The 57,671-nt window shown below is 40.1% G+C and carries 49 protein-coding genes, 1 tRNA gene and 2 pseudogenes (1 of these 52 running past the window's edge); 31 read left to right on the top strand and 21 right to left on the bottom strand.

Going from position 1 to position 57,671, the window contains the following annotated elements:
• Positions 1 to 3,694: the 3' portion of an RHS repeat domain-containing protein gene (locus AC6H44_RS13520; RefSeq protein WP_500736121.1), read on the top strand. The gene continues 1,064 nt to the left of window position 1, outside the view; only the last 3,694 of its 4,758 coding nucleotides appear in the window; its start codon lies beyond the left edge, outside the window; its stop codon occupies positions 3,692 to 3,694.
• Positions 3,695 to 3,697: 3 nt separating this feature from the next.
• Entirely contained in the window at positions 3,698 to 4,060 is a 363-nt protein-coding gene (locus tag AC6H44_RS13515; RefSeq protein WP_500736120.1) for an immunity 8 family protein, read from the top strand.
• 713 nt (positions 4,061 to 4,773) lie between these two features.
• On the opposite strand, the pseudogene AC6H44_RS13510 reads toward AC6H44_RS13515, so the two are convergent.
• Positions 4,774 to 5,103, bottom strand: a pseudogene (locus AC6H44_RS13510) (transposase); the annotation flags it as partial.
• A gap of 309 nt (positions 5,104 to 5,412) precedes the next feature.
• On the opposite strand from AC6H44_RS13510, the pseudogene AC6H44_RS13505 reads away from it, so the two are divergent.
• Together AC6H44_RS13505 and AC6H44_RS13500 are read left to right on the top strand one after the other, a co-directional pair.
• Positions 5,413 to 5,907 (top strand): annotated as a pseudogene (locus AC6H44_RS13505) (efflux RND transporter permease subunit); the annotation flags it as partial.
• A 141-nt stretch (positions 5,908 to 6,048) separates the two neighbouring features.
• On the top strand, positions 6,049 to 6,504 hold the full coding sequence (locus AC6H44_RS13500; protein ID WP_500736119.1) for a hypothetical protein: 456 nt from the start codon (positions 6,049 to 6,051) through the stop codon (positions 6,502 to 6,504).
• 75 nt (positions 6,505 to 6,579) lie between these two features.
• Here AC6H44_RS13500 and AC6H44_RS13495 read toward each other — a convergent pair whose 3' ends face one another.
• The gene (locus AC6H44_RS13495) at positions 6,580 to 7,086 is read right to left on the bottom strand and encodes a glycine cleavage system transcriptional repressor (protein WP_500736117.1); all 507 of its coding nucleotides are present in this window, start codon (positions 7,084 to 7,086) and stop codon (positions 6,580 to 6,582) included.
• A gap of 314 nt (positions 7,087 to 7,400) precedes the next feature.
• Here AC6H44_RS13495 and AC6H44_RS13490 point away from each other — a divergent pair, with 314 nt between their 5' ends.
• The 7 genes from AC6H44_RS13490 to AC6H44_RS13460 all read left to right on the top strand — a co-directional run bounded on the left by AC6H44_RS13490 (position 7,401) and on the right by AC6H44_RS13460 (position 16,015).
• Positions 7,401 to 9,635: an ABC transporter permease subunit gene (locus AC6H44_RS13490; protein ID WP_500736116.1), complete on the top strand. Its 2,235-nt coding sequence runs from the start codon at positions 7,401 to 7,403 to the stop codon at positions 9,633 to 9,635.
• Positions 9,636 to 9,650: 15 nt separating this feature from the next.
• Positions 9,651 to 11,300 carry a phosphate ABC transporter permease PstA gene (gene pstA / locus AC6H44_RS13485; protein ID WP_500736114.1) on the top strand — a complete coding sequence of 550 codons (1,650 nt, stop codon included), beginning with the start codon at positions 9,651 to 9,653 and terminating at the stop codon, positions 11,298 to 11,300.
• Positions 11,301 to 11,319: 19 nt separating this feature from the next.
• Positions 11,320 to 12,147: a phosphate ABC transporter ATP-binding protein PstB gene (gene pstB, locus AC6H44_RS13480; protein ID WP_500736113.1), complete on the top strand. Its 828-nt coding sequence runs from the start codon at positions 11,320 to 11,322 to the stop codon at positions 12,145 to 12,147.
• A gap of 35 nt (positions 12,148 to 12,182) precedes the next feature.
• Positions 12,183 to 12,887: a phosphate signaling complex protein PhoU gene (gene phoU, locus AC6H44_RS13475; RefSeq protein WP_500736112.1), complete on the top strand. Its 705-nt coding sequence runs from the start codon at positions 12,183 to 12,185 to the stop codon at positions 12,885 to 12,887.
• A gap of 146 nt (positions 12,888 to 13,033) precedes the next feature.
• Positions 13,034 to 13,708: a TIGR00153 family protein gene (locus AC6H44_RS13470; protein ID WP_500736110.1), complete on the top strand. Its 675-nt coding sequence runs from the start codon at positions 13,034 to 13,036 to the stop codon at positions 13,706 to 13,708.
• A gap of 39 nt (positions 13,709 to 13,747) precedes the next feature.
• Positions 13,748 to 15,016 carry an inorganic phosphate transporter gene (locus AC6H44_RS13465; RefSeq protein WP_500736109.1) on the top strand — a complete coding sequence of 423 codons (1,269 nt, stop codon included), beginning with the start codon at positions 13,748 to 13,750 and terminating at the stop codon, positions 15,014 to 15,016.
• Positions 15,017 to 15,097: 81 nt separating this feature from the next.
• A complete protein-coding gene (locus AC6H44_RS13460) occupies positions 15,098 to 16,015 on the top strand; it encodes a hydrogen peroxide-inducible genes activator (protein ID WP_500736108.1) in 918 nt (305 codons plus the stop codon).
• 51 nt (positions 16,016 to 16,066) lie between these two features.
• Here the strand turns inward: AC6H44_RS13460 and AC6H44_RS13455 are convergent, their stop codons facing one another.
• Positions 16,067 to 16,270, bottom strand: a complete 204-nt coding sequence (locus tag AC6H44_RS13455) for a hypothetical protein (protein WP_500736107.1) — start codon at positions 16,268 to 16,270, stop codon at positions 16,067 to 16,069.
• Between the two features lie 187 nt (positions 16,271 to 16,457).
• Positions 16,458 to 18,989 (bottom strand): two-component system response regulator, encoded by a 2,532-nt coding sequence (locus tag AC6H44_RS13450; RefSeq protein ID WP_500736106.1) that lies wholly within the window; start codon positions 18,987 to 18,989, stop codon positions 16,458 to 16,460.
• Positions 18,990 to 19,257: 268 nt separating this feature from the next.
• On the opposite strand from AC6H44_RS13450, the gene queA reads away from it, so the two are divergent.
• From queA to AC6H44_RS13420, 6 genes are all read left to right on the top strand, one after another.
• On the top strand, positions 19,258 to 20,289 hold the full coding sequence (queA, locus tag AC6H44_RS13445; RefSeq protein WP_500736104.1) for a tRNA preQ1(34) S-adenosylmethionine ribosyltransferase-isomerase QueA: 1,032 nt from the start codon (positions 19,258 to 19,260) through the stop codon (positions 20,287 to 20,289).
• A gap of 139 nt (positions 20,290 to 20,428) precedes the next feature.
• Positions 20,429 to 21,556 carry a tRNA guanosine(34) transglycosylase Tgt gene (gene tgt / locus AC6H44_RS13440; RefSeq protein WP_500736103.1) on the top strand — a complete coding sequence of 376 codons (1,128 nt, stop codon included), beginning with the start codon at positions 20,429 to 20,431 and terminating at the stop codon, positions 21,554 to 21,556.
• 28 nt (positions 21,557 to 21,584) lie between these two features.
• Complete coding sequence (gene yajC / locus AC6H44_RS13435; protein WP_500736101.1) at positions 21,585 to 21,920, top strand: preprotein translocase subunit YajC; 336 nt, start codon at positions 21,585 to 21,587, stop codon at positions 21,918 to 21,920.
• 19 nt (positions 21,921 to 21,939) lie between these two features.
• Positions 21,940 to 23,799, top strand: coding sequence for a protein translocase subunit SecD (gene secD / locus AC6H44_RS13430; RefSeq protein ID WP_500736099.1), 1,860 nt, complete (start codon positions 21,940 to 21,942; stop codon positions 23,797 to 23,799).
• 9 nt (positions 23,800 to 23,808) lie between these two features.
• Entirely contained in the window at positions 23,809 to 24,756 is a 948-nt protein-coding gene (secF, locus tag AC6H44_RS13425) for a protein translocase subunit SecF (RefSeq protein WP_500736097.1), read from the top strand.
• Positions 24,757 to 24,888: 132 nt separating this feature from the next.
• Positions 24,889 to 26,670 carry a bifunctional diguanylate cyclase/phosphodiesterase gene (locus AC6H44_RS13420; RefSeq protein WP_500736096.1) on the top strand — a complete coding sequence of 594 codons (1,782 nt, stop codon included), beginning with the start codon at positions 24,889 to 24,891 and terminating at the stop codon, positions 26,668 to 26,670.
• A 67-nt stretch (positions 26,671 to 26,737) separates the two neighbouring features.
• Here the strand turns inward: AC6H44_RS13420 and suhB are convergent, their stop codons facing one another.
• Positions 26,738 to 27,541 carry an inositol-1-monophosphatase gene (gene suhB, locus AC6H44_RS13415; RefSeq protein ID WP_500736095.1) on the bottom strand — a complete coding sequence of 268 codons (804 nt, stop codon included), beginning with the start codon at positions 27,539 to 27,541 and terminating at the stop codon, positions 26,738 to 26,740.
• A gap of 235 nt (positions 27,542 to 27,776) precedes the next feature.
• Between suhB and AC6H44_RS13410 the strand changes: the two genes are divergently transcribed.
• The 6 genes from AC6H44_RS13410 (at position 27,777) to AC6H44_RS13385 (ending at position 30,613) form a co-directional block, all read left to right on the top strand.
• Positions 27,777 to 28,193 (top strand): VOC family protein, encoded by a 417-nt coding sequence (locus AC6H44_RS13410; RefSeq protein ID WP_500736094.1) that lies wholly within the window; start codon positions 27,777 to 27,779, stop codon positions 28,191 to 28,193.
• Between the two features lie 183 nt (positions 28,194 to 28,376).
• On the top strand, positions 28,377 to 28,946 hold the full coding sequence (locus tag AC6H44_RS13405) for a BON domain-containing protein (protein WP_500736092.1): 570 nt from the start codon (positions 28,377 to 28,379) through the stop codon (positions 28,944 to 28,946).
• 65 nt (positions 28,947 to 29,011) lie between these two features.
• Positions 29,012 to 29,170 (top strand): YqaE/Pmp3 family membrane protein, encoded by a 159-nt coding sequence (locus AC6H44_RS13400; protein WP_500736091.1) that lies wholly within the window; start codon positions 29,012 to 29,014, stop codon positions 29,168 to 29,170.
• A gap of 284 nt (positions 29,171 to 29,454) precedes the next feature.
• Positions 29,455 to 29,531, top strand: a tRNA-Ile gene (locus AC6H44_RS13395).
• Positions 29,532 to 29,936: 405 nt separating this feature from the next.
• The gene (locus AC6H44_RS13390; RefSeq protein WP_500736090.1) at positions 29,937 to 30,242 is read left to right on the top strand and encodes a type II toxin-antitoxin system RelE/ParE family toxin; all 306 of its coding nucleotides are present in this window, start codon (positions 29,937 to 29,939) and stop codon (positions 30,240 to 30,242) included.
• A gap of 71 nt (positions 30,243 to 30,313) precedes the next feature.
• Positions 30,314 to 30,613 carry a HigA family addiction module antitoxin gene (locus AC6H44_RS13385; RefSeq protein ID WP_500736089.1) on the top strand — a complete coding sequence of 100 codons (300 nt, stop codon included), beginning with the start codon at positions 30,314 to 30,316 and terminating at the stop codon, positions 30,611 to 30,613.
• 118 nt (positions 30,614 to 30,731) lie between these two features.
• Here the strand turns inward: AC6H44_RS13385 and AC6H44_RS13380 are convergent, their stop codons facing one another.
• The gene (locus AC6H44_RS13380) at positions 30,732 to 31,061 is read right to left on the bottom strand and encodes a 5-carboxymethyl-2-hydroxymuconate Delta-isomerase (protein WP_500736087.1); all 330 of its coding nucleotides are present in this window, start codon (positions 31,059 to 31,061) and stop codon (positions 30,732 to 30,734) included.
• A gap of 233 nt (positions 31,062 to 31,294) precedes the next feature.
• Here AC6H44_RS13380 and AC6H44_RS13375 point away from each other — a divergent pair, with 233 nt between their 5' ends.
• Genes AC6H44_RS13375 through AC6H44_RS13355 form a run of 5 tightly spaced genes read left to right on the top strand, consistent with a single transcriptional unit; the run spans position 31,295 to position 35,338 of the window.
• Positions 31,295 to 31,765, top strand: a complete 471-nt coding sequence (locus AC6H44_RS13375; protein ID WP_500736086.1) for a CreA family protein — start codon at positions 31,295 to 31,297, stop codon at positions 31,763 to 31,765.
• Positions 31,766 to 31,768: 3 nt separating this feature from the next.
• A complete protein-coding gene (locus AC6H44_RS13370; protein ID WP_500736085.1) occupies positions 31,769 to 32,599 on the top strand; it encodes a hypothetical protein in 831 nt (276 codons plus the stop codon).
• A 2-nt stretch (positions 32,600 to 32,601) separates the two neighbouring features.
• Positions 32,602 to 33,228, top strand: coding sequence for a LysE family translocator (locus AC6H44_RS13365; RefSeq protein ID WP_500736084.1), 627 nt, complete (start codon positions 32,602 to 32,604; stop codon positions 33,226 to 33,228).
• Between the two features lie 12 nt (positions 33,229 to 33,240).
• The gene (locus AC6H44_RS13360) at positions 33,241 to 33,735 is read left to right on the top strand and encodes a gamma-glutamylcyclotransferase family protein (RefSeq protein ID WP_500736082.1); all 495 of its coding nucleotides are present in this window, start codon (positions 33,241 to 33,243) and stop codon (positions 33,733 to 33,735) included.
• Between the two features lie 25 nt (positions 33,736 to 33,760).
• On the top strand, positions 33,761 to 35,338 hold the full coding sequence (locus AC6H44_RS13355; protein ID WP_500736081.1) for a serine hydrolase: 1,578 nt from the start codon (positions 33,761 to 33,763) through the stop codon (positions 35,336 to 35,338).
• Here the strand turns inward: AC6H44_RS13355 and AC6H44_RS13350 are convergent.
• On the bottom strand, positions 35,313 to 36,518 hold the full coding sequence (locus AC6H44_RS13350; protein WP_500735106.1) for an IS4 family transposase: 1,206 nt from the start codon (positions 36,516 to 36,518) through the stop codon (positions 35,313 to 35,315). The genes AC6H44_RS13355 and AC6H44_RS13350 overlap by 26 nt on opposite strands.
• Before the next feature lie 193 nt (positions 36,519 to 36,711).
• Between AC6H44_RS13350 and AC6H44_RS13345 the strand changes: the two genes are divergently transcribed.
• A complete protein-coding gene (locus AC6H44_RS13345) occupies positions 36,712 to 37,635 on the top strand; it encodes a histone deacetylase family protein (RefSeq protein ID WP_500736079.1) in 924 nt (307 codons plus the stop codon).
• Here AC6H44_RS13345 and AC6H44_RS13340 read toward each other — a convergent pair.
• Positions 37,615 to 37,914 carry a DUF4144 family protein gene (locus tag AC6H44_RS13340; RefSeq protein WP_500736078.1) on the bottom strand — a complete coding sequence of 100 codons (300 nt, stop codon included), beginning with the start codon at positions 37,912 to 37,914 and terminating at the stop codon, positions 37,615 to 37,617. The genes AC6H44_RS13345 and AC6H44_RS13340 overlap by 21 nt on opposite strands.
• A gap of 76 nt (positions 37,915 to 37,990) precedes the next feature.
• Here AC6H44_RS13340 and AC6H44_RS13335 point away from each other — a divergent pair, with 76 nt between their 5' ends.
• Positions 37,991 to 40,519, top strand: coding sequence for an EAL domain-containing protein (locus AC6H44_RS13335; protein ID WP_500736077.1), 2,529 nt, complete (start codon positions 37,991 to 37,993; stop codon positions 40,517 to 40,519).
• Here the strand turns inward: AC6H44_RS13335 and AC6H44_RS13330 are convergent.
• The 13 genes from AC6H44_RS13330 to rsmD form a co-directional block, all read right to left on the bottom strand.
• Positions 40,492 to 41,307: a DUF2797 domain-containing protein gene (locus AC6H44_RS13330; RefSeq protein ID WP_500736076.1), complete on the bottom strand. Its 816-nt coding sequence runs from the start codon at positions 41,305 to 41,307 to the stop codon at positions 40,492 to 40,494. The genes AC6H44_RS13335 and AC6H44_RS13330 overlap by 28 nt on opposite strands.
• 21 nt (positions 41,308 to 41,328) lie before the next feature.
• On the bottom strand, positions 41,329 to 43,869 hold the full coding sequence (locus AC6H44_RS13325; protein WP_500736075.1) for an EAL domain-containing protein: 2,541 nt from the start codon (positions 43,867 to 43,869) through the stop codon (positions 41,329 to 41,331).
• Positions 43,870 to 43,962: 93 nt separating this feature from the next.
• Positions 43,963 to 45,246, bottom strand: coding sequence for a phosphoribosylamine--glycine ligase (gene purD, locus AC6H44_RS13320; RefSeq protein ID WP_500736074.1), 1,284 nt, complete (start codon positions 45,244 to 45,246; stop codon positions 43,963 to 43,965).
• Between the two features lie 14 nt (positions 45,247 to 45,260).
• The gene (locus AC6H44_RS13315; protein WP_500736073.1) at positions 45,261 to 46,079 is read right to left on the bottom strand and encodes a class I SAM-dependent methyltransferase; all 819 of its coding nucleotides are present in this window, start codon (positions 46,077 to 46,079) and stop codon (positions 45,261 to 45,263) included.
• 109 nt (positions 46,080 to 46,188) lie between these two features.
• Positions 46,189 to 47,775 carry a bifunctional phosphoribosylaminoimidazolecarboxamide formyltransferase/IMP cyclohydrolase gene (gene purH / locus AC6H44_RS13310; RefSeq protein ID WP_500736071.1) on the bottom strand — a complete coding sequence of 529 codons (1,587 nt, stop codon included), beginning with the start codon at positions 47,773 to 47,775 and terminating at the stop codon, positions 46,189 to 46,191.
• Positions 47,776 to 48,002: 227 nt separating this feature from the next.
• Positions 48,003 to 48,293, bottom strand: a complete 291-nt coding sequence (fis, locus tag AC6H44_RS13305) for a DNA-binding transcriptional regulator Fis (RefSeq protein ID WP_002957804.1) — start codon at positions 48,291 to 48,293, stop codon at positions 48,003 to 48,005.
• Positions 48,294 to 48,313: 20 nt separating this feature from the next.
• Positions 48,314 to 49,285, bottom strand: coding sequence for a tRNA dihydrouridine synthase DusB (gene dusB / locus AC6H44_RS13300; RefSeq protein ID WP_500738436.1), 972 nt, complete (start codon positions 49,283 to 49,285; stop codon positions 48,314 to 48,316).
• A gap of 278 nt (positions 49,286 to 49,563) precedes the next feature.
• Positions 49,564 to 50,448: a 50S ribosomal protein L11 methyltransferase gene (gene prmA / locus AC6H44_RS13295; protein WP_500736069.1), complete on the bottom strand. Its 885-nt coding sequence runs from the start codon at positions 50,446 to 50,448 to the stop codon at positions 49,564 to 49,566.
• A gap of 72 nt (positions 50,449 to 50,520) precedes the next feature.
• Positions 50,521 to 52,365 carry an RNA polymerase sigma factor RpoD gene (rpoD, locus tag AC6H44_RS13290; RefSeq protein ID WP_500736068.1) on the bottom strand — a complete coding sequence of 615 codons (1,845 nt, stop codon included), beginning with the start codon at positions 52,363 to 52,365 and terminating at the stop codon, positions 50,521 to 50,523.
• Positions 52,366 to 52,489: 124 nt separating this feature from the next.
• A complete protein-coding gene (gene dnaG / locus AC6H44_RS13285) occupies positions 52,490 to 54,241 on the bottom strand; it encodes a DNA primase (RefSeq protein ID WP_500736067.1) in 1,752 nt (583 codons plus the stop codon).
• Positions 54,242 to 54,441: 200 nt separating this feature from the next.
• Positions 54,442 to 54,888 (bottom strand): GatB/YqeY domain-containing protein, encoded by a 447-nt coding sequence (locus AC6H44_RS13280; protein WP_500736066.1) that lies wholly within the window; start codon positions 54,886 to 54,888, stop codon positions 54,442 to 54,444.
• A 19-nt stretch (positions 54,889 to 54,907) separates the two neighbouring features.
• Positions 54,908 to 55,123, bottom strand: coding sequence for a 30S ribosomal protein S21 (gene rpsU / locus AC6H44_RS13275; RefSeq protein ID WP_002957797.1), 216 nt, complete (start codon positions 55,121 to 55,123; stop codon positions 54,908 to 54,910).
• A 145-nt stretch (positions 55,124 to 55,268) separates the two neighbouring features.
• Positions 55,269 to 55,874 (bottom strand): 16S rRNA (guanine(966)-N(2))-methyltransferase RsmD, encoded by a 606-nt coding sequence (rsmD, locus tag AC6H44_RS13270; protein ID WP_500736064.1) that lies wholly within the window; start codon positions 55,872 to 55,874, stop codon positions 55,269 to 55,271.
• A 204-nt stretch (positions 55,875 to 56,078) separates the two neighbouring features.
• Between rsmD and ftsY the strand changes: the two genes are divergently transcribed.
• Positions 56,079 to 57,632 carry a signal recognition particle-docking protein FtsY gene (ftsY, locus tag AC6H44_RS13265; protein ID WP_500736062.1) on the top strand — a complete coding sequence of 518 codons (1,554 nt, stop codon included), beginning with the start codon at positions 56,079 to 56,081 and terminating at the stop codon, positions 57,630 to 57,632.
• Positions 57,633 to 57,671: the final 39 nt, after the last annotated feature.

The raw sequence follows: 57,671 nt of genomic DNA, 5'->3' as shown, positions 1-57,671 counted from the left end.
TGGAAAGCTAGAACATTATCTAGAGGAAGTTATTAATCCTGACGGAACTACTTGGAAATATAAATATGAAGGTGAGAAATCATATAGAGATGAAGACCCAGGTATTGTTCCACAATTTGAAGGCCCTAACTTATTAACTCAAGTAAAACTTCCTTCGGGAGGGACAATTGATTATGCGTATAAAGTGTTTAATAAGCTTAAAAATGATCCCTACAACACAAATATTCGCCTTCATACTCGCCTAACTAAAAATGCAGTAAAAACAGTTGATAATTGGGTTTTTAATTATCAGAATCATTCAAATAATACTGTTAAAGTTACCGTTACAAAGGGCTTGGATTCAGAGTCCCATATTTATAAAAATGATAAATCATTTCAACATGGGCAGTTAATTAGTCAAGAATTTAAACGTAATACTGACTCTAAAAAAATTAATTATACTTATGAGAAATTAGCAGAGATAGGTGAATTCACATTTCTTGATTATCCGAAGGATATACCTGATTCTTTAACAACAAAAGTAAAATTGGTTAAAAAGGAGATTATTCAAGATGGAAACACTTACACAACTGATTATTTAGACCATGATATTTATGGAAAGCCCAAAAAAATAAAAGAAGTATTTGCAGGGAAAACTAAGTTTACAAAATTAAGTTATTATAACAACTTATTTAACTGGCTAATAGGACTACCTAAAATCACTTCAGTGTCAGAGACAGATGTAGATGAAAAATATCAAGTAGTATCTGAGATTAGTTACCACAACGCTTATACATCAGCTGGTCTATACAATAACTTAGGCCTTCCTTATGAGCAGAAGAGCCTTGGTGTTTGGAAAAAACGTTTTACGAAATATACCGATCACGGAGAATTAGAGAGAGTAGAATTTAACTCTCTAAAAACTACAGGCGTTGGAAACCGCTTCATCGAGTATAAAGATTATAATCGTGGGCAACCTCAATTAATTAAAGTTCCATCTCGCTATAAAGATATTACAATAAGCATGAGTCAGGCTGTAGATAATAACGGCTGGATAAAAAGTAGTACAGACTATAACGATGTTACTACTCATTATCTATACGATGCTCAGGGTAATATTAAATCGATTGATTTAGAGAACGATACAGGAGACACGAAAAGCTGGGCAGATACACTTTATACTTGGGCTACTAACGCTAATGGCACTCTAACTCGCACTGTACAGTCGTGTGAACTCAGCGATGACGGTGAAACTTGCGCAGATGATGTGAGATTCACACAGACTGAAACTTATGATGGTCTTCTACGTTTAACCAGTTTATCTAAATCAGATAGTGCTAATACGTATCACCAGAGCTATGGCTATGATAAAAACAATCAACAAATCTGTTCATCTTATTGGAGTGACAGTGTAAGCAGTTGTAACAGTCAAACAAAAGGAATCAATAAAACGTTTGATTTTATCAATCGACTTAAAACAATATCAACAAGTGGGCTTGGGACTGTTAATTATAAATATCTAGCAGGTAATAAAATACAGCTTACTGACGCTGAACATAATATCACCACCACAAAATATCAAGCTTTTGGTTCACCAAGTTATGAACGTGCAATTGAAATTAAATCTCCCGAGAGTGTAACTACAACAATTGAGATTGATGTATTTGGCCTTACTCACTCGATTGCGCAAAAAGGGTTAACTAAAGCGGGGGCTTTGAAAACAATCACAGAAAATCGCTATTACGATGATCACAAACAATTATGTTTAACAACCCGTCCAGATGTGGGTAATACACTTTATAAGCATAATGCTTTAGGTAAGCTAGTTTGGAGTAAAGCAGGAGTCACTCACACCAAATGTAGCACAACCCAACCAGCTTTGAGCACCTCTTTTAGCTACGATAATTTAGGCGAACTTCAGGCAATTGACTATCCAGACGATTCAGGTGATGTGACTTATGAGCGAGACAATAATGGTAATATTAAAACGCTAACTGCGGGAAATGTAATTCATCGCTACGAGTATAATAACCAGAACCTGTTGGAAGAAGAGCAGCTATACATTGGCACTCAATTACCATTAACGTTAAAGTATACTTATAATGACTTACAGCAACGTAGCATGATTAGCTACCCTGATGGCACGGTTGTAAATTTCAAGCCTAATAGTTTCGGTGAACCAACAGAAGCCCAAACTTATAACGGTACAACCGTTGCATTAAGCTTTGCCAAAAGCGCTACATATTATGCAAATGGTTTGTTGAACTCATTTACATATGGTAACGGTGTTAAGCATAAAACAACAATACATGACGATAGCTTATTACCTGAACAGTTAAAAGATACAGGCCCTAGTGGCAGTAATCTGCCTAGTACGGTTATGTCATTGACTTATGATTATGATAACAATGCAAATGTCACCTCAATCATTGATGGTCAAAACAGCGCATATAGCTTAACGGATTTACAGTATGATGGCCTCGGCCGCTTAATCAGTACTACTGGTGGCTCAAAAATTGGGTCGAGCACATTACGTTATGATGGTTTTGGCAATATTACTAACTACAAAAGTAAAGATAAAACACTTGATTATACCTATGACGATAAAAATCGTTTATTTAAAGTAACCGGTGTCAGTGGGCGCTATGGCTCTATTAAGCATGATGACCGTGGAAATATAAAACATAATGGTGCATACAGTTTAGATTTTAATGCGGCCAACCAACTTACCACAGCAAAAGGCAATAGTTATTTATACGATGGCCATAACCGCCGAGTAAAACAAACTGATGGCAATGGCACCAGTTATTCAATGTATAGCCAAGATGGTACATTACTGTATAGAGAAAAAGGTGAGACCATAACAGGCAACGGCACTAACTATATTTACTTAGGTAAAAAACTGATTGCCAAGTACGGTGATGTAACACCGCAAACAGTGAGTGAAAGCCGTCAGCACACTCGTCCATTTGGTGAATCGATAGAAGCACCGAAAGATGACGTAGGCTACACAGGGCATAAATTCGACACTGATTTAGGGTTGAGTTATATGCAGGCACGATACTATGATCCAGTTATCGGACGTTTCTACTCGAATGATCCTGTTGGTTTCTCAAACGTTCACAACTTCAACCGTTATGCGTATGCAAATAATAATCCTTATAAATACATAGATCCTGATGGTCAGAATGCTTTAACTGCTTTCGGTGGATTGATTCATGAAACAGGGCAGTTTTTGCAAGGAAATGGTTTCAACGGTAGTATGGTTATGGGGGCCTTGGCTGATGGTTACAATGGAGAGGGAGCTGGTTTTTGGGCTTCCGCAGGTGAAGATGCTTTATCATTTGGTGGTGGTGCAATTGTTGGTGCAGTATCAAAAGGAGTTCAATTAATTAGAGCATCGAAAGTAGCTGCTCAAACAGGAAAAGAAATTGGTATATTACGAGAAGCAGCCCAAGGTAAGAAAAATTTTGGCTTAGGTGATGCCACTCGTGCTGAATCACAAAAACTAGGAGAAGCATGGGTTGGTAGTGGAAGTCGAGTTGCTAGTGATGGTAAATCACTTGTTAGTAAAGATGGTTTAAAAGTATACAGGCCACCTACATCTAAGCCTAATAGCCCCCACGCAACCACTGGTGTACAGGCAAACTTTGAAAGAAAAGCGATGGCAGGCGAAAGACCTGTTGGTAATGGACACTTGGATATAATTGATTAAATTATGAAAGCAAAATTAAAAGAATTATTCAGTTTAGATTTTGATCTAAATAGTTATTGGCCTGAAAATGAAACTAATTTCAGTTTGATTTTACGAGCTATGATTGGACCTGAAGGTAGTAGTGGGGCCGAGTCATTTGACATTCAAGTTTGCACATTTGACTGGCTAAAGGATAAATATGAAACAGAAAGAGCATTTTTTGGGCAACAGATGTTAGTTGTATTTGAATATGACATTAATCTTATTAAACAAAAAATAGAAAGTTATTGTGACGAGTGCATCAGTGATAATTGGCAAGTTATTGGAAATAAGTTGAATCTAATTGGTGCGTGGGAGTTCGACAATTATCAACGCTACAACGGTTAATATTTATATCTTTATATAAGTAAATTAACTGGATCGATGACGATTAAGCAGTAACCTTATTTAAACTAGAAGTTCAGAGTAATTATTCTTTGTGAATCCAAAGCCTCGCACTCACGGGGCTTTATTTTTGGCTGCTTTTGAGGCCAAAGGGATTGAAAATTAGCCTCGGATTCTACCGATTGAAGGTTTGCTCTATCAGTTTTTGTTGATTTCAAATGAGTAGCGGCTCAATGAAAAAATCCGTTTGGTGCCAAATTGGGGTGGCTGGCTGGAAAAAATTACTCAGTCTGAGTCTGGATCAATGTGATTCAAAAAATGAAAGAGTAGGGTCAAAGAATAGGGTCACCCATTAGAAAGTTCCGATCAAGCAGGCAGCTGTGTTTTCTTGATCTTTTTATTCAAAAAACCAAGTGTTCTTACTTTTTAAACTCAATTTAAATATGGCTATACATCCAGTAATGACGTCGATTGGTGTGAATATGCACCAGTCACCCATATGAATTAAGGCGGTTTAATAAGCATCATTGATGATTAATTAAGGCCCTTGGCTTTCGCCTCAGTCATCGTTTAGTGCCAATATCAGTCCAGTTTTTGGCAGTGTGCATGCACTGCGCAATAACAAATCAGTGGTTTATGTTTTCACATAACCAACCCTTTATGGCTCAGACATTGGGCATATCCAACATTTAAATTTGAAATTCATTGTATAGACGTTAAGAAAAAGCCTTATGTTCATCAAATGGCACATTGTCTTTAAGCACGTGGTAACACGCTCTTGCAAGCTTATGCGCAACGGTTTTAATCGCGACTACGTTGTTTGTTTTAGCCAGTTTACGTTGATAATATTTTTTGATTGTTGGGTTATATCTGATGGCAAAATTAGCCGCCTCAGTAAACGCCCAGGATAAATAACGATTACCATTCTTTTGATTTGTAGCGCCTTTCTTTTTCCCATTGCTGTATTTTGCACCTTTAACGCAGCGGCAATACGAAGAAAAATTACCTGGGCTATCAAACCGGTTAATCGTGCCTGTTTCTAAGATTCGTCAGGGTCAGGTCTTTCTTCTTGCCTTTTTGTTGGTTACGGCTAATCTTTAGATATTAATTTATACAAATTGATAGGTGAAAAGATGGCTAGGCCTCTCAGATTAGAGTTTGCGGGTGCGTTATATCACATAACTTCACGGGGGAATGAAAGAAAACCTATCTATTTGGAGGAATCTGATTTTGAAGGGTTTTTAACAACCTTAGGAGGTGTTTGTGAGCGCTATAATTGGGTGATCCATTCTTTTTGCTTAATGACCAATCATTACTATTTATTAGTCGAAACGTCGGATGCGAATTTAAGCAATATGCAGCGCGCCAAAGAAAAGCTCGCTTATGTATTACCGCTCACTTTAGCGATTATTATGGCTACTCTACCATTGGCAATGATCGGCGGCATCTGGCTCATGTACTTAGAAGGCTTTAACTTCTCAGTCGCCGTGGGAGTGGGTTTTATTGCCCTTGCCGGGGTCGCCGTTGAGATTGGCGTGATCATGCTAGTTTATTTAAATCAAGCCTATCAAGAAAAATGTGCTCAGGCGCAGCAAGCAGGTACAACGCTTAGTTTTATTGAGCTTAAACAAGCCATTATCGAAGGCGCAGGCCTGCGAGTACGCCCTGTAATGATGACAGTCGCCACCATCATCATCGGCTTACTACCTGTGCTTTATGGCACCGGCACTGGCAGTGAAGTAATGAGCCGCATAGCCGCCCCCATGGTCGGCGGCATGTTCAGCGCCATCGTATTAACCTTGTTAGTACTCCCCGCCGTGTATTTGTTATGGCGAAAGCGGGATCTATAACTTTTACATTGGGTGTGTAACTTGTACTGGAAAAATCGCTGCAAGTTACACAAATTAATTACAGCTACTGATCTTATTATGTTTTTTACTGGCATGATTAACGCATATATTTAGTTATTAAACTAAAAGTAAGGGATACGCATGCAAGTAAAAACAATCCAAGAAGTGTTCGATTGGACCGTTCAATTTCATATGCAAATGGCGGCTAATTTTTTTAGCGTAGGGGATCTACTCGAAGAGCATAATAAACAATTAGTTGATTATTGTGTTGAGTATGAAAAAAAGTTGGCTGAGGATTTGATTGGTTTTAAAGCCATCACTCAAATGAGCACCTTAAATACCTATTGCTATGAATACTTTTTAGAGCACAATCATATCACCCACTTTACAAACTTGGATCATAGCAAAGTTTTAAATGAGCAGGCGATACAAGCGTATTTATCTACACAGCATCAAAAAGTGCTCAATGTTTATAGCTACTTAGCCGACAAAGCTCAGTCTCCTGAGGCAAAAGAAAAACTAGCTCAGCTTTTTGAGTTAGAACAGCAAGGGCTAAAACAGATGATGCAAAGTATTAATCGGCATGCCGATATGTAAACTAAAGAAGCTTGAATGTAAGTAAAAAGGCGCTAAATTTAGCGCCTTTTTCGTGTTAAAAATAATAGAGCTGATTTAACTTTGCTCTACATCAACCACTAAGTCACTTGTAATTGACTCAAGTGCGTTAATAACTTCTTCTTTATTAAGCCCATTAGGAAGACTCACTGTGGCGACTGCACTAAATATTGGCACTCCCCAATTGGGGGCACTTTGCTGGCGTGAGTTTAAGTTTGTAATATTAGCCCCTTTATGGCGAATAACACTTGCCAGCTCTTGCACTATGCCAGGGCGATCGTTCCCGGTGATCACAAAATTAAGCTGTTCTAGTTCGACCGGCTCAATTTCAGTATTACCTTTTTCAATACGGACATCTAATTTTTCAAGCGCATTAAGCGCATCCTGAAATGCTTGTAAATGCTCCTCTGCAACTTCAACCTGAATAATGCCAGCAAAGTGGCCAAGCAAATGGCTTAAATTACTGCTTAACCAGTTGCCATGATTTTCTAATATAACGGATGAAATACTTTCTACTAAACCGGGGCGATCTTCCCCTAAAATTGTTATTACCAACTGCTTCATAATTGTTCTCTTGTTTTAAGCAAAAAAATATAGAAATTTTGTGATGTAAATCGTTTTTTAAAGTTTGTAGAAGCTAACTACAAAAGGGACGTTGTACCTTAAATGTGTCACTCTACTGTTTTGATACTTAATGCTGATTTAGTATTGTCTTGGATAAATAATTTGTCCAATTAATAACTGATTTAGTTTATCAATACGGGCAATTACACACACAAAATACGTTTATACGATTTATATTAATTATTACGACTGTAACATTACTGTCACTTTGATGAAATATAATGCGCGCAACGTTAAGATATAAGGGTGTTTTGATGACTTCAAATCCGAATAAACCGACTTTTAATACGGATCGAAGCCGGTTATTTAAAGATCGGTTTGCCCAGTTTGGCATAACTGCAGGCGGTATCATGGTATTAATAGCCCTGCTATTAATCTTTTTTTACCTTCTTTATGTAGTACAACCAATTTTTGAATCAGCTAAAGTTGAAAAGCGCGATAGCTTTAATGTTGCTCAAGCTGAGCAAGTATTAGGGTTAGGTGTTGAAGAACAAACTGAGGTTGCCTATTTGCTAGACCGCCAAGGTCAAGTTGATTTTTACAGTGTTGAAAAACAAAATTTTGGCAAAAAACTTAAAACCCTTGATATAACGCTTCCAGCAAACGTTACTAGTTTTGCTAAAAGCGCTCCTTTTCAAGGGCATTTCGCTTATGGCCTTGAAAACGGTAGCGTTGTTATTGTTGCGCCAAAATTTTTAGCCACCTATCCTAACAATAAGCGAGAGCTGACACCTCGTTTAGCTTATCCATTGGGTGAGAAGGCGTTAGAAGTTGATGAACAAGGTGCTGCCATTAAGCGTTTTGCCTTTAGCCATTACGAAGATAAAACAGCCGTTGTTGCACTCACTGTCGATAAACGCGTGGTATTTAGTAGTTTTGTAGCTCAAGAAAACATGTTTACTGGCGAAGTTGAATGGCAGGTTGAGCGCACTGAGCTTAATATTGATGGCCGTGTTGATGAGTTATTAATATCGCCCGATACTACCCGTACATTTGTTCGTTCAGCGAATCAAATGCATGTATTTGACACTCGCTACCCAAGTGAAGTCGAGCAAATTCAATTATTATCTGCCAACGAAGAAAACGCCAATATTGTCTCATCACAACTATTAGCGGGTGCCAATTCATTATTGCTTGCTAACGATAATGGTGAAATTTCACAGTGGTTTGAAGTTAATACTGACTCAGGGCGTGAGTTTCAAAAAATTCGCGCATTTGAAACCAGCAAACAAAGTAAGCTAAATATAGCGACCGAGTTTTACCGCCGCACCTTTTTTACTACAGGTCAAAACGGCGAGCTCGGTGTCTACTATACAACTAGTGAGGCTAAGTTATGGCAAGGTAAAGTGAGTGAAGGCGAGATTAAAAACTTTGCTATTGCCCCGCGCGCAAATGCGGCGTTAATTTTAGCCGATGATAAGCTAACGGTTTTAGAGATTGAAAACGAACACCCTGAAGTAACTTGGTCGGCGCTTTGGCAAGAAGTTTGGTATGAAGGTTATCCAGAGCCGGGCTATACTTGGCAATCCACCTCGGCCAGTGACGACTTTGAATCTAAATTTTCACTAGTACCTATTTCATTCGGCACTTTAAAAGCTGCGTTTTATGCCATGTTATTTGCCGTGCCTATTGCTATTTCGGCCGCTATTTATACCGCTTACTTTATGTCCAGTGGTTTACGTAAGGTAGTTAAACCAACAGTTGAATTAATGGAAGCGTTGCCTACGGTTATTTTAGGGTTTTTAGCTGGTTTATGGTTGGCTCCTTTAATTGAAGAGCATTTGCCCGCTATTGTGGGATTACTTGTGCTGTTACCACTTGGTATTTTAGCAACGGCATTGGGGGTAACCAATTTACCCGCAGCAATTAAAAATAAAATCCCTGAAGGGGCACACTCAGTCTTATTAATTCCAGTGGTACTGTTTATAGGCTGGCTGTCGTTTGCAATGAGTGAGCGTATAGAGCTTTGGATGTTTGATGGCAATGTACGTCAATATTTAACTAATGAATTAGGAATGACGTTCGATCAACGCAACTCACTGGTGGTGGGTATAGCGATGGGCTTTGCGGTAATACCCACAATTTTTTCAATTGCCGAAGATGCGGTATTTAGCGTGCCTAAGCATTTATCAAATGGCTCGTTAGCGCTGGGTGCGACGCAATGGCAAACGTTAGTTAAAGTAGTATTACTTACAGCCAGTCCTGGTATTTTCTCTGCGGTTATGATGGGGTTAGGGCGTGCCGTAGGCGAAACCATGATAGTACTAATGGCAACCGGTAACACACCAATTATGGATTGGAGTATTTTCCAAGGCATGCGTACTTTAGCCGCTAATATTGCCGTTGAAATGCCAGAGTCGGAAGTGGGGAGTTCGCATTATCGAATTTTATTCTTGGCAGCCTTTGTATTATTCATATTCACCTTTATTTTTAACACCGTTGCTGAATTTGTTCGTCAGCAGTTGCGTGAAAAATACAGCTCAATGTAAGTGGAGAAACACGACATGGTAAAACAGTGGTTTAGGTCTGGCTCTCCTTGGATTTGGATGACCGGTGGTGCTGTAAGCATCAGTTTAATTTCAGTTATTGGCTTATTAGCCATGATTTCTTGGAAAGGGTTAAGCTTTTTTTGGCCTTCTCAGGTAATGCAATACGAGCTTGAAGGTTCAATTGCTAAACAAACCGTTATAGGTGAAATTTACGATCGTGAATTAGTGCCTAAGTCGCGCTTAGCAGCAACCGGTATTGATGTTAGTAAATTTGAAAAAGACGAGATTGAGCGTTTACTAATTAAAACCGGTAATCGTGAATACGTTGACTTAGATTTTCGTTGGATACTTGAAACTGACATCACTCAAAGCGCAGCACCACAAGGGTTAGCAGTATTTGAGCGTAGTAAAAATGGAAACTTTTACGGTTATGTAGAGAGCGTAATTAAAGATGGTGAAACGCTAACAACAGATAAAGTTGAAGTTTTACATAAGCTTGTAGAGCGAGCAGTTGATTTAAATAATGAGGCGCTGGATTTACAAAATGGTGATATAGGCCACATAAACTACTCGTTAGAGCGTTTACGCTTACAAGAAAAAGCTTATTTACTTGATAACGAGCTAACCGACGAGCGCGTTGCAGAGCTTGCCAAAGCACGCGCTGATTTACGTGCGCAATACGGCGAGTTAGAAAAACAGTTATTTGCACTGCGCAAGCAGGCTAAACGCGACCAAGTAACCGTAAAAGATATGCGTGGTGAAGTAGTGACAATCCCGCTGTATCAAGTGCTGGATGTGTGGTTTCCAAACGATATGGGCTTTTTTGCTAAATTAGGCCATTATTTTATTCAGCTTGGTAAGTTTGTTTCTGACAATCCTCGCGAAGCGAACACCGAAGGCGGTGTATTCCCTGCCATTTTTGGTACTGTGTTTATGGTTATGTTGATGGCGGTGATTGTGACGCCATTTGGTGTAGTCGCGGCGATTTACTTGCACGAATACGCGGCTAAAAATGCAATAACCAAAATGATCCGTATTGCCGTTATTAACTTAGCCGGTGTGCCATCTATTGTGTATGGTGTATTTGGTTTAGGTTTCTTTGTGTACATGGTTGGTGGTAGTGTTGACCAATTATTTTACCCAGAGTCATCACCAACCCCTGTGTTTGGTACGCCTGGTGTTATGTGGTCGGCACTGACCTTGGCCATATTAACTTTACCAGTGGTAATTGTGTCAACCGAGGAAGGGTTGTCACGTATTCCAAGCACAGTGCGCGATGGTTCATTAGCACTCGGTGCAACTAAGGTTGAAACGCTGTGGCGTATTATTATTCCTATGGCAAGCCCTGCCATTATGACCGGTTTAATTTTAGCTGTTGCGCGTGCTGCTGGTGAGGTTGCCCCACTTATGCTAGTTGGTGTGGTAAAAATGGCACCCACGTTGCCGCTAGATGGTAATTTTCCGTATATACATTTAGATAGAAAGTTCATGCACTTAGGTTTTCATATTTACGATGTTGGCTTCCAAAGCCCGAACGTTGAAGCGGCTCGTCCGCTAGTATATGCAACGGCCTTTTTGTTGGTATCGGTTATTATTACCCTTAACATCACAGCCATTGGAATACGTAACCACTTACGTGAAAAATTCAGATCGCTTGAGCATTAATTTAGTATAGGTAACAAACATGATTACAGTCGCTCCACAAGTAAACCAAGCAAAGCCAAGCTTGAAGTTAGATTTAAATAATTTAACCGACGAACAAACAGCGCTAGAGATTAAAGATCTCAACCTTTACTACGGTGATAACCAAGCACTGAGTAAAGTTAATATGAACATACCAAAAGGCCAAGTAACGGCGTTTATCGGCCCGTCGGGGTGTGGTAAATCAACCTTATTACGCTGTATTAACCGCATGAATGATTTGGTCGACAACTGTCGTACCGAAGGTGAAATATTATTGCATGGACAAAATATCTACGATAAGAGCGTTGATGTTGCTGCGCTGCGTCGTAATGTAGGTATGGTGTTTCAGCGTCCAAACCCATTTCCTAAATCAATCTATGAAAATGTAGTGTATGGCCTTCGTCTTCAAGGGATTAAAGAAAAGCGTAAGCTCGATGAAGTGGTTGAGCAATCATTACGTGGTGCAGCATTATGGGATGAAGTAAAAGACAGGCTTCATGACAGTGCGTTTGGCTTATCGGGCGGTCAGCAGCAGCGTTTAGTGATTGCCCGCTCTATAGCAATAGAGCCCGAGGTGTTATTACTCGATGAACCAACATCAGCCCTTGATCCCATATCTACTTTGGTAATTGAAGAGTTAATTAATGATTTAAAAAATAAATTTACTGTGGTTATTGTGACACACAATATGCAACAAGCAGCACGTGTATCAGATCAAACTGCATTTATGTATATGGGAGAGCTCATAGAGTATTCTGATACTAATACTTTATTTACTACGCCGGCGAAGAAAAAAACCGAAGATTATATTACGGGACGTTACGGTTAAAATGCTAAAGCAATAAATTATTTAAGAGAATCATTATGGAACATAATATTAGTAAACATATTTCTGGTCGTTTTGATCAAGAGCTAGAAAAAGTGCGTAATCACGTTTTAAGCATGGGCGGACTTGTTGAGCAACAGCTAAATAGTGCGCTTGATGCAGTAAGCGAAAGTGATGCAGCGCTTGCGCAAAAAGTGCGTGAGAACGATTATAAAGTCAATGCAATGGAAGTGAGTATTGATGAAGAATGTACTCGTATTATTGCTAAGCGCCAACCGGCGGCCAGCGATTTACGCCTAGTGATTGCAATTGCTAAAACCATTGCTGATTTAGAAAGAATTGGTGATGAAGCAAAGCGTATTGCTAAAGTTGCACTGGACTCATTCACTAAAGATCAACAGCATTTATTGGTTAATATTGAAAATATGGGGCGGTTAGTGTCACAAATGCTACACGATGTGCTTGATTCATTTGCTCGAATGGATGCGCAATGTGCGTTTAAAGTACACAAAGAAGATGCCAAAATTGACCGTGAGTATGAGGCCGTCACTCGTCAAATAATGACGTATATGATGGAAGATCCGCGTTCAATCCCCAAAGTAATGGATTTAATATGGTCAGTTCGTTCATTAGAGCGTATTGGCGATCGTTGTCAAAACATTGCTGAATACGTTATTTATTTTGTACATGGCAAAGATATTCGTCATACATCTCAAGAAGATATTGAAAAATCGTTAAAATAAAACAAATCAATAACGAATAAGAAAAAGCGGCTTATGCCGCTTTTTTATTTTTGAAGATGCAATTGCACAATAAAAAGCGTTCACAATCGAGTTTAATGCTGTAAAATCCGCAAAAATAGCACGTTAAATTGATTAAAGGGTTAGTTATGCCAACCAACTTTTTAGGGGTTTTTGCTAAATCTCCTATCAAACCAATTGAAGAACACATAATAAAGGCTCATCAAGCGAGTAAAACTTTGATACCTTTTTTTAATCATGTTTTTAAAGAAGAATGGCAACAAGCTGAAGAGCTGCGTTTAACTATTCGTAATTTAGAGCGTGAAGCGGATGAAATGAAACGTAATATTCGTTTACATTTACCGGGCGGATTATTTATGCCGGTAGAGCGTACCGACTTGCTCGAATTAGTAACCCAACAAGACAAAATTGCGAATAAAGCAAAAGACATTGCTGGGCGTGTAATTGGTCGTGAGATGATCATACCAAAAGAGATTCAAGTAGACTTTTTGGCCTATGTGACACGCTGTGTGGATGCAACTAAACAAGCCTCTAAAGCGATTAATGAGTTGGAAGAACTATTAGAAACGGGCTTTAGAGGCAGAGAAGTAACGCTCGTTGAAAAAATGCTCGTAGAATTGGATGCTATAGAACAAGACACGGATGAAATGCAAATCAAAATACGCCGCGCGCTTCGTAAATTAGAAGGTGAGCTTAACCCCGTTGATGTGATGTTTTTATACAAAATCATTGAATGGGTTGGTGAGCTTGCTGATATTGCAGAGCGCGTAGGGTCTCGTCTTGAGCTGATGTTAGCTCGTTAATTTAAAATCAGTTCAAATACGAAAGATTAGGGTTATACAATGGATATCATTGAATCTTACGGCACGCTATTAATTTTAATTGCCGCTGCAGTCGGTTTTTTTATGGCTTATGGTATTGGCGCAAACGACGTTGCCAACGCGATGGGTACATCGGTAGGGTCTAAAGCACTGACGATTAAACAAGCGATTTTTATCGCTATGATTTTTGAGTTTGCAGGTGCTTATTTAGCCGGTGGTGAGGTTACATCAACAATTCGTAAAGGGATTATTGATGCTGCACCATTTGCCGACATTCCTGAACTGATGGTTTTAGGTATGATTGCCTCTTTATTTGCAGCGGGTGCTTGGCTGCTTATTGCTTCGTTTTTAGGCTGGCCGGTTTCGACTACGCATTCAATCATTGGTGCAATAATAGGGTTTGCTTTAGTTGCTGTTGGTAGTGAGGCTATTCAGTGGGTTAAGGTTGCTGGTATTGTAGGTAGTTGGATTGTTACCCCTGCTATTTCTGGCTTTATCGCCTATTTAATATTTATGAGCGCACAAAAACTGATTTTTGATACTGACGCTCCGCTTAAAAATGCCAAACGCTTTGTGCCTTTTTATATGGGATTAGCAGGCTTTATTATGTCGCTTGTGACGATAAAAAAAGGGCTTAAACATATTGGTATAAATATGGGGGCTGTTGAGGGATACGCACTTGCTGTTGCTATTGCTGTGGTTGTAGCAGTCATAGGTAAAATTGCCATTGCTCGGCTAAAAATAGACCCCAAAGCAGATAAAGAAATGCAGTTTAATAACGTAGAAAAAGTATTTGCTGTGCTTATGGTGCTGACTGCGTGTTGTATGGCGTTTGCTCATGGCTCAAATGACGTTGCTAATGCTATTGGACCCCTTGCTGCTGTTGTTAATATTGTTGAAAACCATGGTCAAATAGCTAAACAAGCTGTGCTTGCATGGTGGATTTTACCTTTAGGTGGCATTGGTATTGTTGCAGGCCTGGCTATTTTAGGTAAAAAAGTAATTAAAACCATAGGTGAAGGCATTACCCATTTAACACCTAGTCGTGGTTTTGCTGCTGAATTAGCCGCTGCATCTACCGTTGTTATTGCATCGGGTACGGGGTTACCAATTTCAACAACACAAACCTTGGTGGGCGCGGTGTTGGGTGTTGGTATGGCACGTGGTATTGGCGCACTGAATATGGGTGTTGTAAGAAACATTGTAGTTTCTTGGGTAATTACATTGCCAGTTGGTGCTGGTCTTGCTATTGTTATTTTCTACTTATTAAGAACCGCTTTTGGTGTTTAATAAAAACGACTTAAAAGACTTTTAGCTTGAAAAGATCTCAACTCCCTTGGTGTTGGGGTCTTTTTATTTGTGGAAAGAAAAATGACTAACCTTCCTAGTATTAAACAGTTGCAGTATTTGTTAGCTGTGCATCAACATCAACATTTTGGCCGAGCAGCAAGTGCCTGTTTTATAGGTCAATCAACCCTGAGTACCGCAATTCAAAATTTAGAAGAGACCTTAGGGTGTCAGCTGATAGAGCGAGAAAATCGCAGCCTAATGTTTACCACTATTGGTGAAGAGGTGGTTGAGCGCTCAAGAAAAATCATTAACGATACCATTAGTTTAAAAGAGCTAACTAAAAGCTTTTTAACACCCCTTAGCGGTACATTAACGCTTGGCGTTATTCCAACCATTGCTAGCTTTATTGCAGCCCCCCTTTATCATTTTTGTCAGCAAACATTTGTGGATTTAGAATTGGTATTAATTGAGGATACCAGCGATAAACTACTTGATAAGTTGGAGCATGGTCAGATTGATTTAGCATTATTAGCGCTGCCCTACGAAACAGATAAATTTCATACTCAAATATTGGCCCAAGACCATTTTAGCTTAGTGCATCACAAAGATTACACACCAGCAAAAGACATAGAGGATTTTAACTTACTGCCTGAGGCGAGTGTATTTTTGCTTGAACGTGAGCATTGTATGACAGGTCATGCGCTTAGTGCATGCCATTTAAGTCGAGCCAGTTGTATTAACCCATTTGAAGCCGCGAGCCTGCATACTTTATTGAGTATGGTGGAGTACAAACTTGGTGTGACGTTTTTACCGCAAATGGCAATTAATGCCGGAATTTTAGACAATAAAAATATGGTAGCAACGCCATCGCAAATTGATGCTTATCGTGACATTGGTGTGTTGTGGCGTAAAACCACAGGCCGTATTCGCGACTTTAAATTGTTTAGCCAGCAGTTAGAGATATTTTTAAAAAAACAGTGTAGTGCTGATTTTAAATAACCTAAAAAAGCCTATTACGCAGTAGATTAATAGGCTCAATAACACAGGGAATTAAAGTGGTTGTTTATGTTGGCCGTGATAGTTTTCTAAAGGCGGCAAAAAAAGTAAGTAAACCCATACAACCACATTGAAGTAAGGCACGAGTCCAAGCACTGTAAAGGTTTTTACAGGGTAGCCTTTAACCTGTGCATACTTATAACATTGCAGTGCAATAGCAAAGTGTATAAACAATAATAATGTAATTAGTTGCATCATAAATATCCACCCTATATCTATATGTCGAGCTTTAAAAGCATAGCCATCTAGACGATGAGAAATAAAGATGTCATGTAAAATCAAGGTAATCACTTAATTTTAATGACATTATGCTAAGTGTGATCAAAGTATAGGTTAGATTGGTAAATTTGGTAGTAATAAAATGTTTAAATTTGTTGGTTGATGTTTATCCCGACGTGAGGGAATCTTGATAAAAAACAGGGTTGTTCTTTATTTTTTCTAATTCATTCAATACGTTATCAATAGAGACTGGGCGGGCAATAAAATAACCTTGGCCATAGTCTATGCCAATTTCTTTGAGTGCAAAAAATACCTCTACTGTTTCTACATACTCGGCAACAGAGCGCTTGTTAAGCGACTTACTAATGTCATTAATGGCTTTTACTAAGGCTAAATCAATAGAGTCATTGAGCATATCACGTACAAAGGAACCATCAATTTTTACATGTTGTGCTGGAAGTTGTTTTAAATAATTAAAGGTACTAAACCCAGTGCCAAAGTCATCAATTGAAAAATGACAGCCTAAATTATTCAGCCGTTCAATCATTTTACGCGTAGCTGCTAAATTATTAACGCTGGCTGATTCGGTTATTTCAAAAATAATCCTTGTAGGGGACACATTATATTTTTCAAGGCTTGACTCTATTAGCGGTAATAAACGTTCATCTAAAAATGACTGTGCCGATAAGTTTATTGCAACTTGAAGTAATTCAGGATGCGCAGCAACACTGGCAATGCTGTTACGAATAACACACTGATCCATTAAAAAGGTGTCGTTTAGCATTTCCAATGAGGGAATAAATTGATTAGGGTAAATAAGCTCGCCATCAAGCTTTAATCTAAGTAGCACTTCAAAGTAAGCGACTTTATTGGCTTTAAAATCCCAAATGGGTTGATAATGAAGCTCTATACTATCTTGTTGCAGTGCTTGGCGCACGCCGTGCCCCCATTCTAAGCCGGTTTGTAATGCATTGTTTTCACCATCTAGCTTTGAATAGCAATGCACTAGGTTACGCCCTAAGTTTTTAGCGATATATAATGCAATATCTGATTGCTTTAAACATTCATTGGGGTCGCAGTTATCGGCGGTAATTTGTGTTAAGCCAATGGAGCAACTAATAGAATAAATGTGCTCTTCAGATTTGAATTGGTTTGTTTCAATAGCACTACAAATTCCCTCTGCGATTAAATGGGCGTCTAATAAATTGGTGTTTTTGAGGATCACCGCAAACTCATCGCCACCTACGCGGCAGATCAGGTGCTCATTACTAATATTGGCAATAAACAATCGAGCAACCTCTTTTAGAACAATATCACCTTGTTGATGGCCCTTACTGTCGTTTATTATTTTAAAGTGATCAAGGTCAATATAAATAAGCGCATGTTCAATATTTGAATGCGTATTGGCTGATTGGCAAATGTAATTAAGCTGTTGGTCAAAGTAATAACGGTTATGTAAGCCGGTTAAAGTGTCATGCAGTGCTAAATGGCGCAATTGTAGCTCTGCTTGTTTGCGCTCTTGGATATTATCGAGCGTGGCGGTAATGGTGGCGTTGTTATTGCTATTTTTTATTAGCTGCAGCCGACATTCCACCCATACTGAATTGCCATTTTTTTGATGCAGTTTAACTTCTATTTTTTGTTTATTTGCGCCGCCTTGCAAAATATCATTAATAGTCGATTGTAAAGACTGTCGATACTGCAAGGTACAAAACACAGTTAATGGCTGTTGTAAGGTCGATTTAACTCCAAAACCACTTAAAGACTCCCAAGCAGGATTAATAAAGCGAATATTGCCTTGTTGGTCTAGCTCAAGCACAACGGTATTTAGGTGTAATAAAATGCGCTGATGTGCTGAAAATAGGTCGCGGTACTTTATTTCGCTAACACTTAATTGTTGCACTTTATTAGCAAACTCAGCATAACTGACCATGAAATCTTCGCGACGAGCGGCATGATCACACACTTTATTTAGTAATGAAGGCTCATAAGGAGCGCGGATAAAGTCGGTAACGCCTGACAGTAATAATTGCTCTGCATAATCAGCATCGTTCTTATCAATAATAGTTACAATGGCTTGCTGAGGGTTGTGTTGCAGTATTTTTTCGACTAATTGATTTGAACTTTCAGCTTGCGCTGCAGTGGCATCAAGCAGCACGATGGAAAAAGACTGCTGATTATAAGCACTTAGCGCATTTTTTTCGTTGGTTACATGAGTAATAGCAAAGTTAAGCTTTAATTGCTCACTCATATCGTTGGCCCTACTGGCAAAGGGCTCTAATAACAACAGGTTTAAACGGCTACTTTTTTCTAAATGACTCGACAACACATTTGCTAGTATCTGCGGCAGCATATGCTGGCGCTCAAAAGGCAGTACCGCGTCTATGCCATAACTGCGTGCGGTGGTTTCGGCGATACGCTCACAATAAATAGGCGGAATAAGCAAAATAGGGGTGTTTTTAGGCGTTTTTAAAAGACCAGAGCGGATCATACGAGAAAAACGCCAGCCATCAATTTTTCCTACATCTAGACCAGTTATAATGATGTTTACGCTTTGATTTTTTAATATTTTTAATGCGTCTTGGCTATCTGAAGCTTCTAAAAACTGAAATACATTAAGTCTCTCTAACGTGGCACGAATAGCCTGGCGCTCATCATTACTTGCATTTAATATTAGTAATTTAAGCTGTTTTGCCACGTAGGTATCACTCCAAAAATTTCGATCATAACTAATAAGAATAATGATATTTCCCTCTAAGAACAAGCGTATTTATAGGGGGATTTTAAATAACTATAACAATTTATATTTAGCGGTAGTTTATAGCAACAATGACCTTAGTTTCATTTTTAAATAAGCTGCGATTAATTATATATACTGTCATTGTAGCGGAATTTAGCACACACCTTGTGGTTGTTTGGGTATAGTTATAAACTTGGCGCGAATTTAACTGATGTGGAAACCTAACATGCGCGTAGCTGATTTTAGCTTTGATTTACCTAATGAATTAATTGCTCGTTTTCCTAAAGCAGATAGAACGAGTAGCCGTTTACTGAGCCTAGACGGGTCAACTGGAGAAATTGAGCATAAAATATTTAGTGACATACTTGAACTTGTAAACGAAAACGACTTACTGGTTTTTAACAACACCAAAGTCATACCTGCGCGTATGTTTGGTCAAAAAGAATCTGGCGGTAAAGTTGAGGTACTCGTTGAACGCGTATTAGACGAACACCGTGTACTTGCGCATATTCGCGCCAGTAAATCGCCAAAGCCGGGTAATGTACTCATTTTAGAAGGTAAAGCAAAAGCCATCATGGTAGCGCGTCACGATACCTTGTTCGAGCTTGAGTTTGATCGTAGTGAAAATGTGCTCGACATATTAAATGATGTGGGTCACATGCCACTTCCTCCGTATATTGACCGCCCAGATAACGACGCCGACCGTGAACGTTACCAAACGGTATATGGCGAAAAGCCAGGTGCTGTGGCCGCACCTACTGCGGGGTTACACTTCGATACTAAGCTAATGACTGCGCTTAAAGACAAAGGCGTGCAAATGGCATTTGTAACTTTGCACGTTGGTGCTGGCACCTTTCAGCCTGTAAGAGTGGAGAGTGTTGATGAGCACATCATGCACTCTGAATATATTGAAGTACCGCAAGAGGTGGTTGATGCGGTTGCAAGCACCAAGGCCAAAGGCGGGCGAGTCATTGCCATAGGTACTACCTCGGTACGTTCGTTAGAGTCGGCGGCAAAAATACATGGCGGTAAGCTAGCGTCTTACTTTGGCGACACAGACATTTTTATTTTTCCGGGTTATCAATTTAACGTCGTTGATGCCATGGTAACTAACTTTCATTTACCCGAATCAACCCTGATCATGTTAGTCAGTGCTTTTGCAGGACAAGACAATATTATGGGGGCCTACAATACTGCGATTGAACAACGGTATCGCTTTTTTAGCTATGGCGATGCGATGTTCTTAACTCGTAAATAATTTGCAGCGCAACTTCTTTTTATTTTGCTCCTAGGTAGAGTGAATTTATCTCTGCTAATAGTAATGGGGTATTAAAAAGGGTAGAATCGAGCGGTTAAATTATAGCTTGTTGGACTGTTTTTCCGACACAGAGGATATTATGAAATTTGAATTAGACTGCACCGATGGTAAAGCGCGCCGCGGCCGCTTGATTTTTGACCGAGGCGTAATAGAAACACCGGCGTTTATGCCGGTAGGTACTTATGGCACGGTTAAAGGTATGACACCTGATGAAGTAAAAGCAACCGGTGCACAAATATGTTTAGGCAATACATTTCACTTAATGTTGCGCCCAGGTACTGAAATCATCAAACAGCATGGTGATTTACACGACTTTATGAACTGGGATTTCCCAATTCTAACTGACTCAGGCGGTTTCCAAGTATTTAGCCTTGGTGCTATGCGCAAAATCACTGAAGAAGGGGTGATGTTTCAATCGCCGGTTAATGGCGACCAAATCATGATGTCGCCAGAAAAGTCAATGCAAGTACAGCGTGACTTAGGCGCTGATATCGTGATGATATTTGACGAGTGTACGCCATACCCTGCCACTGAAAAAGAAGCCAAAGATTCTATGGAGCTTTCTCTTCGTTGGGCTAAACGTTCAAAAGAAGGGCATGGTGACAATCCATCAGCATTGTTTGGTATTATTCAAGGCGGTATGTATCCTGAGCTTCGTGCGCAATCACAAGCGGGCCTTGAAGACATTGGTTTTGATGGTTATGCACTCGGTGGTTTATCGGTTGGTGAGCCTAAACATGAAATGATTAATATTCTTGATCATTGTGCTTATAAAATGCCAGAAAATAAACCGCGTTACCTTATGGGTGTCGGTAAGCCAGAAGATTTAGTTGAGTCGGTACGCCGTGGTATAGATATGTTTGACTGTGTAATGCCCACACGTAATGCACGAAATGGTCATTTATTTATCACCACAGGTGTGATTAAAATTCGTAACGCAGTGCATAAAACAGACACGGGTCCACTTGACCCTGAATGTGATTGCCATACTTGTAATAATTACTCGCGTGCGTATTTGCATCATTTAGACAAATGTAACGAAATTTTAGGAGCACGACTAAACACTATCCATAACTTACGATACTATCAACGAGTTATGGAAGGTTTACGTAATGCGATTAGCGAAGGTAAACTAGACGAATTCGTTCAAGATTTTTATGCTTGTCGCGGCCAAGATGTGCCAGCGCTAGCTGATGTAACAAATTAAAATTTAAAATTAAAGAGGAAGTATTACTATGAGTTTATTTATTTCAAACGCACATGCAAGTGCTGGTACATCTGCTGTTGGCGGCGGTATGGAAATGCTAATTATGTTAGCGATTTTTGGTTTAGTTTTTTACTTTTTAATTTACCGCCCGCAAGCTAAGCGTGTAAAAGAGCATAAAAGCTTAATGAGCGCGATGGCTAAAGGTGATGAAGTACTTACCCAAGGTGGTTTAGTGGGTAAAATAGTTAAAATTGCTGAAGATAAAGATTTCATCGTGATTTCGTTAAACGAGCAAGCAGACGTCACCGTTCAAAAATCAGCCGTATCTGCTGTATTGCCAAAAGGCACTATGAAGTCGCTATAAAAATAATAAGGATGACCCTGTGTTAAACAAGTTTCCAGTTTGGAAGTATTTACTTGTTTTAGCTGTGTTAGCCATTGGTCTTTTATATGCTTCACCAAACTTGTATGGCCGTGATCCGGCCATACAAGTTTCTGGCGCTAAAGGGACAGATGTTGATCTCAGTGTTGTAGACAAAGTAAACGCAATCCTCAAAAAAGATAACGTAAGCGCGAAATCGACAAAACTTGAAGACGGACAAATTCTCGTTCGTTTTAAAAATGTTGAAGATCAGTTAAAAGCGCAAGACTTATTACGTAACTCGCTCAGTAAAGATTATATTTCAGCTATTAATATGGCGCCTGCGCAGCCGGCTTGGTTAAAGTCGCTGGGTGGTAACCCAATGAAACTAGGTTTAGATTTAAGTGGTGGTGTTCATTTCACCATGGAAATCGATATGGTGACGGCGGTTGATAATCAGTTAGAGCAAATGGAGCAAGATTTTCGTAGCGATTTGCGCGAAGAAAAATTGCGCTATCGAAGTGTTCGTCGTGTAGCAGGCTCTGAGCGTATGCGTGTAGAAATGCGTAACGAAGAAGATAAAGACGCTGCAGAGCGTTTTTTACAAAGCCGCTACCCACTGAACGTTTATATTGATGACAGCAGTAACGATAACGCATTTTTTGCCACCATGAGTGAGCAAAAACTTAAAGAAATTCGTGACTACGCAATCAAACAAAACGAAACTATTATTCGTAATCGTATCAACCAAATTGGGGTGGCAGAGCCAAACGTACAGCGTCAAGGAGCTGAGCGTATTATTGTGCAACTACCCGGTATTCAAGATACTGCCCGCGCTAAAGAGATTTTAGGGGCAACGGCAACACTTGAGTTTCGTGAAGTTGATGAAAATGCCGATTTAGGCGCCGCTGCTCAAGGTCGTATCCCGCCGGGTACTGAGATGATCATGAGCCGTGACGGTTATCCGGTGGTGCTTAAAAAACGTGTTATTTTAGGAGGTAGCCATATTACAGGTGCACAATCTGGCGCCGATGAATATCAACGCCCACAGGTAAGTATTAAACTTGATAGCAAAGGCGGGGCAAAAATGAATGCCTTCACCAAGCGTGCTATTGGTAAACGTATGGCGACCGTGTTTATTGAGTACAAGCCATCAGGGAAAAAAGACAGTGACGGTAAAGCACTTCCGCCGATTAAAGTGGAAGAAGTGATTAATGTGGCAACCATTCAAGCGCGCCTTGACCGCTCGTTCCGTATTACCGGAATTGATAATCCCGCTGAAGCACATAACTTAAGTTTACTGCTACGTGCAGGTGCATTGGTAGCGCCTATTCAAATAGTAGAAGAGCGCACGGTTGGGCCAAGCCTAGGTCAAGAAAACATTGAAGCGGGTATGACCGCTGTTGCCCTTGGTTTTGCATTTGTACTGGCCTTTATGCTTATTTATTACAAAGGCTTTGGCTTAGTTGCTAATATCGCACTGGCTGCCAACTTAGTACTTATTATTGGGGTTATGTCGTTAATTCCAGGTGCAACACTTACTTTACCGGGTATCGCAGGTATTGTATTAACCGTGGGTATGGCTGTTGATGCGAACGTACTTATATTTGAACGTATTCGTGAAGAGCTGGCCGATGGGCGTAGCCCGCAACAAGCTGTTCATTTTGGTTACGATAGCGCTTTTAGCACTATATTTGATGCCAATATCACCACATTAATCGCGGCGATTATCTTGTTTGCTGTTGGTACTGGTCCTGTTGCAGGCTTTGCGGTAACCCTAGCCATTGGTATTTTAACCTCCATGTTTACAGCGATTGTAGGTACCCGCGCGGTGATCAACCTATTTATTGGTGGTAAACGTGTTGATAAACTTTCAATTTAAGGAGCAGACATGCAAATTTTAAGATTGGGTGGAAAAACCCTTCGTTTCATGTCTCTTCGAAAAGTGGCAATGGGCTTTTCGACGTTATTAATTATAGCGTCGCTTGCGTCACTTTTTGTTAAGGGCTTAAACTTTGGTTTAGACTTTACTGGCGGTACAGCGGTTGAGGTGGGTTTTTCACAGCCTGCTGATCTTCAAAAAGTGCGCAGTGTATTAGCAGAAAATGATTTTGCTGATGCATCAGTGCAGCTTTTTGGTTCAAGCCAAGAAATACTGGTGCGTTTAGCGCCTCGTGGTGATGATGTAAAAGCAGAAGTGATTGGCAACCAAGTGATTGCAGCGCTTAAAAAAGCTGATGACAGCGTAGTGATGCGTCGTATTGAGTTTGTAGGGCCAAGTGTAGGTGAAGACTTAAAAGAGCAGGGTGGCCTTGCGATGTTAACTGCGCTTATCTGTATCTTAATTTACGTGGCGTTTCGCTTTGAATGGCGCTTTGCTGTGGGGGCGGTAGGTGCGCTTTTACACGACGTTATTATTACGATTGGTTTGTTCTCTGTACTTGGTTTAGAGTTTGACTTAACTATTTTGGCAGCAATACTCGCCGTAATTGGTTACTCGCTCAACGATACTATTGTTGTATCTGACCGTATTCGTGAAAACTTCCGTAAAGTACGTATTGACGACACTGTTGAAATTATTGACATTTCGCTTACGCAAACACTTAACCGTACTTTAGTAACATCAATTACTACTATTTTGGTATTAATTGCGTTATTTGTATGGGGCGGCCAAACGATTCATGGTTTTGCTACGGCACTATTATTTGGTGTGTTTATTGGTACTTATTCGTCTGTTTATATTGCCAGCTCAGTGGCTATTGCCATGGGTGTAAGCAAAGAAGATTTAATACCAGAAGTCATTGAAAAAGAAGGGGCTGATTTAGATCCAATGCCTTAATTGGAATTAAATTGCCTTGTGAGAAAACCGCTCCTTGTGAGCGGTTTTTTGTTGGCTATGCTGATCTGCAGCACAATTGTCATATTTTGTTGATATTTTGCTGCTCTTATTTAATTCTGATAAGAGCTAGTAATGCCAGAGCAACGCAAAGCCTTAGTATCAATTTTACAGCAAGGAGCAATAACAACCTTGTTCCAACCTATTTTTGATATAGCTAAGCAATCTATTATTGGTTATGAGGCACTGAGTCGAGGTCCAAAAAATAGTTTATTAGAAATGCCAAACACACTATTTGAAACGGCTCATAAATATCAACTCATTTCAGAGCTTGAGCTTCTATGTCGCTCTCGTGCCATTGAACGATTTGTGAAGTTAAACCTTTCGGGTAAATTATTCCTCAATGTCAGTCCTAAAATTTTACTTTATTCTAGCCACCCTAAAGGTGAAACCCTACATTTAATTAAACAGTTTGGTCTTGCTGCTAATCGAGTAGTGATTGAGGTAACCGAGCAAGAAAAGGTAGATGATGGCTTTTTACTGTTAAAAACGATTGCTCACTATCGAGAGTTAGGCTTCACTATTGCTATTGACGACCTTGGAGCGGGTTATTCGGGCTTAAAACAGTGGTCACAGTTGTGCCCCGACATTGTAAAAATAGATCGTTATTTTATTGATCATTGTGATCAAAGTGAGGTTAAAAAAGAGTTTTTAAAATCAATTATGGTTTTAGCGCGCGCTACAAATACAATCGTTATTGCTGAGGGGGTTGAGCGCGCAGAAGAACTAAAACTAGTACAAAGTATAGGGATTAGCAATGTTCAGGGATTTTTACTAGAAAGACCCAGTCAGCAACCAAGCTATGACTATAACTCTAAGCTATTACAGGCAATTACATTTACCCAGTCATCGGCAAAATTTGAACAGTCACTGGTTATAGGTGTCCTTGCTGTTACACAGCTTGCAATTAGCAGTCACACACGCTGTAAAGAAGCCCATGCGCTGTTTGAGCAAGATAAAAGCATAATTAGCCTACCCGTTTTAGATAACAGACAACAGCCAATAGGCCTGTTACACAAAGATCAGTTAACAGAGGTATTTGCAGCGCCTTATGGGCATGCGCTTTATGATAAATATGAAGTAACAGAGCTAATGGATAAACAGCCATTAGTGGTTGATGAAAATCAAATGCTTGATATTGTCTCTCAGCAAATAACAGAGCAAGATTTTGATATTCGTCGTCATATTGTTATTACACGTAACAATAAATATTTAGGCTTAGCGCCGCTCAGAGATATACTAAAGCACATTACAGCAGAAAAAATTCGTCATGCCCAACATGCTAATCCGCTTACTATGTTGCCAGGTAATGTGGCCATTAGCGAAGTAATAGAACAGCGACTGCGCAATAAACAGCCATTCTCATTAGCGTATATAGACTTAAATCACTTTAAACAATTCAATGATTTATACGGTTATGCCAGTGGTGATAGTGTTATAAAGTTACTGGCCGATGTGACTGTAAAAGCGTGTTCGCAAAGCTCTAACTTTGTAGGACATATAGGCGGTGATGACTTTATGGTGGTGTTTGAACAAAAAGATGCTGTTGAAGTTTGTAATAAGATCATTGCGCAATTTGAATTGCAGTCGCGGGTATTTTTTACACCAGAGCACATTGCAAGAAAAGGGTATTGGGCGACTAATCGCGAAGGCGAAAAGCAGTTTGTTCCTTTGCTTACATTATCTATAGGTTTGGTGGAGCCGGATCTGCAGCAATGCAAAAATAGCCATCAAGTGGCTGCACTAGCAACTGATGCGAAAAAGGAAGCTAAACGCTATAAACATAGCTATTTATTTATTTGTAAACGAAGAATGCCTGCAACTGCAGTGATACGGATCACTGCACAGGCTAAGTAAACTTTAATGCAGAGCAACTAAAAACAAAAAAGGAGCCTAAGCTCCTTTTTTAGCAATAATATTGCGATTAACGTAATAACGACTCAGATAATACAGGGCGCATTTCACGAACAATTGCTTGTGTTAGCTTAGGTGCACCACAAATAACGTTACCGCTCACGTTGTAGTTATTACCACCAGCAAAATCAACAACCATGCCGCCAGCTTCTTTAACTAATAGCTCGCCTGCGGCTGTATCCCACGGTTTTAAACCGATTTCAAAGAAACCGTCAACACGGCCTGCTGCAACATACGCCATATCAAGCGCTGCAGAACCTGCACGACGAATATCAGCCGTGTGTACAAATAAGGCTTTAAACGCGTCAGAGTAGGCATCTAAGTGGTGTTTTTGTTTGAAAGGAAAACCGGTGGCAAGTATTGAACCCGCAAGTTCAACGGTTTTAGATACGCGTAAGCGTTTGCTATTTAACTGTGCGCCTTGACCGCGAGAGGCAGTGAAAAGCTCGCCCCGAATTGGATCGTAAATCACAGCTTGGTCTAAACGGCCTTTAACTTTAAGTGCAATGGATACTGCGTAATGAGGAATACCCTTGATGAAGTTTGTTGTGCCATCAAGTGGGTCAACAATCCATTGGTAATCAGCATCTTTACCTTTGTGTTCGCCTAATTCTTCGCCAACAATGCAGTGATCAGGAAAGGAGCGTAAGATAGTGTCACGAATTACGGCTTCAGCTTCTTTATCAATGTTAGTAACTAAATCATTAGTGCCTTTTTGTTGCACTTCAACTTTTGATAAGTCTTCACTTGCACGAAGAATAAGTTTGCCTGCGTTACGCGCAGCGCGAACCGCAATGTTTAACATTGGATGCATGGTATTACCTTTGGGTTGTAAAAGAACGTTTATATATTTAAGCCGGCATATTTTAGCGGTTTTTGCCATAAAGTAAACCATAAAGCCTAAATACTTATGGGGGATTTTTGTACAGGTATGAACTTTCAATATATTTATCAAAATAAAAACGACAATAAATTTGTGGATTAGCGCTTTACCTAAAGTTAGCTTGAGGTTTTATGATGTTTCATACTCAATCAACAGGAAGAAAGTTATGAAATTAGAGCACGTGAATTTAGTTGTTAGTGATATAGACGCCATGCTTAAGTTTTACCAAGCAGCGTTTCCCTATTGGTCAATTAGAAGTGAGGGAGAAGGAACCTGGTATGGTAAACCAAGGCGCTGGGTACATTTTGGTGATAACGAGCAATATATTGCTATAAGCGATCACGGTGAAGGGAAAAACCGCGACCTATCAGGACATCAAATTGGTTTGGCACACTTTGCCTATGTAACCAATAACTTAAATGCAGTAATAGCGCGCCTAAAACATGCGGGCTTTGCAATAAGTAAAGAAGGTGCTGTGAATCCATTTAGAAAAAACATTTATTATATTGACCCTGCAGGGTTTGAAGTTGAGTTTGTAGAGTACATGAGTGATGTACCTAGTGAGCGAAATAACGACTTATAACCAAATATACAATTATTTAGTAAGTTACGCTATTTGAGAAACTTTTACTCAATAGCCTGTAAATGTTTACTTTTTAAGTTCAAGCTAATTAGCCCAAAATAAAGTTAAGTTATTGAAATTAAACTTTAATTAATTATGGCCCGATATTCGCATTACCCTAAGTCAACTAAAAGGAGAACGATTATGAAAGTATTTAATAAGTCTATGATTGCAGCCCTAGTGTTAGGAACAACCGCAATGGGTGCACAGGCAAGCAGCTGGGAAAACGAAAGTAAAGATGCTTGGATTGATGGAAAAGCAGAAACAGTACTGCTTATGAACACTAACCTAAACAACTTTGATATCAACACGGATGTGAAAAACGGCAAAGTAATATTGACAGGTAAAGTTAGTAGCGAAGTAAACAAAGAGCTAGCTGAAGAGCTTGTGCTAAGTTTAGACGGCGTAACGGAAGTTGAAAACAGTCTAACTGTGGTAAAAAATACCGACGCTAAAAAGCATGATGATAAGATGATGAGTAGCGACACGGAAAGTAATTTAACCGATGCTAAAATTACCACGGTAATCACTACGCGTTACTTATTTGATTCAGAAGTAAGCGGTACAGATATTGATGTAACTACCGATAACGGTGTGGTAACCCTCAAAGGGTCTGTGAAATCGAGTGCTGAAAAGCAGTTAGCAGTGAAAATTGCTAAAAATGCCAAAGATGTTCGCAAAGTTGTTGATAAGTTAACTGTTATTGCACAATAGTGCACTATACTAATAGCCCAGCCTTGCTGGGCTTTTTGCTTTGCTAACTTTAAAGGGATTAGATTATGGATATCATTAGAATTATTTTTTCTATTTTATTGCCACCGCTTGGCGTGTTTTTACAGGTGGGATTAGGCATGCACTTTTGGTTAAATATTTTGTTAACCTTACTCGGCTATTTCCCAGGGCTAATCCATGCGATTTATATTATTGCCAGAAAATAATGTCGTAGTGTAGCAGAGCACGTGATTCTGAGTTGCTAAGTGCCACCAAAGGTATGTATGTATGTATGTATGTTACTCAGGCTGCTATTCAATTAATGGATTCGATGCATAAAAGTCATCATCATTAAGTATTAAAGCCTACTATTTGAGCAGTTAGCCCCTTGATTGTTAAAATAAAGCTATTTGCTAGTGACAAGCCCATAAAAACTTTTTATACTGCAACCCGCTTTAGTCGCTCAGTGGCTAAACGCTTCAAAAATTAACTGTGTCAGTTATACAAAAATGGCCCCTTAGCTCAGTTGGTTAGAGCACACGACTCATAATCGTTAGGTCCCCAGTTCGAGTCTGGGAGGGGCCACCACTTTTCAAAGCTTTCCAAGTAAATGGCTACTAACAGAAATTACCCTGTGCTACTTTAGTGTAGCGGAAAACATCTCTATATGTTTGATATGATTAATTCCTCACCTTTTACAGAGCTTCACTTCTAATCAGAAAAGCTTGTTGCTATATGATTAGATATTGCTCATGATGCCTCATTTTGAAATAGCAACAAGGCAATATAATCACTAAAAACACGCATTGACAAGTGTAACGTTACGCGTTACCATTTTAATTAATCAGTGACTACATCCTCTATAGTGAAGGCTAAAAGCATAAAGTAATTCAATAGTTAGGCATTAGTTTGTTGATAAAACAATATAAAAAACCAATAAGGTAAAATTATGACTAATTATATAAATTATACGGAATGCGAAGGAGGTGTGGCATGGCAATTAAAAGTTTTAGACATAAAGGACTTAAAAGGTTCTTTTACGATGACAACCCAAGTGGAATTCAAAGCGACCACTTAAAAAAAGTTGGATATATACTAGATGCTATAGACTCTTCCCATCATCCTAAAGATTTGAAAGCCCTTTATAATAGTAAGTTTTCAGAGAAAAAAGGTTCAGGTGAAGGTGTTTTCAGTATTGAGGTTAATGGTAATTGGCGAATCACGTTTCAAATAAAAGATGATGGCGCCGTATTATTAGATTATCGTGATTATCATGGTAAAAACATCAAAGCAGGCTAGTTTTATCCATAAAAAGGCTGTTAATTACTTTAACAGCCCCTCCCCTAAATAAGGGAAATTTGGAGATTAAAATGAGACAAACTAGAAAACCATCACATCCTGGTGAGTTTTTCAAGTTCACCGTACTGGATGAAAGAGGCATATCTATTACTAAAGCCGCTGAATATCTTGGTATATCTAGAAAGGCGTTGAGTGAGTTTGTAAATGGTAAAGCAAAATGCTCTCATGCTATGGCTAGAAGGCTTTCTGAAGCTACAGGTACAGGAGTATCTATCTGGATCAACATGCAGGCAAAGTTAGATACTTGGGAGGCTGAAAATATGGTACTTCCTGATGGAGTAACAGCTATTCCTTCGCTAAAATATGCTTAACAGTAAAATTAAAAGCCAGCTAAATAGCTGGCTTTTAATTTTTAATTCTTATTTAAATTGTAGTATTGAGCTGGCTATTTTATCCTCAATACAAGTAAGCGATAAACTATAATTGCGGTTAATTTTTACGATAAATCTCGTGATCCATTTCGTAAATATTAACGCTCAAGCTGTCAGAATCTCTGCAATAGGTTTGCAAGCACGCGAGTAACTGCTCACTTAGCTTTTGCTTTTGCTCAATAGAACGCCCAGCCATAATATGCACCGCAATATGAATAAATCCATCTTTACCTACACCTAATTGATAATGCTGATATGCAATAGCACGGGTTTTTATTGTTTCTAAATCAAATAAGCCACTTTCAAATGTTGTAGTATGAATTTTTTCCACAAGAACTTGAGGTAATAAAGGCAGATCTTCTGAGTGTTCAATAATAACGTGCGGCATTTAGCGCATCCTCTTTAGGTTGGTTGATTCAATTATATCAAACGGGTTTGTACACGCTAACCCCATGGTGATTAATTTTTAAAATTATATTTATTACTTGTTTGTTCAGCTTATTGAAAATGAAGTCTTTAACACGTTGCAGTATTTAGTTGGCGGATAAAGTTTGTTTTATCGCGGTGAAAGCGTTTAGTATAAGATGTGACTTTAATTTTATTATGGATCAAGGGCTGACTATGAAGTATCTCAAAATAGGTGGACTAATTGCATGTTTAGCGGGGTTGAGTGGTTGCTCTGATGATGTTGCTTCAGTAAGTCTTGGGCTATTTACCACTAAAGATGTGGTGGTAAATTCTCAGCAAGACCCGTTAGTGACTGGGGTAACTTGTCATATTAGCCATATTGAGGCGAATTTAGACTTTTCAGATCCCTCAGATATGTCGATTGCGTGTCGTCAAACAGGGCCAATAACCGCAGATCAATTGCAAGCCATTGACCGCAGTAAGTCGGGTGAAGTGGTGTTTAAATCATCTAAGAGTATTTTGTTTAAGTCATTAAAAGTGCGTCGTATTTATGATGCTAAAGCACATACACTATTGTACCTATCGTACTCAACCAAAGAGTCTACGGGCAGTCATCATCATGCGCTCTCTACGGTGCCTTTATACAATACCCAAGCATGGCAATGGGCGAAAGGGCAAGAGTAATTTATGCTAACCTTATTTAAATCAAAGCCCTTATTGGCACAACAAGAGCAGCAATGGCTAGTTGATACTTTTATTTGGGCAGCAGAAAACTTTGATTTGGATTTTTTCACCAAACACAGCCAAATTATTTTGCCAACGGTTGAGTTTTTTCCTGACTCGGTTTCAAGTATTGAGGAAATGGCCAGTAAAGTGTTTGCCCGTGTAAAACACTATGCCGGCATGAATGAATGGCCGATAACCCTCGTTGCTCCACAACAACTTAAACCTCAGGTGTTTCCACATTTTGAATTTAGTCAGCGTTTACGTGGCGAGCATTGCCATTTAATCGTGCCACCAAGTCATACCATTAATGTGTCGTTTAACCCTAATCAAATTAATCAACCGCAGGATTTAGTGGCGAGTTTTGCCGGTACTCTTGCCACTATATTAATTCATCACGTGGGGGTATTGCCCCCTGGGGGTATTGCCCCCTGGGGGTATTGCCCCCTGGGGGTATTGCCCCCTGGTGGTAAAGACTATTTACCCCAAGCAACCGATGCTTTGGCGTGTTTTTTAGGTTTTGGGGTGATGATGAGCAATACCGTGTACCAGTTTAAAGGTGGTTGTGGCTCATGTTATAACCCGTATGCAAATCGCGAAGCAGCGCTCAGTGAAACGCATACCGTATTTATGCATGCGTTGGTGAGCTACTTTAAGCAAGATAAACACGCTAAAAAACACTTAAAACCCCATTTACGGAGCCAGTTTAAAAAAGCGCAAAAAGAAATAAAAGCTTTGATCAACCAATCAGCTAACCCATTGCTGTTAGCGTTTTCGCCAGAGCAAGCCCGTTAATTATGAACTACTTAGATGAATTTTTATTGATTGCCGCAGCTCACTTTTTTGCAGTGGCAAGTCCTGGGCCCGACTTTGCCGTGGTACTTAAACAAAGTGTACAACATGGCAGGCTAAACGCCTTATGGACAAGTGCAGGGGTTGGGGCAGCTATTTTATTACACATTGCTTATTGTGTATTGGGAGTGGCGCTTATTTTAACTCAATCCCCCTCGTTGTTTATGGCGCTTAAATACATAGCGGGGGGGTATTTAGCGTATTTAGGTGTGCAGGCGCTGCGCAGTGCTAAACCTACAAGTACGTCATCTGATGAGCCGCTTAAGCCTCCTCTTGCACCTGAACCAGCATGGCGTGCATTTCGACGTGGCTTTTTTACTAATGCACTGAACCCTAAAGCAACACTGTTTTTTATGTCATTGTTTACTTTAGTTATTAGCCCAACTACGCCGATAGTAGTGCAGCTAGGATATGGTGTTTATATGGCACTGGCTACGTGGGCTTGGTTTTCTATTTTATCGTTAATGTTATCAAAAGCACGCGTGCGTCATTTTTTTGAGCAAAGTGGTTATTGGTTTGATCGCGGCATTGGCATTATTTTAATCGCACTGGCTGTGCGAGTTGTTATTTAACTAAGGAATAGCATGGTGTTATATAATTTTTCGTTTGGTTCTAATATGTCATCTAAGCGCTTATTAGCACGTTTACCTAACGCAAAACGTGTGGGTACTGCGCTACTTAAAGGCTATAAACTAACGTTTAATATGGCTTTTACAGATGGTTCAGGTAAGTGCACGATTGTACCTACTAATGAGCCTGATGCGGTTGTATACGGGGTGGTGTATCAGCTAAGTGAAGACGAAAAACGAATTTTAGATGACATTGAAGGCCCCAATTACGACTGTGTTGATTTAACCGTTAGCCTTTTAGAGGGTGATGATATCAATGTGCATTGCTATATCGCTAACACCCATAATGATGACTTATTACCTTATGATTGGTACGTACAGCATGTATATCGTGGCGCGCTTGAGGCGGGTGTTCCTGAGCATTATAGTCAACGTATTTTAGCGTATCCAAGTAAGCAAGATAGTGATAGAAATAGGGCTGAGATTGAATTTGCAGTTCATCAACACTAAATAATAATAACGTAAAGGTAACACTATGAAACTAAAAAAATTAGCGGCTGCAGCATTATTGTCAGGCTGGGCGTTTACCAGCGCTGCAGCGGTTGATACCGATAAAATAACGAATGTTATCAACACCTCAATGGCGCGTTTTGATGTGCCTGAAATGGCCGTTGCTATTGTTGAAAACGACAAGGTCGTGTTCGCTAAAGGGTTTGGTGTTGCTAACTTAAATACCAATAGCAAGGTTAATAAAGATACTTTATTTGGTATTGCTTCAAATACTAAAGCATTCACCAGTGCCGCACTGGCTAAGCTGGTGGATGAAGGAAAATTAAGCTGGGATGACCGTGTCATTGATCACCTTCCTGAGTTTAGGTTGTACGATTCTTACGTTACTCGTGAAATGCGCATACGCGACTTGCTAAGTCATCGCAGTGGTTTAGGGCTTGGTCAAGGCGATTTAATGATTTGGCCAAGTACAGATAAATCGGTCGCTGATATTTTATCGGGGCTGCAATATTTAAAACCTGCGAGCAGCTTTCGTAGCCAATATGCTTATAGCAATCTAATGTTTATCACTGCCGGTGAAGTGGTCGCACGTATATCAGGGATGAGCTGGAACGACTACATTGAAAAAAACATTCTACAGCCGCTAAATATGAGCAACTCGCGCACTGGTTTTTCACGTATCCCTAAAAATAACAAAAACTGGGCGATTGGGCATATCCCAATGGATAACAAATTACATCCTTTTTTTGTTAATTACATTGAGGACTTTAGAGGCGCAGGGGCGATTGCATCAAGCGCTAGTGATATGAGCCAGTGGCTACGTACGCAACTGGCTGGTGGCAAAATGCCTAACGGCGAGCAGCTGTTTAGTGAAAAACAGCAAGTACAAATGTGGCACCCACATATCACCTCATTGGCATCTAAAAGTGCCTATGAAGCGTATCATCAGCAATTTAGAGGCTATGGGTTAGGCTGGAGTATTGAAGATTACCACGGCGTTAAAAAACTCTCCCATGGGGGTGGGATTTTAGGCATGGTGTCGCAGGTTACTCTTTTACCTGAAAAAAACGTGGGAATTGTAATACTCAGTAACCAACAAGCGTTTTCTGCATTATCAGCGGTGACTCATGAAGTACTCGAAGATGTGTTAGAGCTTGAAGATAAAGATTGGGTTGAAGAGTTAGCTAAAAAGCATTTTGCAGGCAAAGAAAAAGCCTATGCTAACGCTGCAGCAAAAGCGCCAACAGATATGCAACCGGCATTACCGAATATTAATTACACCGGCACTTTGCATGATAATTGGTATGGCGATGTGATAGTTGAAGAGCTAGATGGTAGGTTACGTATTGATTTTACCCATACAAAACGCCTTAAAGGTGAGCTGGTGCATTACACAGGCAATACTTTTATTGTTAAGTGGGATGAAAAGTTATTAGAAGCAGATGCTTATATTCACTTTTCAATGAATACAGATAATCGTGTTGAATCAGCGAAAATGAACGCAGTTTCAACCCAGGTAACCGACTTTAGTTTTGACTTTAGAAATTTAGATTTAAAGCTGAGAGATCCCCACGAATTTAGCCTAAATTATCAATTTGTATAGTCAGAAGTGACAACTGGCTATACACATAAATAATGAACTGCCCATCAGGCTCATACCTAGGATCATCAACCACTTCTTTGCCAAGATAAATATAGGACAATACTCGTCGTTTTTTCTCTGTATTCGCTTGTAATGCCGCATCCCCTTGTTGTGCCGACACGGTGTACCCTATGCACCATAAGACAAACAACATTAACGCCGCTATGAGCAATAAATTATCAAACCTTTCTGCGCTTCTTGAATTTGCAAAGGCTAAACTAATGCCAAGTTTTGCATTCTTAGTGTCTCTGAAACTTTCTTCTATTTGCATACGTTGTTTATATAAAGTCACAATCCGTTGAGGCTTATCTGTAAATTGTGTAGGTAAATTAAACACAAGTAGCCAAGGCTCTTTGGCCTTTTGTTGTTGGTATTTAACCGTTGTACATTGAGATTGCCCACCCCGTTTTTTGATTTTTTTACGTCCCTTGTTTTTCCCTCTAAACAAAACACCTTGGCACGCGAAACGAACTGTTTTTCCGTAGTAAATCTGTGTCAGAAGGTGTGGTTTATCTGTTGCTTGCTCAAACCATGATTTACAATTTCGCCATGTCTCAAGGTCGCTAGATAAGGTCACATTGCCTCTGACGCGCCCAAGCCAATACCAGCCTTTATCTTCTATGGCTTTAAACCATGGCGTTCTAAAAATAGCATCAGATAAAATAATAGGCTGACAATCTGCAGGTAAACACTGTGCCAAGCTATCGAGTAAGTGTTGATGAGCCGCTTCGGTATTTAATTCGCTTTCAGGATACACTTTTTCATAGAGCGTTAACGCTCTTCCCCCCATTGGTATGCTTGCCCTGAGCACTTGAAATATTTCGCCGCCATTAATAGGTGACCAGTCAACGATAATAAGTGGGTGTTGTTGCTGGCCTACTAAGCATTCGGTCATATGTTCATAGAAACAAAGACGTTCTTGATGCAGGTTAGCATTACCAATCAAACGGTCTGCGCGTTTAATATCATGTTTTTTATCGGTATTAGAAAATGATTTTAATCCGCGGCCTAGGTAAGTGACAGTAACGCGCTGGTCACGCAAGCCTGAGTTAACAAACGTAAAGACTGTATTTAAACGTGTTTTATGAATTTCAGGGTAGGCAATGGCAATATCTTTGTGTAATATTTCGGTGGCTTTCATGATTATGAGTGAGTTTTTTTATAGTGAAAAAATTTGATCACAAATAATCATGAGAGTCTACCATTAATTTTTATTTTGTGGGGATTCGTCAGGATTTAAAGGCTAAATAGTGGTTTAGTATCAACCAAAGTCGCAAAGCCACCCAAAGGTGGCTTTGTTATACTCGTTGGATAACTTATTTTTGGAGTTAGCTATGCGCACTGCGATTATTTCTCACCCTGACTGTCGCAAACATAAAATGATTGACGATCATCCAGAATGCCCAGAGCGTTTAGATGCCATTAACGACCGTTTACTTGCCAGCGGTCTCGATGTGGCTATTGAACAAAAGCAAGCTCCCAAGGCGTTGCGTGAGCACTATTTATTAGTGCATAGTGAGCAGCACGTAAAACATGTTGAGGACATGATCCCAACACAAGGACTTAGTGATTTAGATGGTGACACTTGGTTATGTCCTGACTCTTTAAAAGCGATTGAGCGCGCTGTTGGTGCTGGCTTATTGGCTGTAGATGAGATTTTAGCGGGTAAACTCGATGCAGCGTTTTGTTCGGTGCGCCCACCCGGGCATCATGCTAACCGAGATAGCTCTTCTGGCTTTTGTGTGTTTAATAATCTTGCGATTGCGGTTAAATATGCACAAAGCAAATGGGTTAAACGCATTGCTATTGTTGATTTTGATGTACACCATGGTAACGGCACACAAGATATTTTTATTGATGACGACAATGTGTTGTTGTGCTCGTTATTTCAGCACCCATTTTACCCAAATACTGCGGTAAAAAATAATGCCACCTTAGTTAATTCACCGTTACCCATAGCCAGTGACGGCAACGATTTAAAAGCAGTATATGAGCAGCAATGGCTACCAAAATTGACAGAGTTTAAGCCTGAGCTGCTATTTATTAGTGCGGGATTTGATGCACACCTTGAAGATGATATGGCCAGCCTTAAGTTTGTTGAAACTGATTACATATGGCTTAGTGAGCAGTTAGCGCAATTTAGCCAACAGTACCATTGCTTGGGTATTATTTCTTACCTAGAAGGGGGGTATTCGCTCTCTGCTTTGGGGCGCAGCGCTATTGCACATGTTAAAGCCTTAGTTGATTTCGGCGAGTAATTTAAACGCTTGGCTAGGTGTAAGCTGCTGTATTTTACTTAAGCAACATAGCCCTTCTTTTGCTAAATATTCTTTTACTAGCTGGGCTAATTGACTCGAACTGAGTGCCTTATGTGCATCACCATTTAAATCTTGATAACCACTTACTTTATCTAAAATAACCACGTTTTGCTGCTCATTCATGTCCATAGTATAAATAAAGTCATGTAACTCATCGGTATTTTCTATTAGTTCAATTTCAGCATTATAAATAATAATTTGTGGGTAACTGGTGTTCATATATTGTCCTAAATCAAGTTATTCTTTTTTGGATAATTTATAATCGAGTATTGGTTTAACTTTGGAAGTAAAAGCAATGCCTCACACCAGCCGTTATCAAAAAGTCAGCGATGTATTCACTAATAAAGTGATTGCCTGCACAGAGGATACCCCTTTAATTGAAGCGGTGAAACTAATGCGTGCACATAATGTTAGCGCAATTTTTGTGAGGCAAGAGCAAAAAATAGTAGGTGTGTGGACTGAAACTGATTGTTTAACGCTGAATTTTTCTGATCATTTACTCAGACAAGTAACGATTGAAAAAGTGATGTCGAGCCCGGTATTTAGTGTGTTCAGCCAGCAATTATTAACCGATACTGCTATGGCATTTAATAAATATGGCGTTAAGCACTTATTAGTAACAGATGCTAATAATAACCCCTGTGGTGTGATCAGTCTTACTGATATTGTTAGTAACCAAGGATTAGAGCATTACCTACAATTTAAACCAATAAACGATCAATATAATAAAAATATAAGAGTGGTATCGGGTTCATTAGCAATTAATGACGCTGTAAGTTTAATGAGAGAATACGCTGAAAAGGTCATTTTGGTATTTAATGAAGACGAAAATGCTCATGGTATAATTACTCAACGCGATTTATTAAAGCTTATTACCGAGCAACACAATCATCATGTTTGTTGGGATTTAGCTAGCCGCCCACTGTATAAAATAAGCCCGCAAGATAGCCTTTTTGATGCCTACAGGCTGATGTCACGAAGCAATGTACGTCATTTAGTGGTTAGCGAAAACGATCAAATTAATGGCGTGTTGTCGCTTGAAAACTTAATTCATAAAATTGAAACTGCTTATTGTTATGAGCTTGAAAAAGTACTTGAGCAGCGTGATATTGCGTTACAAAATTCACAGCGTAATTTATTTTTAGCCAATAAAATTATCGACTCCTCCCTAGATGGCATTATGATCACCGACTCAAATGGCGTCATTTTGCAAGTAAACCCCGCATTTACCCATTTAACTGGTTACAAAGAGTTTGAGGTGATTGGCAAGCGGCCAAATATGCTGAGCTCAGGCCGCCATGATAAAAACTTTTACATGAAAATGTGGGACTCGCTTGCCAAAACAGGCGTATGGCAGGGAGAAATTTATAATCGTAAAAAGTGCGGTGACATTTATATTGAGTGGCTCAGTATTATTGAAATAAAAGAGCCAAGCCATAGTGATGTTATTTACGCCGCTATTTTTAGTGACATAACAGAGCGAAAAAGCGCAGAAGAAAAAGTGGTTCAGTTGGCGTATTTTGATGAACTAACTGGCTTGCCTAACCGGCGCTTATTTAATGATAGGCTCTCTATGGCACTCGCTTCTGCTCACAGAGATAAACAGATGTTAGCAGTGATGTTTATTGATCTTGATCGCTTTAAAGAGGTTAACGACAGCTTAGGGCATAATGCGGGCGACACCTTATTAAAGTTTGTATCAGAGCGTATCATTAGTACCCTTAATGAAGGGGATACACTAGCCCGATTAGGAGGGGATGAGTTTGTTGTACTGTGTGAGGTTAATAGCGTAAAAGGCGTTATAAACCTAGCTGAAAATATTTTAAACCACTTAAATACACCGTTTAAGCTTGAAGGATTTGAAGTAGGGGTTACCGCGTCTATAGGCGCAGCCGTTTATCCTGATGATGGCTTAGACAGTGAAACATTATTAAAACATGCTGATATTGCTATGTATCGTTCAAAAGATGTCGGTCGCAATTCCTTTCAATTATTTCAACCTTCAATGAATGCGCGGTCTTTAGAGCGTTTAGCGATGATGAGTCGCTTTCAACATGCGCTCGAAAATGATGAATTTACACTTTATTTTCAGCCTAAACAGTGTTTAACAACAGGCACTATTATGGGAGCGGAAGCACTACTGCGTTGGCATGATCCAAACTTAGGGGTTATTTCTCCGGCGCAGTTTATCCCGCTTGCCGAAGAGTTAGGTTTAGTTGTTCGATTAGATTTGTGGGTTATAAATCAAGCTGGTAAAGAGTTAACCCTTTGGCAAGAAAAAGGAATTAACGCCGGACGTTTAGCGATTAATGTATCGGCTTGTCACTTGAGCCAAGGTAAGTTGGCCGACAATATAAAAGCCATGCTGGAGCGTTATCAATTACCTGGCAGCTTACTTGAAATTGAACTGACCGAAAGTAGCTTTATTAGCTCATTTTCACAGGCAAAAAAACAGCTACAACAGCTTAAAGCACTAGGCGTACATATTGCGCTGGATGATTTTGGCACGGGGTATTCGGCGCTGAGTTATTTAACTAAATTACCGTTTAACACATTAAAAATAGATGCCAGCTTTATTGCTAAAATTCCGGATGAATATGGTAATAGCCAAATTGTGTCTGCCATTATTGCTATGGCAACCAGTTTGGGGTTGATGGTTGTGGCCGAAGGGGTTGAGCATGCCTCACAAAAGGCACACTTAGCAGGGTTAGGCTGTAATATTATTCAGGGTTATTATTATTGCTACCCACTAACGCAGCAACAGTGGATAGCGTTTTATAATCAAGCCGCTAACGGTTACTCTGTACCTACACTCACTTCATAAGAGGTGAATTTACGAATATTAATAACGCCGTTGTCAAAAATTAAATACTGGCCTTTAATACCCTGCAAAATACCGCTAACAACGGGGTTTTTATCAAAGTTAAACGAACTAATTTTACTTGGGTATTGGCTTACTGGGAAATCAAGGTTCACCATGTCTTCATCAAGCTGTTCAATCGCGGTTGCGCCAAATAATTCGCTCAGTTCTGTGAGCTTTTCGTTAATTTGTGGAATAAGTTCAGCGGCCGCAGCTTTTAAATCAAGCGCCTCGTTTTGTCCTTTAAGCATATTGCGCCAATTGGTTTTATCAGCAATAAACTGAGCTAATGCCACCTCAACTAAGCCAGATTGCAAACGAGTTTGCACTTTAAAAATGGGTAAGGCTTGGGTCGCACCCTGATCAATCCAGCGAGTAGGGATTTGGGTGTGGCGAGTAATGCCAACCTTTAACCCTGATGTATTTGCAAGGTATACATAATGTGGGATCATGCAATTTTCTTCCCCCCACTGTGGCTCACGACAAGTACCTTGGCTGTAATGGCAGGTTTCAGGCTTCATAATACACATATCGCAGCTAGCAAGTTTTCGCATACAAACAAAGCAATGCCCTTGAGAGTAGCTTTTTTTGGTTTTTTTACCACAGTTAGCACACACAATTGTGCCACTAAAGGTAAGCGTTAGCTGCTTACCTATTAAGGCGTTTAAATCAACTAACTCATCGCCGACAGGTAAGTGATATTGAACAGGCTCGGTTAAGCTCGACTTTAATTTACGCAGTGTACCTTGCATCTTTACTTGGCCCCAAAGATGTTAAAGAGGGGAGTTTAACATTTTTAAGCGGTATTGGCTGTTTAAGAAGGCTAAATATTTATTATAAGAAAGTGCTTTGGCATACAAGTAACCTTGAGTACGATCAGCGTTCATGGTTTTAAGTAACTCATGAGCTTCTTGAGTTTCTACCCCTTCAATGGTGATTGTAAGCCCTAAATTATGCGCCATATCAATAGCCGTTTGTACAATCACCTGATGAGCGCGGTTATCGGTTAAATCAAACACAAACGATTTATCCACTTTAAGTTCGCTAAAGTGATAATTGACGAGGTAACTCAGTGATGAGTAGCCAGTACCAAAATCATCTAGCACAACTTTAACGCCAAGTGTTGCAAGCTCATTAACCAAGGTAATTAATGCCTCTTGACTCTCAACGAAGGCAGATTCAGTTAGCTCAAATTTCAATAAATATGGGGGAACTTGATACTTAATTAATATATTTTCTACTTTTTCAGTTAAATTAGCGATAGTTAGATTTTTTGCACTTAAGTTCACACTAATACTATGATCAGTGATGCCTTCAGTAGTGAGTTTTACAATGTCTTTGCAGGCTTGCTCTATAACCCACAGGGTTAATTCATTAATAATACCGGTATGTTCGGCGAGTAAAATGAGCTTTTCTATGGAAATATTTTTAAATTCTGCATTAGGCCATCGCAGTAAGGCTTCAGCACCATTTACACTATTATTGCTTAAGTTGATTTGTGGCTGATAAAAAAGAGCCAGTTCGTTAGTTCTTATCGCGTGTTGTAACTTTGCGGCTAAAGTAACGTCCATTGCTAAATTGCTGTACTCAGTTGCTGAGTTTATCTTGGTGAGGCTATGTTTAGCATCATGCAATGCTAAATAGCCTTGTTTTAACCAAAACTCAAAGTCATTACGTTTACCAAAAGCACTTATACCCACGCTGTAATTTAATTGCAGATCTAAGCCCTTAATTTGGTATGTTTTTGGTAACTTATCTACTGTTTTTTTAAGCAATTCTTCAAGCATTTGCTGGCTTTGATTCTTAGTAGAAATACAGGCGAATACGCCGCTACCTAAATCAGCGATTTTAGCAGGCTGATTAATCTCATCGTTTAGGTTAAAAAACTCTCTTTCAAAGTTTAATTGGCGCTCGAGTTCTCGAGCAACATGCTTAATTAAGTCATATCCTTGCGCTGGGGTAATTATGGTGTTTAAAGAATTAAAGTGGCGAATTTTTACTAAACATAAGGTGGTGGAGCGTTGTTGTGCTTTTAATGCCATAAAGGCATATTTTAGTCTTGCGCTATTGAGTAACTTTGTTTGTTGGGTATGGGTTGCATGATATAAAGCGCGCTCTCGCTGATAACGAACGCGATCAGCCAGTGCCATTGCCATTAATACAATCTCACATAAGATAGCCATTAAAAAAGCATGGCGTATTGAAAAGCTATAATTAATAATGCCTGTGAGCTCTAAAGGTTGTATGGCTGCGCCAATAATCAATGGCACCCAAGAGAGTACATAAAACTTAGCCCACCGAAAACCACTTTTTAATTTGTTATAAATTAAAATAAAGCAGACGATATAAAGCAGTCCCAAGATCACAAAAAATAGGGGGGCCGCTATATTTTCGGGAATAAAAAAACTTAATACGCCGAGTACACCCATTAGCCTTAGTAACCCAATACTTAATTTATAACGCCAGCAGCCGTCTTTATGATAACGTAAAAACAGTATGCAAAAAGCGAGGGTGAAAAATGCGATGGTGTAATTAAACACGACAATTTTTTCATGGATAAATAATTGCCATTGAAGCGGCCATAAGTAAAAGCCAAATCCAAGTACGGTTCCCATTAAGGCAATTGCGCTAATAATGTAGCCAATATAAACCAAATACACGCGGTCTTTAATGCCAAAATACAGCAATAAGTTATACAGTGAGGCCATTAATAGCACACCCACAAAAATTCCCCAAATACCTGTTTGTGAGCGAACTAAATCAACAAATTCTTTATGTCGATATAAATGAACTGGCGTTTTACTGATCCCCACAGTATCTATTTTTATAATCAGGCGTTGCGTAGATTGACCATCAAGGTTAAAACGAATATGCGGTACACTGTATTTAAAAAGTGTCAGGCGTGATTCTTTATCGCCGAGCTTATAAGTATCCAGTAGTTGGTTGTTATTATTGAGCCGATATACAGTGAGGTGATCGACCATAGGGTTATCAAAATGCGCAACTACATCTTCTTGTCGTGTACTTTTATTTTCTAAATCAAGAAATAACCAGTAATTTTGCTGTTTAAAGCTCCAAGGAATGTCGTTAAATTTTTGCTTAGTAAATTGCGCCTGCTTGCTCATTACCTGTTCAAAGCTTAGTGTTTTGGTTTCATCTATGTGGTACGCATGATCAAGGTATATAGGGGTTATTTTGTCTATGGTATAACGTGAGGGCATCACAAAGTTTGTTGCCAATGTGCTGATAATAAAAAAGATAAAAATAAGTATGACGACCGCTATTGCATGATAGCGCAAGGTTTTAAATTCCAATATTAATCGATGCCCTGATTACTTTTTTATAGTGTAGCAGTAAAAAGCGCAGATAATCTGCGCTTATAAAGTTTAATGAATTTATTTATATCATTACTGCTCGCGAGCAACGGCTCTATAAGCAATATCTGTGCGGTATTGCATGCCATCCCAGCTGAGTTCATCAACCAGTTTATAGGCACGCTGTTGCGCTTCGGTTACTGTATTACCCAGTGCGGTTGCACACAGTACACGGCCACCGGCAGTGACTACCTTATCGCCGTCTTGCTTAGTGCCTGCATGAAAGACTTTTTCGCCTTCAGGGTAGGTTGCTTTTAGACCACTGATTGCATCACCTTTCGGGTAGCTATCTGGGTAGCCTTTAGCGGCTAAAACAACACCTACTGCAGCGCGTGAATCAAACTCAATGGTGGTTTTATCAAGCTCTACACGGTTAGCAGCTTCAATCAATTCAACTAAGTCTGATTGTAAGCGTAGCATCATAGGTTGTGTTTCAGGGTCGCCAAAACGACAGTTATATTCAATAACCTTTGGTGTACCTGACTCATCTATCATTAAGCCTGCATATAAAAAGCCAGTGTATGGATGACCTTCGCTTGCCATACCTTCTACCGTAGGGTAAATCACTTCGTTCATAATACGCTGATGAATTTCATCGGTTACTACAGGCGCTGGTGAGTATGCACCCATACCGCCGGTATTTGGGCCCGCATCGCCATTATAAGCACGTTTATGATCTTGACTGGTGGCAAACGGGAGTACGTTTTTACCATCAACCATCACAATAAACGACGCCTCTTCGCCTTCTAAGAACTCTTCTATTACCACACGGCTACCGGCTTCACCAAAGGCATTACCCGCCAGCATATCGCGAATTGCCTCTTCAGCATCGTGTTCGGTCATGGCAACAATCACGCCTTTGCCCGCGGCTAAACCATCGGCTTTAATAACAATCGGTGCGCCTTTTTCTTTTAAATAAGCAAGCGCAGGGTCGATTTTTTCAAAGGTTTGGTAATCGGCAGTTGGAATAGCATGACGGGCTAAAAAGTCCTTAGTGAACGATTTAGAGCCTTCAAGCTGTGCAGCTCCCGCTGTTGGGCCGAAAATAGCTAAGTTGTGTTCACGAAACTTATCAACAACACCTAACACTAGCGGTATTTCAGGGCCAACAATGGTTAGCTCAACATTATTTTGTTGCGCAAAGCTAAGCAGTCCATCTAAATCTTCAACGTTAATTGCTACGTTTTCAAGTTTTGGCTCAAGCGCAGTACCGGCATTACCAGGTGCAACATACACAGTGCGTACTTTTGTATTTTGAGCGGCCTTAAACGCAAGTGCGTGTTCACGGCCGCCGCTGCCAATGACTAATACATTCATGGCGAATATCCTATTTAAAGCGGTTTTTTAAATTTCAGCGTCATGCGATCGCTTTCACCTATGGCTTTATATTTCGCGGCATCTTGCTCGCCAAGTCTAAGGCTAGGTGGAAGCGTCCATACCCCTTTAGGGTGATCGGCTGTATCAAGAGGGTTTGCATTAATATCACTGTTTGCTTCAAGTTCAAAACCAGCTTGCTCAGCAAGGGCAATAACCACACTTTGCTTCATATAACCTGATGATTTTTGCATGTCATCATCTTGCGCTTCTGGTAGACGGTGTTCAACCACACCCAACGTGCCGCCTGGTTTAAGCGCTTTATAAAAAGACTTAAACGCATTACTTGCTGCGTCTTTATCTTTGCTCATGTACCAGTTATGGACATTACGAAAAGTAAGCACCATATCGGCGCTACCAGCAGGAGCAATATCTAAATGTGTAGAAGGAGCAAACTCAGTGAGTTTAACGTTACTAAAACGAGTATCTTCAGCTATTTTGGCTTTAAAGCCTGCTAAAGCGCGTTGGTAGTAACCAACCGATGAATCAGCAGGGAAGTGCGCAGCATAATAGGTGCCTTGCTCTTTTAGTGCTGGCGCTAAAATTTCACTGTACCAACCACCCCCTGGAGCAATTTCTACCACAGTCATTGTTGGTTTAAAGCCAAAAAATTCCAGTGTTTCTACAGGATTGCGGTATTGGTCGCGTTCACTGCTGCGCTCGCTTGCTTTAACCGCTTGGTGTAATGCTGAGTCGTGGCCATGGTTGTGTGCCAATGCAATTGTTGAGCTTAATGACAGCGTGGCAACCAGTAGTGTTTTTAGTGCAAATTTCATCGTTTAATCCTTCACATTATAATTGTTAGTCATGGTTATAGAATAAGCAGAATACGTGAATTTAATGCAAACAAAAAGAGCTAACTGAACCCGTTAGCTCTTTAAGTGATTAATGGCGGAAATGGCGCATACCCGTAAATACCATTGCCATACCGGCTTCATCAGCGGCGGCAATGACTTCTTCATCGCGCATAGAGCCACCCGGTTGAATAACGCCAGTAATACCTGCGGCCGCAGCTGCATCAATACCATCGCGAAATGGAAAAAATGCATCCGATGCCATTACCGAGCCTTTTACTTCAAGGTTTTCATCTGCGGCTTTAATGCCAGCAATTTTAGCTGAGTAAACACGGCTCATTTGGCCTGCGCCTACGCCAATGGTCATGCCGTCACGGGCATAAACAATGGCGTTCGATTTAACAAACTTAGCTACTTTCCAGCAAAATAATAAATCTTTAAGCTCTTGTTCAGTAGGTTGGCGTTTAGACACCACTTTTAAGTCGCCTTGCGTTATCATGCCTAAATCACGGTCTTGAATAAGTACACCGCCATTAACGCGTTTAATGTCATGGCCTGCACCTTTAGCAGAGAACTCACCACATGCTAATAAACGCACATTTTGCTTAGCAGAGACTATTTGAGCGGCTTCAGCGCTTACGCTTGGCGCAATAATCACTTCAACAAATTGACGTTCAACAATCGCTTGTGCAGTGTTGGCATCAAGCTCTTGGTTAAAGGCGATAATCCCACCAAACGCTGATGTTGGGTCAGTTTTAAAAGCGCGCTCGTAAGCTTCTAAAATATTGCCGCCAATTGAAACGCCACAAGGGTTAGCGTGTTTAACAATGACACACGCAGGTACATCAAATTCTTTTACGCACTCCAGTGCCGCATCGGTGTCGGCAATATTGTTAAATGACAATGCTTTGCCTTGCAGTTGAGTGGCGGTTGCCACTGACGCTTCGCTAATGTCATTTTCAACATAAAACGCGGCATCTTGATGCGAATTTTCACCGTAGCGCATATCTTGCTTTTTAGTGAATTGCATATTGATGGTACGCGGGAACTTAGTTTCCTCTGCCGCTTCCTCTGTGTAATCAGCAACCATTTTACCGAAGTAGTTAGCAATCATGCCATCGTACTGGGCTGTGTGTTCATACGCTGCAATAGCTAAGTCAAAGCGTGTTTTGTAGCTTGTTGAGCCGTTATTATTTTGCATCTCGCTAATAACGCGCTCGTAGTCTTTAGCGTTAACAACAATGGTTACATCTTTATGATTTTTAGCTGCCGCACGTACCATGGTTGGGCCGCCAATATCGATGTTTTCAATGGCATCCTCAAGGCTGCAGTTTTCTTGAGCGACAGTATTCGCAAAGGGGTATAAGTTAACTACAACGATGTCGATAGCAGAAATGTTGTTTTCTGCCATTACGTCTTCATCTTGACCACGACGAGCAAGAATACCGCCGTGAATTTTTGGGTGTAGGGTTTTTACGCGACCATCCATGATTTCAGGGTGACCGGTGTGATCTGATACTTCAGTGACTTTAATCGCATTATCAGCAAGTAGTTTACACGTGCCGCCAGTTGAAAGTATTTCAACACCTTGTGCTTCTAATGCACGGGCAAATTCAACAATACCGGTTTTGTCTGACACACTCAAAAGTGCGCGACGTATAGGACGATGTGTATCCATTGTAGTTTAATTTCCTCAGTTAATGAGCTAGCTTAGAAGCGCGTATTTTAACTGATTACGACTCAAAAAACGACTTATAACGACCCATAAAGCGTGAGCATTTTGCAATTTCGTTAATATAAAAAAAGCACCCTAAGGTGCTTTTCTAAGAATGCTTTATACAAACACATTCACTGTATTGAATCGGTAAGCGCATCAAAGCAATTACAATATCAATACCATCGTTATTAATTCATGCCGTATTTTTTCAGTTTTTTACGTAAAGTACCACGGTTGATACCTAGTAAAATTGCCGCACGAGTTTGGTTGCCACGTGTGTAAGTCATTACTTCTTCAAGCAATGGTGCTTCTAGCTCTGAAAGAACAAGGTCGTAAACATCTTGCACATCTTGACCGTTAAGCTGCTTCAGGTAGTGGTGAACAGCTTTTTTTACTGCATCACGCAATGGCTGCGGTTTCTCGTGCGACTGAACATGAGGGTTAGTAATAAATGGAGAAGTCACGTTTTGTTCGAACATTGTTTATATCTCTTTCTTTCTTAGTTAGCTGCTAGTGTTTTAAAGTATTGTTCTAATGCGTCAACTTGCGTTTGTGAGTTGTCGATCGCATTAAATACTCGCCTAAACTGACCGTCACTGTCATGGGTTTGCAAATACCAAGATACATGTTTACGAGCGATTCGTGCTCCCATCGGCTCACCGTAAAACATATGGAGGTTAGTTAAATGCTCCATTAAAATACTGCGCACCTCTGCTATAGCAGGTGGCTGCATATGTTCACCAGTTCGCAAATAATGGTCTATTTCCCTAAATATCCAAGGGCGACCTTGGGCGGCTCGACCAATCATAATGGCATCTGCACCCGTATAGTCCAAAACCTGCTTTGCTTTTTCTGGTGATGTAATATCGCCATTTGCAACCACAGGTATCGACACTGAACGTTTTATATCCCTAATTGTGGCGTACTCAGCATCACCTTTATACATACATGCGCGCGTGCGCCCATGTACAGCCAGTGATGCAATGCCATAACGTTCAGCTATTCTTGCAATCTCTACACCATTACGGTTGTCCTGATCCCATCCGGTACGGATTTTAAGTGTTACAGGTATATCAACCGCATTCACTACGGCATCAATAATCTCTTCCACAAGTTCTGGAAACTGTAATAAGGCTGAGCCTGCAAGTTTCTTGTTCACTTTTTTTGCTGGGCACCCCATATTGATATCTATGATCTGTGCACCGTTTGCAACATTGAATTGTGCGGCCTGCGCCATAAGCTCAGGATCTGCTCCTGCAATTTGCACTGCCCGTATACCCGATTCACCAGCATGATCCATTCGGTTCATCGACTTTTCGGTTTTCCAAACCTTTGGATTAGACGACAGCATTTCAGATACAGCAAGGCCTGCGCCTAAACGACGACATAGCTGTCTAAATGGTCTGTCTGTAATGCCTGCCATAGGCGCGACAATGACATTATTCTCAAGTTGGTATGAACCGATACGCACGATATTCAATAGGCCTCTTTTCAAGGGGCGCTAAGTTTACGGCTTTTTACGCAAAAATCAAAGGCTATAAATTGAACAAAAGTGACTTTTTTTTGCTCTTTTCGTATTGACATTTGATAACCGTATGACGGAGCGGTTTATTTGTGTGAATTTTGAACGTTAGTTGTTTTATAATAAAAAAATCTTTATTTTTTATTATGTAAAAAAATAGTAAAGCCTGTTAAATACAGGCTTTAGATACGACTTTTGAGTTAATACTCTAAATTGTTAATGACGCACTATTGTATCTTTTTAGTACCACTTACTCGGGTCCAATCGCCTTCAACGGCAATCTCATCGAGCTCAATAAAGGGCGCATATATGTCGGCAACCGATTGGGCTTGCTCCTCTAAAATACCCGACATGGCAATTTTACCACCTGGCTTTAATAATCCTAAAATAACACTATGAAGCTCACGCAGTGGTTGCGCTAAAATATTTGCCACCACAATGTCAGCAGTAAACTCAGGTTGGTTTTCTGGAAGGTAAACTTCAAGTTTGTCAGCAACACCATTGCGATTAGCGTTATCTAGGCTTGCTTCAAGCGCTTGTGGGTCAATGTCTATCCCTATCATGCGCTCAGCCCCCAGTTTTATTGCTGCAATACCTAATATGCCTGAGCCACAGCCAAAATCGACCACGGTTTTACCAGTTAAGTCTTGGCTTTCTAACCATTTTAAACACAGCGCTGTGGTCGCATGTGTACCAGTACCAAAAGCAAGGCCAGGGTCAAGCAGTACATTCACTGCATCTGGGTCTGGAATATCGCGCCAACTAGGGCAAATCCACAGTTTTTCACCAAATTGAATAGGGTGAAAGTTATCCATCCACTCACGTTCCCAGTCTTTATCTTCGAGTTGCTCAATTTTGTAAACTAAGGTGTCTTTTAGTTCATCATGGCGTTTTAATAACGCAATCACTGCGTTCATATCATGATTCGCTTCGAACAAACCAATTACTGTGGTGTCAGCCCAAAATACCACGGTGCCAATTTTAGGCTCATAAATAGGGGTGTCTTTTGCATCAATAAAGGTCACGGAGGCACTGCCTGCTTCCATTAATAGGTCACTTATTGCATCAGCGGTTGCAGCATTGGCATTGATGCGGATTTGGATCCAAGCCATGTTTATTTCCTTGAAATAGAAAAAAGGCCGCTACAGCGGCCTTTTGAGTTAACTTATAATAGGAACGCTGGATTATTTAGCGTCTAAAAAGCTTTTCAGTAAATCAGAGCGAGAAGGGTGGCGTAATTTACGCAGTGCCTTCGCTTCAATTTGACGAATACGTTCACGTGTCACGTCAAACTGTTTACCAACTTCTTCTAGTGTGTGATCGGTATTCATATCAATACCAAAACGCATACGTAATACTTTAGCTTCTCGGGCTGTTAGGCCTGCGAGCACATCGTTAGTTGCGCCACGTAGAGATTCCATTGTTGCCGAATCAATAGGCGAGTCGATAGTGGTGTCTTCGATGAAATCGCCTAAGTGCGAATCTTCATCATCACCAATGGGTGTTTCCATTGAAATTGGCTCTTTAGCAATCTTAAGCACCTTACGGATTTTATCCTCAGGCATCATCATGCGTTCAGCTAATTCTTCTGGATTTGGCTCACGACCCATTTCTTGTAACATTTGACGTGAAATACGATTCAATTTATTGATCGTCTCAATCATATGTACTGGAATACGGATTGTTCTTGCTTGGTCAGCAATAGAGCGTGTAATTGCTTGGCGTATCCACCATGTAGCATAAGTAGAAAATTTATAACCACGACGATATTCAAATTTATCTACCGCCTTCATCAGACCAATGTTACCTTCTTGGATTAAATCTAAGAATTGTAAGCCTCGGTTGGTGTATTTTTTAGCGATTGAAATAACCAGACGCAAATTCGCTTCTACCATCTCTTTTTTAGCTCGGCGGGCTTTCGCTTCACCAATACTCATGCGACGGTTTATATCTTTAATACGCTCAATGCTTAAGCCTGTGCTTTCTTCCATTGAAGTCAGTTTGCTGATACAACGAAGTATTTCAGGCTTCACTTCTTCAAGTTTAGCTGAGTGTTTTTCGTTAGCTGCAATTTCAACATCAACCCACGAGGTATCTGTTTCATTGTTAGCAAAATGCTTAACGAACGTTTTCTTTGGAAGCTTGGCAATTTGCACTGCATGCTTCATGATCAGACGCTCTTGAACACGCACTCTATCCATCATTTCACGCATGTTATTAACCATGCGATCAAATTGTTTAGGTACTAGTTTGAATGTCCTAAACAGCTCACCAATTTCTAAAATAGCAGCTTGAGATTCTGGGTGAGAACGACCTTTTTTATCGAATGTTTCACGTGCTTTTATATATAAATCACGTAATTTCTCGAAGTGCATGCGCGCTTCTTCAGGGTCTGGACCCGTATCGACTTCTTCTTCGTCTTCATCATCGCTATCATCGTCGTCACTGTCGTCATCACCAAGCTGTTTTTCGCTTAACTCTGAGCCTATATTAGTGGCAGCAATGGGGGGAGCTTCGTCTGCATCAGGATCGAAAAAGCCAGAGATTATGTCGCTAAGGCGCATCTCTTCTGCTTCAAATTTATCCCACTGCTCTAGTAGGTAAGTGATCGCTTCTGGGTATTCCGCCACCGAAATTTGAACTTGGTTAATACCTTCTTCTATTCGCTTGGCGATAACAATTTCGCCTTCACGGGTTAGAAGCTCAACAGTACCCATTTCACGCATGTACATGCGTACTGGGTCCGTTGTACGGCCAATTTCTTTTTCTACAGTAGCAAGGGCTGCAGCGGCAGCTTCCGCTGCGTCTTCGTCTGTCGTGGTTTCTTGCATCATTAATTCATCAGCATCAGGCGCGTTTTCGCTAACCTTGATACCCATGTCATTAATCATGCTAATGATATCTTCTACTTGATCTGAGTCGATAATATCTTGTGGAAGGTGATCATTAACTTCTGCAAAAGTTAAGTAGCCTTGCTCTTTACCTTTTTGAATCAGAAGTTTTAATTGTGACTGAGGAGTTGGATCCATAGAGATTGTTTCTTCCACTCTGATAAGTTGATACAACAGGCGCCATCATGAAGTTTGCTCAAAGGCTAACTCGAATAATGTGACGCAGTGAATAGCACAGTATAACAGCAAAAATCGTTTTTGACTAGTTGTTAGTGCCTTTTAAAGCTTGTGTTAATAGGTGACATTCTAATCGTTCATCGCTATTTAGACCTTGTGTCTTGTCTTTTATTAATAAGGTCTCTAGTCGATAATTTAAACACTGATCTTCAATAAATTTAAAAGTATTTTGAAAAACCGTCTCTAAACGCGCTTCATTTATTTGATGTTGCCATGTTGCCAGTTTAGTTAATGGCTCATAATCATCACTACCACGAAACGATTCAAGAATTTGCGCGGTGGTTATGCCATCTTTTTGTAATGCATAATGTTGTAGGCGTAATAATAAACCAATACCCGCTATATTCATTTGCGATAAATCGGGTAAATACGGGACACTTTTAGCTAGGTATGGGTGCTGTATTAAAATTCCAATAGCTTGGCGCATGGGGGTAATTTTAAATTTTCGTTCAACCGCATGCTGTTGTTTTGGTGTTTTTAAGCGATTATTAAGCTGCTCACGGGTGCGGCCAATTAATCGTCCAAGCTGCTCAAGAATGTTTTCTTGATAAAACTCACTTGGAATTTTTTCAATCAAAGGTAATGCCGCACTGAGTAATTTAGCTTTACCTGAATCAAGTGTTAAATCAATGTCTTTACTTAGTTTGTTAAACAGTACTTTAGTGAAGTCATCTGCGTTTTCAAGGCGTTGCTCAAAAGCATTTTTACCTTCTTGTTGCACTAACGAATCGGGGTCTTCACCATCAGGTAAAAATACAAAATGCAGTGCTTTGCCATCGTTTAAGTAGGGGAGTGCGTTTTCAAGTGCGCGCCATGCCGCATCTTTACCTGCTCGGTCGCCATCGTAACAGCAAATTACTTTATCTGTGGTTCTAAATAAAGTGTGCATATGCTCGCTGGTTGTGGCTGTACCAAGCGATGCAACCGCGTATTCTATACCTTGTTCGGACAGTGCGACTACGTCCATATAACCTTCTACAATTAGAACATGATCTAGCTTTTTATGCGCTTGTTTAGCTTCATACAGGCCATAGAGTTCAAAGCCCTTATGAAATATTCGTGTTTCAGGAGAATTTAAGTATTTTGGCCCTTGATCTGCTTGCATTACTCGCCCACCAAAAGCAATAACGCGGCCGCGTTTATCACGAATTGGAAACATTAAGCGATCACGAAAAAAATCGAACTGTTTGCCAGGGGTTTTTTCTGATGCGAGCTTAAGCTCGACCAATTGTTCTTTTTGTTCTTGGTTGCGACCAAGTTGTTGGCATAGCCCTTCCCATTCGCTAGGCGCGTACCCTATCATAAACTTTTTAACGGTTGCACCGCTCAACCCGCGGCCTTTAACGTAATCAATGACTGTTTCAGAGTTACTATGATGCTTTAACTGATGCTGATAAAAGCGTGCTGCATGAAGCATTAAATCATAGTCGGAGCGTTTTTGTGCTGCGGTACGCTCTGGGCCATTACTGCTTCCTTGTTCACGAGGAACATCAAGGTTAAGTAAGCTTGCTAGTTCTTCAATCGCATCAACAAACTCGAGTTTGTCGTACTCCATGACAAAAGAAATTGCGTTACCGTTAGCGCCGCAGCCAAAGCAATGATAAAACTGTTTATCTTGTGATACGGTAAACGAAGGCGATTTTTCATTATGAAAGGGACAGCAAGCTTGATAGTCTTTGCCCGCTTTTTTCAACCCTACCTTTGAGTCAATCAAGTCGACAATATCGGTTCGCGCCAATAAATCATCAATAAAGTTGCGTGGGATCTTTCCAGCCATTGTTTAAAGTACAGCCCTAAGATAAATAAAAAAGTGATGAAAACCAATTATAATACGCAAAGATTGGAACACAAATGCATATTTTTTTGAAGTACTATAGTCAAACATACACCTAGACGTAGTTTGAGGAAATACCAAAACGAAGAAACCGAGCTCAAGGCTCGGTTTGCTTCAATCATACTTAGTGTATGTGAGTAGTATTAGGCTGTTAATCGTTGCTTAATTAAACCTGAGATTTTGCCCATATCGGCACGACCTTCGGCTTTGCTTTTGATTATACCCATAACTTTACCCATGTCTTGCATACCTGCTGCATTAGTATCAGCAATAGCCGCGTCAATGAGAGCAATGATTTCTTCTTCACTCAATTGTTGAGGTAAAAAAGCTTCAAGTGCTGTAATTTCATTGGCTTCAATATCAGCTAAATCATCACGCCCAGCATCTTTGTACTGAGTGTAAGAGTCGCGACGTTGTTTAACAAGCTTCACTATAACGGAGGTAATACCTGCGTCGTCTAGTGTTATTTGCTCGTCAATTTCACGTTGCTTGATTGCAGCAAGTACCATACGAATAGGGTTAAGACGTTGTTTGTCTTTGGCTTTCATCGCATCTTTTTGTGCATCTTTTAGCGTTATTAAAAGGCTCATTTATACAAGACCAACTATATTAGTATAATTTAACGCGACGAGCGTTATCACGAGAAAGTTTTTTCATGTGACGTTTAACAGCAGCTGCTTTTTTGCGCTTACGCTCAGCTGTTGGTTTTTCATAGTGCTCGCGACGACGAACTTCTGAAAGTATACCTGCTTTTTCACATGAACGCTTGAAGCGACGAAGTGCTACGTCAAACGGTTCGTTCTCTCTTACTTTAATTACTGGCATTAAAAATTCACCTACCTAAATTATGAGCGTTGCTCAAGTTGATCAAACATTGATCAAGTGGTTCAAAAATGGTGCGGTATTGTAATCCGAAGCAACACCACATGTAAAGGATAATATTAACAGAAACCCGACCGCTAAAACAGTGTTAATTTGCACCGCGTTGATATAGCCGACAAAAAACTTGCCCAGCTTTTTTCTCTTTAATTAACAGCCAGTTACTGGGTGATTTGAAAGTGGTTAACTCAGTTTCTACCTCAACATATATCAGTGCGTTTGGGTCAAGCCATTGGTTATTTTCTAATAAATTACAGCATGATTGTGCCAAATTTTTACGAAAAGGGGGGTCAATAAAAACTAAATTAAATGCCTCATCAGTGTTTTTTTTCTCTAAAAACGTCAGTGTATTAGTGTTAAGTACTTGCGCGTTTTGTGCTTTGAGGGTGGTAATGTTTTCAGTTAATTGCTTTGCTGCTTGTGAATCAAGCTCTATAAATGTGGTGTATTTGGCAAACCGCGACAAGGCTTCAAATCCCAAACCACCAGAGCCGGCAAAGCAATCGAGAGTGCGCGCATCACGGGTGTCGTGCATTAACCAATTAAACACGGTTTCTTTAATTCGGTCGGTTGTAGGGCGCAGGCCTTGAACATCTTTTACTGGCAGTTTGCGGCCGCGATATTGGCCGCTAATAATTCTAATAACGCCATCAGCTGATTTATTGATGGGGTTATTTTGTGTGGTTTTTTTTCTCATTTAACTCACTAAAAATTGGTATCTATGATCTAGCTCAGATAATATTGCAATCATATCATGGCGCGTCATTTTTCAACTGCGCTAAAAGTGTTACTATTATACTCCCTCGAGGATAGCGTATTGTTAAAAGCAATTATTTAGGCTTAAAAGCACGTTATCGTTACCGTTAGTTTATCAGATTTTTATAAGTGGTTATTAGCAAGTATGGCAAAAAAAAGTAAACTCATGTCGTGGCTCGGTTTTGGCAAGTCAGATAAAAAACAAGCAGAAACTGATAAACAACAAGCATTAGCAAAAGAGCAGGCAGAAAAAGCCGAGGCAGAACGTTTACAAGCTGAAGCAGAGTCTGAGCGCTTAGAACAAGCCCGAATAGCTGCTGAACAAGCTGAAGCAGAACGTACAGCTGCCGAAAAAGCAGAGAATGAGCGTTTAGCGCAAGAAAAACAGGCACAGGCTCAGCGTGAACGTGCAGCGGCAGAAGAAAAACAAGCAATAGAACGAGCTAATGCAGAGCTATTGGCTAAACAACAGGTTGATGCAGAGCAGCAAAGACTAGCGCAAGCAGGACGTTTAGCAGAACAACAAGCACAAATGCTGCTAGAACAAGAACGCATAGCGGCTGAAACAGCAGAAAACGGGCGTTTAGAGCAAGCACGTATTGCAGCAGAACAAGCTGAAAATGAGCGTTTAGAGCAACAACGCATCGCGGCTGAGAAAGCAGAAGCTGAGCGTTTAGCTGCTGAAGAGGAGGCTGAACGCCTAGAGCAACAGCGGCTCACCGAAGAGCTTGCACAGGAAGACGCTAAAAAAGCTGAAAAACCTAAACAAGAAGGCTTTTTTTCTCGCCTTAAAAAAAGTTTACTTAAAACTCGCGTTAATATTGGCTCTGGATTTTCATCAATTTTTAGTGGCAAAAAAATCGATGATGAATTATTTGAGGAGCTAGAAACTCAGTTGCTCACGGCTGATCTTGGTGTTGATACCACCATGAAGCTAATTGACAGCCTGACTGATGCCGCTGATCGTAAGCAACTTAAAGATGGTGATGCACTTTATGAGCTTATGAAGCAAGAAATGGCTACTATGCTAAAAACAGCAGAGCAACCATTAGCAATACCAGCGGATAAGAAACCCTTTGTTATCCTTATGGTGGGTGTAAATGGGGTAGGTAAAACGACCACTATTGGTAAAATGGCCAAACAGTTTCAAAACCAAGGTAAGTCGGTAATGCTTGCTGCCGGTGATACATTTAGGGCCGCAGCAGTCGAGCAGCTTCAAGTATGGGGCGAGCGTAATGGCATTCCCGTTATAGCACAACATACCGGGGCAGATAGCGCATCGGTGGTATTTGATGCTTTTCAAGCTGCCAAAGCGCGTAATGTCGATGTATTAATTGCCGATACAGCAGGACGGCTGCAAAATAAAGATAATTTAATGCAAGAGCTTGAAAAAATAGCCCGAGTGATGAAAAAAGTAGACCCTGATGCACCGCATGAAGTGATGCTAACTATTGATGCTGGCACAGGCCAAAATGCCATTAGCCAAGTAAATTTATTTAATCAATGTGTAGGCTTAACAGGTATTACGCTATCAAAGCTTGATGGGACTGCTAAAGGCGGGGTTATTTTTGCGGTTGCCGATAAGTTTAATATTCCTATTCGCTACATAGGTGTTGGCGAAAGCATTGACGATTTACGTACTTTCAAGAGCGATGACTTTATTGATGCGCTATTTAGTCAAGATGAGGATGACGCTTAATTTACCAAAAGGGAGCCTGCTCCCTTTTTAATTGCGAGG

The sequence above is a fragment of the Pseudoalteromonas sp. TAP-3C genome (assembly GCF_059888565.1).
Note: the sequence above shows the minus strand (reverse complement) of the source record. Positions and strands in the feature narration are given on the sequence as shown.

Coding starts and splice junctions, on each gene's coding strand:
- rsmD (WP_500736064.1), bottom strand. CDS start 55,874: ATGAGAAAAAAAACCACACAAAATAACCCCATCAATAAATCAGCTGAT.
- AC6H44_RS13460 (WP_500736108.1), top strand. CDS start 15,098: ATGACTAACCTTCCTAGTATTAAACAGTTGCAGTATTTGTTAGCTGTG.
- tgt (WP_500736103.1), top strand. CDS start 20,429: ATGAAATTTGAATTAGACTGCACCGATGGTAAAGCGCGCCGCGGCCGC.
- AC6H44_RS13370 (WP_500736085.1), top strand. CDS start 31,769: ATGCTAACCTTATTTAAATCAAAGCCCTTATTGGCACAACAAGAGCAG.
- pstB (WP_500736113.1), top strand. CDS start 11,320: ATGATTACAGTCGCTCCACAAGTAAACCAAGCAAAGCCAAGCTTGAAG.
- AC6H44_RS13410 (WP_500736094.1), top strand. CDS start 27,777: ATGAAATTAGAGCACGTGAATTTAGTTGTTAGTGATATAGACGCCATG.
- phoU (WP_500736112.1), top strand. CDS start 12,183: ATGGAACATAATATTAGTAAACATATTTCTGGTCGTTTTGATCAAGAG.
- rpoD (WP_500736068.1), bottom strand. CDS start 52,365: ATGGATCCAACTCCTCAGTCACAATTAAAACTTCTGATTCAAAAAGGT.
- yajC (WP_500736101.1), top strand. CDS start 21,585: ATGAGTTTATTTATTTCAAACGCACATGCAAGTGCTGGTACATCTGCT.
- rpsU (WP_002957797.1), bottom strand. CDS start 55,123: ATGCCAGTAATTAAAGTAAGAGAGAACGAACCGTTTGACGTAGCACTT.
- AC6H44_RS13495 (WP_500736117.1), bottom strand. CDS start 7,086: ATGAAGCAGTTGGTAATAACAATTTTAGGGGAAGATCGCCCCGGTTTA.
- AC6H44_RS13315 (WP_500736073.1), bottom strand. CDS start 46,079: ATGAAATTTGCACTAAAAACACTACTGGTTGCCACGCTGTCATTAAGC.
- pstA (WP_500736114.1), top strand. CDS start 9,651: ATGGTAAAACAGTGGTTTAGGTCTGGCTCTCCTTGGATTTGGATGACC.
- AC6H44_RS13350 (WP_500735106.1), bottom strand. CDS start 36,518: ATGAAAGCCACCGAAATATTACACAAAGATATTGCCATTGCCTACCCT.
- prmA (WP_500736069.1), bottom strand. CDS start 50,448: ATGGCTTGGATCCAAATCCGCATCAATGCCAATGCTGCAACCGCTGAT.
- AC6H44_RS13455 (WP_500736107.1), bottom strand. CDS start 16,270: ATGATGCAACTAATTACATTATTATTGTTTATACACTTTGCTATTGCA.
- queA (WP_500736104.1), top strand. CDS start 19,258: ATGCGCGTAGCTGATTTTAGCTTTGATTTACCTAATGAATTAATTGCT.
- AC6H44_RS13340 (WP_500736078.1), bottom strand. CDS start 37,914: ATGAACACCAGTTACCCACAAATTATTATTTATAATGCTGAAATTGAA.
- suhB (WP_500736095.1), bottom strand. CDS start 27,541: ATGCATCCAATGTTAAACATTGCGGTTCGCGCTGCGCGTAACGCAGGC.
- AC6H44_RS13330 (WP_500736076.1), bottom strand. CDS start 41,307: ATGCAAGGTACACTGCGTAAATTAAAGTCGAGCTTAACCGAGCCTGTT.
- AC6H44_RS13470 (WP_500736110.1), top strand. CDS start 13,034: ATGCCAACCAACTTTTTAGGGGTTTTTGCTAAATCTCCTATCAAACCA.
- AC6H44_RS13385 (WP_500736089.1), top strand. CDS start 30,314: ATGAGACAAACTAGAAAACCATCACATCCTGGTGAGTTTTTCAAGTTC.
- AC6H44_RS13405 (WP_500736092.1), top strand. CDS start 28,377: ATGAAAGTATTTAATAAGTCTATGATTGCAGCCCTAGTGTTAGGAACA.
- AC6H44_RS13345 (WP_500736079.1), top strand. CDS start 36,712: ATGCGCACTGCGATTATTTCTCACCCTGACTGTCGCAAACATAAAATG.
- AC6H44_RS13515 (WP_500736120.1), top strand. CDS start 3,698: ATGAAAGCAAAATTAAAAGAATTATTCAGTTTAGATTTTGATCTAAAT.
- secF (WP_500736097.1), top strand. CDS start 23,809: ATGCAAATTTTAAGATTGGGTGGAAAAACCCTTCGTTTCATGTCTCTT.
- AC6H44_RS13420 (WP_500736096.1), top strand. CDS start 24,889: ATGCCAGAGCAACGCAAAGCCTTAGTATCAATTTTACAGCAAGGAGCA.
- AC6H44_RS13375 (WP_500736086.1), top strand. CDS start 31,295: ATGAAGTATCTCAAAATAGGTGGACTAATTGCATGTTTAGCGGGGTTG.
- dnaG (WP_500736067.1), bottom strand. CDS start 54,241: ATGGCTGGAAAGATCCCACGCAACTTTATTGATGATTTATTGGCGCGA.
- ftsY (WP_500736062.1), top strand. CDS start 56,079: ATGGCAAAAAAAAGTAAACTCATGTCGTGGCTCGGTTTTGGCAAGTCA.
- AC6H44_RS13380 (WP_500736087.1), bottom strand. CDS start 31,061: ATGCCGCACGTTATTATTGAACACTCAGAAGATCTGCCTTTATTACCT.
- AC6H44_RS13355 (WP_500736081.1), top strand. CDS start 33,761: ATGAAACTAAAAAAATTAGCGGCTGCAGCATTATTGTCAGGCTGGGCG.
- AC6H44_RS13365 (WP_500736084.1), top strand. CDS start 32,602: ATGAACTACTTAGATGAATTTTTATTGATTGCCGCAGCTCACTTTTTT.
- AC6H44_RS13360 (WP_500736082.1), top strand. CDS start 33,241: ATGGTGTTATATAATTTTTCGTTTGGTTCTAATATGTCATCTAAGCGC.
- AC6H44_RS13400 (WP_500736091.1), top strand. CDS start 29,012: ATGGATATCATTAGAATTATTTTTTCTATTTTATTGCCACCGCTTGGC.
- AC6H44_RS13335 (WP_500736077.1), top strand. CDS start 37,991: ATGCCTCACACCAGCCGTTATCAAAAAGTCAGCGATGTATTCACTAAT.
- AC6H44_RS13390 (WP_500736090.1), top strand. CDS start 29,937: ATGGCAATTAAAAGTTTTAGACATAAAGGACTTAAAAGGTTCTTTTAC.
- AC6H44_RS13490 (WP_500736116.1), top strand. CDS start 7,401: ATGACTTCAAATCCGAATAAACCGACTTTTAATACGGATCGAAGCCGG.
- AC6H44_RS13500 (WP_500736119.1), top strand. CDS start 6,049: ATGCAAGTAAAAACAATCCAAGAAGTGTTCGATTGGACCGTTCAATTT.
- purH (WP_500736071.1), bottom strand. CDS start 47,775: ATGGATACACATCGTCCTATACGTCGCGCACTTTTGAGTGTGTCAGAC.
- AC6H44_RS13465 (WP_500736109.1), top strand. CDS start 13,748: ATGGATATCATTGAATCTTACGGCACGCTATTAATTTTAATTGCCGCT.
- purD (WP_500736074.1), bottom strand. CDS start 45,246: ATGAATGTATTAGTCATTGGCAGCGGCGGCCGTGAACACGCACTTGCG.
- fis (WP_002957804.1), bottom strand. CDS start 48,293: ATGTTCGAACAAAACGTGACTTCTCCATTTATTACTAACCCTCATGTT.
- AC6H44_RS13280 (WP_500736066.1), bottom strand. CDS start 54,888: ATGAGCCTTTTAATAACGCTAAAAGATGCACAAAAAGATGCGATGAAA.